The organism is Conexibacter sp. CPCC 205762, assembly GCF_030646155.1.
Lineage (GTDB): Bacteria > Actinomycetota > Thermoleophilia > Solirubrobacterales > Solirubrobacteraceae > Conexibacter.
In genome coordinates this window covers 1-53810 of sequence record NZ_JAUTDN010000040.1, presented here as the reverse complement: position 1 = coordinate 53810, position 53810 = coordinate 1, and the positions used below count along the sequence as shown (strand labels likewise).

Annotated in this window: 57 protein-coding genes (1 of these 57 running past the window's edge); 29 read left to right on the top strand and 28 right to left on the bottom strand. The window is 72.7% G+C overall.

Translation table 11 applies throughout. The annotated features are described in order from the left end of the window. A protein-coding gene (locus Q7L73_RS23455) for a class II histone deacetylase (protein ID WP_304694075.1) crosses the window boundary here: on the top strand, window positions 1–706 show its 3' portion. Its footprint begins 410 nt before the window's first position; only the last 706 of its 1116 coding nucleotides appear in the window; its start codon lies off the left edge, out of view; it ends in the stop codon at window positions 704–706. 85 nt (window positions 707–791) lie between these two features. Here the strand turns inward: Q7L73_RS23455 and Q7L73_RS23450 are convergent, their stop codons facing one another. From Q7L73_RS23450 to Q7L73_RS23435, 4 genes are all read right to left on the bottom strand, one after another. After that, a complete protein-coding gene (locus Q7L73_RS23450; RefSeq protein ID WP_304694073.1) occupies window positions 792–2657 on the bottom strand; it encodes an alkaline phosphatase in 1866 nt (621 codons plus the stop codon). A 120-nt stretch (window positions 2658–2777) separates the two neighbouring features. Further along, a complete protein-coding gene (locus tag Q7L73_RS23445) occupies window positions 2778–3875 on the bottom strand; it encodes an aminopeptidase (RefSeq protein ID WP_304694071.1) in 1098 nt (365 codons plus the stop codon). After that, window positions 3872–4231 (bottom strand): hypothetical protein, encoded by a 360-nt coding sequence (locus Q7L73_RS23440; protein WP_304694070.1) that lies wholly within the window; start codon window positions 4229–4231, stop codon window positions 3872–3874. The genes Q7L73_RS23445 and Q7L73_RS23440 overlap by 4 nt, the downstream gene beginning before the upstream one ends. Before the next feature lie 13 nt (window positions 4232–4244). Beyond that, window positions 4245–5459 (bottom strand): ester cyclase, encoded by a 1215-nt coding sequence (locus tag Q7L73_RS23435; RefSeq protein ID WP_304694068.1) that lies wholly within the window; start codon window positions 5457–5459, stop codon window positions 4245–4247. A gap of 134 nt (window positions 5460–5593) precedes the next feature. On the opposite strand from Q7L73_RS23435, the gene Q7L73_RS23430 reads away from it, so the two are divergent. The 3 genes from Q7L73_RS23430 to metF are packed head-to-tail and all read left to right on the top strand — an operon-like array spanning window position 5594 to window position 8294. After that, a complete protein-coding gene (locus tag Q7L73_RS23430) occupies window positions 5594–6592 on the top strand; it encodes an MBL fold metallo-hydrolase (RefSeq protein WP_304694066.1) in 999 nt (332 codons plus the stop codon). A 3-nt stretch (window positions 6593–6595) separates the two neighbouring features. Then, a complete protein-coding gene (locus tag Q7L73_RS23425; protein WP_304694064.1) occupies window positions 6596–7354 on the top strand; it encodes a GNAT family N-acetyltransferase in 759 nt (252 codons plus the stop codon). 13 nt (window positions 7355–7367) lie between these two features. Continuing rightward, a complete protein-coding gene (gene metF / locus Q7L73_RS23420; protein ID WP_304694062.1) occupies window positions 7368–8294 on the top strand; it encodes a methylenetetrahydrofolate reductase [NAD(P)H] in 927 nt (308 codons plus the stop codon). Here metF and Q7L73_RS23415 read toward each other — a convergent pair. Further along, the gene (locus tag Q7L73_RS23415) at window positions 8291–9211 is read right to left on the bottom strand and encodes a triacylglycerol lipase (protein WP_304694060.1); all 921 of its coding nucleotides are present in this window, start codon (window positions 9209–9211) and stop codon (window positions 8291–8293) included. The two genes, metF and Q7L73_RS23415, sit on opposite strands and share 4 nt — an antisense overlap. A gap of 59 nt (window positions 9212–9270) precedes the next feature. Further along, window positions 9271–9555 carry a hypothetical protein gene (locus tag Q7L73_RS23410; protein WP_304694058.1) on the bottom strand — a complete coding sequence of 95 codons (285 nt, stop codon included), beginning with the start codon at window positions 9553–9555 and terminating at the stop codon, window positions 9271–9273. 26 nt (window positions 9556–9581) lie between these two features. Between Q7L73_RS23410 and Q7L73_RS23405 the strand changes: the two genes are divergently transcribed. Further along, window positions 9582–10262: a M48 family metallopeptidase gene (locus Q7L73_RS23405; RefSeq protein ID WP_304694057.1), complete on the top strand. Its 681-nt coding sequence runs from the start codon at window positions 9582–9584 to the stop codon at window positions 10260–10262. Continuing rightward, a complete protein-coding gene (locus Q7L73_RS23400; protein WP_304694055.1) occupies window positions 10259–11110 on the top strand; it encodes a PfkB family carbohydrate kinase in 852 nt (283 codons plus the stop codon). The genes Q7L73_RS23405 and Q7L73_RS23400 overlap by 4 nt, the downstream gene beginning before the upstream one ends. Window positions 11111–11162: 52 nt before the next feature. Here Q7L73_RS23400 and Q7L73_RS23395 read toward each other — a convergent pair whose 3' ends face one another. The 6 genes from Q7L73_RS23395 to Q7L73_RS23370 form a co-directional block, all read right to left on the bottom strand. Further along, the gene (locus Q7L73_RS23395; RefSeq protein ID WP_304694053.1) at window positions 11163–11513 is read right to left on the bottom strand and encodes a hypothetical protein; all 351 of its coding nucleotides are present in this window, start codon (window positions 11511–11513) and stop codon (window positions 11163–11165) included. A gap of 92 nt (window positions 11514–11605) precedes the next feature. Then, window positions 11606–11935 carry a DUF4333 domain-containing protein gene (locus tag Q7L73_RS23390; protein ID WP_304694051.1) on the bottom strand — a complete coding sequence of 110 codons (330 nt, stop codon included), beginning with the start codon at window positions 11933–11935 and terminating at the stop codon, window positions 11606–11608. Between the two features lie 43 nt (window positions 11936–11978). Beyond that, entirely contained in the window at window positions 11979–12488 is a 510-nt protein-coding gene (locus Q7L73_RS23385) for a GNAT family N-acetyltransferase (RefSeq protein WP_304694049.1), read from the bottom strand. Between the two features lie 124 nt (window positions 12489–12612). Further along, complete coding sequence (locus Q7L73_RS23380) at window positions 12613–13944, bottom strand: citrate synthase (RefSeq protein WP_304694047.1); 1332 nt, start codon at window positions 13942–13944, stop codon at window positions 12613–12615. 122 nt (window positions 13945–14066) lie between these two features. Continuing rightward, complete coding sequence (locus Q7L73_RS23375) at window positions 14067–14294, bottom strand: hypothetical protein (protein WP_304694045.1); 228 nt, start codon at window positions 14292–14294, stop codon at window positions 14067–14069. A 105-nt stretch (window positions 14295–14399) separates the two neighbouring features. Next, a complete protein-coding gene (locus tag Q7L73_RS23370; RefSeq protein WP_304694043.1) occupies window positions 14400–14675 on the bottom strand; it encodes a hypothetical protein in 276 nt (91 codons plus the stop codon). A gap of 229 nt (window positions 14676–14904) precedes the next feature. On the opposite strand from Q7L73_RS23370, the gene Q7L73_RS23365 reads away from it, so the two are divergent. Genes Q7L73_RS23365 through Q7L73_RS23345 form a run of 5 tightly spaced genes read left to right on the top strand, consistent with a single transcriptional unit; the run spans window position 14905 to window position 20448 of the window. Then, entirely contained in the window at window positions 14905–16182 is a 1278-nt protein-coding gene (locus Q7L73_RS23365; protein ID WP_304715675.1) for a Xaa-Pro peptidase family protein, read from the top strand. 2 nt (window positions 16183–16184) lie between these two features. After that, complete coding sequence (locus Q7L73_RS23360; RefSeq protein WP_304694041.1) at window positions 16185–17189, top strand: thiamine pyrophosphate-dependent dehydrogenase E1 component subunit alpha; 1005 nt, start codon at window positions 16185–16187, stop codon at window positions 17187–17189. Further along, window positions 17186–18412, top strand: a complete 1227-nt coding sequence (locus Q7L73_RS23355; protein WP_304694039.1) for a dihydrolipoamide acetyltransferase family protein — start codon at window positions 17186–17188, stop codon at window positions 18410–18412. The genes Q7L73_RS23360 and Q7L73_RS23355 overlap by 4 nt, the downstream gene beginning before the upstream one ends. An 18-nt stretch (window positions 18413–18430) precedes the next feature. Continuing rightward, entirely contained in the window at window positions 18431–19423 is a 993-nt protein-coding gene (locus Q7L73_RS23350) for an alpha-ketoacid dehydrogenase subunit beta (RefSeq protein ID WP_304694037.1), read from the top strand. Then, a complete protein-coding gene (locus tag Q7L73_RS23345) occupies window positions 19420–20448 on the top strand; it encodes a ketopantoate reductase family protein (RefSeq protein WP_304694035.1) in 1029 nt (342 codons plus the stop codon). The genes Q7L73_RS23350 and Q7L73_RS23345 overlap by 4 nt, the downstream gene beginning before the upstream one ends. 67 nt (window positions 20449–20515) lie before the next feature. Here Q7L73_RS23345 and Q7L73_RS23340 read toward each other — a convergent pair whose 3' ends face one another. From Q7L73_RS23340 to Q7L73_RS23330, 3 genes are all read right to left on the bottom strand, one after another. Beyond that, entirely contained in the window at window positions 20516–21532 is a 1017-nt protein-coding gene (locus Q7L73_RS23340; protein WP_304694033.1) for an NAD(P)-dependent oxidoreductase, read from the bottom strand. Window positions 21533–21636: 104 nt separating this feature from the next. Next, window positions 21637–22353 carry a fumarylacetoacetate hydrolase family protein gene (locus Q7L73_RS23335; protein WP_304694031.1) on the bottom strand — a complete coding sequence of 239 codons (717 nt, stop codon included), beginning with the start codon at window positions 22351–22353 and terminating at the stop codon, window positions 21637–21639. Window positions 22354–22362: 9 nt separating this feature from the next. Then, window positions 22363–23094, bottom strand: a complete 732-nt coding sequence (locus Q7L73_RS23330; RefSeq protein WP_304694029.1) for a helix-turn-helix domain-containing protein — start codon at window positions 23092–23094, stop codon at window positions 22363–22365. Between the two features lie 157 nt (window positions 23095–23251). Here Q7L73_RS23330 and Q7L73_RS23325 point away from each other — a divergent pair, with 157 nt between their 5' ends. From Q7L73_RS23325 to Q7L73_RS23305, 5 genes are read left to right on the top strand one after another with little or no spacing between them, the layout of a single operon-like run. After that, window positions 23252–24655 carry an amidohydrolase family protein gene (locus tag Q7L73_RS23325; RefSeq protein WP_304694027.1) on the top strand — a complete coding sequence of 468 codons (1404 nt, stop codon included), beginning with the start codon at window positions 23252–23254 and terminating at the stop codon, window positions 24653–24655. 41 nt (window positions 24656–24696) lie between these two features. Then, window positions 24697–25680, top strand: coding sequence for an ABC transporter permease (locus tag Q7L73_RS23320; RefSeq protein ID WP_304715673.1), 984 nt, complete (start codon window positions 24697–24699; stop codon window positions 25678–25680). 19 nt (window positions 25681–25699) lie between these two features. Continuing rightward, window positions 25700–26911: a substrate-binding domain-containing protein gene (locus tag Q7L73_RS23315; RefSeq protein WP_304694022.1), complete on the top strand. Its 1212-nt coding sequence runs from the start codon at window positions 25700–25702 to the stop codon at window positions 26909–26911. Window positions 26912–26924: 13 nt separating this feature from the next. Then, entirely contained in the window at window positions 26925–29438 is a 2514-nt protein-coding gene (locus Q7L73_RS23310) for an ATP-binding cassette domain-containing protein (RefSeq protein ID WP_304694021.1), read from the top strand. A 24-nt stretch (window positions 29439–29462) separates the two neighbouring features. Further along, window positions 29463–30497, top strand: a complete 1035-nt coding sequence (locus Q7L73_RS23305; protein WP_304694018.1) for a ketopantoate reductase family protein — start codon at window positions 29463–29465, stop codon at window positions 30495–30497. 9 nt (window positions 30498–30506) lie between these two features. Here Q7L73_RS23305 and Q7L73_RS23300 read toward each other — a convergent pair whose 3' ends face one another. Both Q7L73_RS23300 and Q7L73_RS23295 read right to left on the bottom strand, forming a co-directional pair. Then, window positions 30507–31886 carry an amidohydrolase family protein gene (locus tag Q7L73_RS23300; RefSeq protein WP_304694016.1) on the bottom strand — a complete coding sequence of 460 codons (1380 nt, stop codon included), beginning with the start codon at window positions 31884–31886 and terminating at the stop codon, window positions 30507–30509. A 63-nt stretch (window positions 31887–31949) separates the two neighbouring features. Further along, window positions 31950–32642: a cupin domain-containing protein gene (locus Q7L73_RS23295; protein WP_304694015.1), complete on the bottom strand. Its 693-nt coding sequence runs from the start codon at window positions 32640–32642 to the stop codon at window positions 31950–31952. 90 nt (window positions 32643–32732) lie between these two features. Here Q7L73_RS23295 and Q7L73_RS23290 point away from each other — a divergent pair, with 90 nt between their 5' ends. After that, entirely contained in the window at window positions 32733–33230 is a 498-nt protein-coding gene (locus Q7L73_RS23290) for a nuclear transport factor 2 family protein (protein WP_304694013.1), read from the top strand. Window positions 33231–33288: 58 nt separating this feature from the next. On the opposite strand, the gene Q7L73_RS23285 is transcribed toward Q7L73_RS23290, so the two are convergent. Beyond that, window positions 33289–34221, bottom strand: coding sequence for a PfkB family carbohydrate kinase (locus Q7L73_RS23285; protein ID WP_304694011.1), 933 nt, complete (start codon window positions 34219–34221; stop codon window positions 33289–33291). Between the two features lie 120 nt (window positions 34222–34341). Here Q7L73_RS23285 and Q7L73_RS23280 point away from each other — a divergent pair, with 120 nt between their 5' ends. The 7 genes from Q7L73_RS23280 to Q7L73_RS23250 all read left to right on the top strand — a co-directional run bounded on the left by Q7L73_RS23280 (window position 34342) and on the right by Q7L73_RS23250 (window position 41057). Then, a complete protein-coding gene (locus Q7L73_RS23280; protein ID WP_304694009.1) occupies window positions 34342–35295 on the top strand; it encodes a zinc-binding dehydrogenase in 954 nt (317 codons plus the stop codon). Between the two features lie 12 nt (window positions 35296–35307). Next, window positions 35308–36759, top strand: a complete 1452-nt coding sequence (locus Q7L73_RS23275) for a DEAD/DEAH box helicase (protein WP_304694007.1) — start codon at window positions 35308–35310, stop codon at window positions 36757–36759. Then, window positions 36759–37226 (top strand): NUDIX domain-containing protein, encoded by a 468-nt coding sequence (locus Q7L73_RS23270; RefSeq protein WP_304694005.1) that lies wholly within the window; start codon window positions 36759–36761, stop codon window positions 37224–37226. The genes Q7L73_RS23275 and Q7L73_RS23270 overlap by 1 nt, the downstream gene beginning before the upstream one ends. 75 nt (window positions 37227–37301) lie before the next feature. Beyond that, window positions 37302–37757, top strand: a complete 456-nt coding sequence (locus Q7L73_RS23265; protein WP_304694003.1) for a peptidylprolyl isomerase — start codon at window positions 37302–37304, stop codon at window positions 37755–37757. Between the two features lie 99 nt (window positions 37758–37856). Continuing rightward, window positions 37857–38270 (top strand): cupredoxin domain-containing protein, encoded by a 414-nt coding sequence (locus Q7L73_RS23260; protein ID WP_304694001.1) that lies wholly within the window; start codon window positions 37857–37859, stop codon window positions 38268–38270. Next, window positions 38270–39688, top strand: a complete 1419-nt coding sequence (locus Q7L73_RS23255; RefSeq protein ID WP_304715670.1) for a DUF1800 family protein — start codon at window positions 38270–38272, stop codon at window positions 39686–39688. Before Q7L73_RS23260 ends, Q7L73_RS23255 begins: the two co-directional genes overlap by 1 nt. Before the next feature lie 16 nt (window positions 39689–39704). Next, complete coding sequence (locus Q7L73_RS23250; RefSeq protein WP_304695938.1) at window positions 39705–41057, top strand: DUF1501 domain-containing protein; 1353 nt, start codon at window positions 39705–39707, stop codon at window positions 41055–41057. Here the strand turns inward: Q7L73_RS23250 and Q7L73_RS23245 are convergent, their stop codons facing one another. Together Q7L73_RS23245 and Q7L73_RS23240 are read right to left on the bottom strand one after the other, a co-directional pair. Further along, window positions 41058–41663: a TetR family transcriptional regulator gene (locus Q7L73_RS23245; RefSeq protein WP_304695936.1), complete on the bottom strand. Its 606-nt coding sequence runs from the start codon at window positions 41661–41663 to the stop codon at window positions 41058–41060. Beyond that, on the bottom strand, window positions 41647–43080 hold the full coding sequence (locus Q7L73_RS23240; RefSeq protein ID WP_304695934.1) for an MFS transporter: 1434 nt from the start codon (window positions 43078–43080) through the stop codon (window positions 41647–41649). The genes Q7L73_RS23245 and Q7L73_RS23240 overlap by 17 nt, the downstream gene beginning before the upstream one ends. A gap of 149 nt (window positions 43081–43229) precedes the next feature. Between Q7L73_RS23240 and Q7L73_RS23235 the strand changes: the two genes are divergently transcribed. Further along, window positions 43230–44768, top strand: a complete 1539-nt coding sequence (locus Q7L73_RS23235; protein ID WP_304695932.1) for a succinic semialdehyde dehydrogenase — start codon at window positions 43230–43232, stop codon at window positions 44766–44768. 59 nt (window positions 44769–44827) lie between these two features. Next, a complete protein-coding gene (locus Q7L73_RS23230) occupies window positions 44828–45580 on the top strand; it encodes a hypothetical protein (protein WP_304695930.1) in 753 nt (250 codons plus the stop codon). Here Q7L73_RS23230 and Q7L73_RS23225 read toward each other — a convergent pair. The 3 genes from Q7L73_RS23225 to Q7L73_RS23215 form a co-directional block, all read right to left on the bottom strand. Next, on the bottom strand, window positions 45558–46091 hold the full coding sequence (locus Q7L73_RS23225) for a hypothetical protein (protein WP_304695929.1): 534 nt from the start codon (window positions 46089–46091) through the stop codon (window positions 45558–45560). The genes Q7L73_RS23230 and Q7L73_RS23225 overlap by 23 nt on opposite strands. 13 nt (window positions 46092–46104) lie before the next feature. Further along, window positions 46105–47187 carry a phosphotransferase family protein gene (locus tag Q7L73_RS23220; RefSeq protein WP_304695928.1) on the bottom strand — a complete coding sequence of 361 codons (1083 nt, stop codon included), beginning with the start codon at window positions 47185–47187 and terminating at the stop codon, window positions 46105–46107. 114 nt (window positions 47188–47301) lie between these two features. Continuing rightward, the gene (locus Q7L73_RS23215; protein ID WP_304695927.1) at window positions 47302–47601 is read right to left on the bottom strand and encodes a hypothetical protein; all 300 of its coding nucleotides are present in this window, start codon (window positions 47599–47601) and stop codon (window positions 47302–47304) included. Between the two features lie 157 nt (window positions 47602–47758). Here Q7L73_RS23215 and Q7L73_RS23210 point away from each other — a divergent pair, with 157 nt between their 5' ends. Both Q7L73_RS23210 and bcp read left to right on the top strand, forming a co-directional pair. After that, on the top strand, window positions 47759–48616 hold the full coding sequence (locus tag Q7L73_RS23210) for a DNA-formamidopyrimidine glycosylase family protein (protein ID WP_304695925.1): 858 nt from the start codon (window positions 47759–47761) through the stop codon (window positions 48614–48616). A gap of 44 nt (window positions 48617–48660) precedes the next feature. After that, entirely contained in the window at window positions 48661–49131 is a 471-nt protein-coding gene (bcp, locus tag Q7L73_RS23205) for a thioredoxin-dependent thiol peroxidase (RefSeq protein WP_304695923.1), read from the top strand. A 61-nt stretch (window positions 49132–49192) separates the two neighbouring features. On the opposite strand, the gene Q7L73_RS23200 is transcribed toward bcp, so the two are convergent. The 5 genes from Q7L73_RS23200 to Q7L73_RS23180 are packed head-to-tail and all read right to left on the bottom strand — an operon-like array spanning window position 49193 to window position 51136. Then, window positions 49193–49441, bottom strand: coding sequence for a hypothetical protein (locus Q7L73_RS23200; RefSeq protein ID WP_304695921.1), 249 nt, complete (start codon window positions 49439–49441; stop codon window positions 49193–49195). A gap of 52 nt (window positions 49442–49493) precedes the next feature. Continuing rightward, window positions 49494–49898 (bottom strand): PIN domain-containing protein, encoded by a 405-nt coding sequence (locus Q7L73_RS23195; RefSeq protein WP_304695919.1) that lies wholly within the window; start codon window positions 49896–49898, stop codon window positions 49494–49496. Beyond that, window positions 49886–50146 (bottom strand): type II toxin-antitoxin system Phd/YefM family antitoxin, encoded by a 261-nt coding sequence (locus Q7L73_RS23190; protein ID WP_304695917.1) that lies wholly within the window; start codon window positions 50144–50146, stop codon window positions 49886–49888. Before Q7L73_RS23190 ends, Q7L73_RS23195 begins: the two co-directional genes overlap by 13 nt. Before the next feature lie 31 nt (window positions 50147–50177). Beyond that, window positions 50178–50498 (bottom strand): TfoX/Sxy family protein, encoded by a 321-nt coding sequence (locus Q7L73_RS23185; protein WP_304695916.1) that lies wholly within the window; start codon window positions 50496–50498, stop codon window positions 50178–50180. Between the two features lie 50 nt (window positions 50499–50548). Continuing rightward, complete coding sequence (locus Q7L73_RS23180; protein ID WP_304695914.1) at window positions 50549–51136, bottom strand: dihydrofolate reductase family protein; 588 nt, start codon at window positions 51134–51136, stop codon at window positions 50549–50551. 121 nt (window positions 51137–51257) lie between these two features. Between Q7L73_RS23180 and Q7L73_RS23175 the strand changes: the two genes are divergently transcribed. Beyond that, window positions 51258–53810, top strand: a 2553-nt coding sequence (locus tag Q7L73_RS23175) for a hypothetical protein (protein WP_304715668.1), incomplete at its 3' end; no start/stop codon positions are given.

Below are 53810 nucleotides of genomic sequence, written 5' to 3'. Positions count from 1 at the left end.
GCGGCCGCCCGGCCACCACGCGCTCGCGGACATGGGGATGGGCTTCTGCCTGCTCGGCAACGCGGCGATCGCGACGCTGCACGCGCAGCGCGAGCGCGGCGTCGGGCGGATCGCGATCGTCGACTGGGACGTCCACCACGGCAACGGCACCCAGGCCGCCTTTTACGAGGACCCGTCGGTGCTGACGATCTCGCTGCACCAGGACGGCAACTTCCCGCCCGGCTCCGGCCCGGTCGAGGAGAACGGCGCGGGCGCGGGCACCGGCTGCAACATCAACGTCCCGCTGCCGCCGGGCTCGGGCACGGGCGCCTACGCGGCCGCCTTCGAGCGCGTCGTCGTGCCGGCGCTCGACCGCTTCGCGCCGGAGCTGATCGTCGTCGCCAGCGGCTTCGACGCGAGCGCGATGGACCCGCTCGGGCGGATGATGCTGACGCCCGCCGCCTACGGCGACCTCACGCGCACGCTGATGGCCGCCGCCGACCGCCACTGCGACGGGCGGCTCGTGCTCGAGCACGAGGGCGGCTACTCGGAGGAGCTGTCGCCGTTCTGCGGGCTGGCCGCGATCGAGGCGCTGGCCGGTGTCGAGACCGAGGTGCGCGACACGATCCTGCAGGTCTATCCGGAGGGCTTCGCCTACCAGGAGCTGCAGGCCCACCAGGAGCAGGCGATCGAGCGCGCCGCCGCGCTCGTGCCCAAGGTCAGCTGAACACCCCGCCGGAACGACGAACGCCGCGCACGGAAGGGCCGTGCGCGGCGTCGTGGTCAGCGGGTGTGAACCGAGCTGCTGCTGACTAGCGCAGGACGAGCTTCGTGCTCAGGCCGCCGGCGACGACCTTGTACGAGCCCTTCTTCAGCGCCTGCTTGCTCTTGAAGGTGACCGCGCCGTTGCGGGCGACCTTCGCGCTCGCGACGGTCTTGCCGTTGCGCACGAGCGACGCCTTCTTGACCGACTTGCCGCCCTTGTACACGATCGTGCACTTGACGCCTCTTCTGCCGGTCAGCTTGCACGTGACCTTGGCGTCGCGGCCGGCCGCGCCGGTCGCGCCCTTGTCGCCCTTCGGGCCGGTGGCGCCGGTCGCGCCGATCGGGCCCGTCGCGCCGTTGGCGCCGTTGACGCCGGTGTTGCCCTGCGGGCCCTGGACGCCGGTGTCGCCCTTGTCGCCCTTGTCACCCTGAGCGCCGGCGTCGCCCTTCTCGCCCTGCGCGACCTTGCTCGGCGCGAAGCCGTTGAGGACCGCGAAGATGTCGGTCTGGTCGATCGTGCCCTGGATGTTGGCGGCCTGCGGGCCCGACGCCCACACCGGGACGGTCGCGCCGGTGTGATCCTGCGAACCGGTGGCGGTCGCGCCGTCGCCCGTGTCCTTCGTGCCGTACGTGACGCGCATCGGCGCGCCGTCAGCCGTTCTGACCGTCGCGTACGAGGAGCCGGTCGCCGGCTTCGAGGTCGCGTTGATGATCTGCGACGTGTGCGAGTGGTCCGCCGTGACGATGATCAGCGTGTCCGGGTGGGTGCGCTGGAACTCCTGCGCGACGCCGACCGCGTCGTCGAGCTCGAGCAGCTCGCCGATCTGGCCGCAGACGTCAGCGGCGTGGTCGCGCTTGTCGATCGAGGCGCCCTCGGCCTGCAGCACGAAGCCGTTGGCGTTGTCCTTCAGCAGGTCGATCGCCTTCTGCGTCATCTCGGCGAGCGACGGCTCGTTGGTCGCCGCGCGCTGGCCGTCGGTGCAGGCCACGTTCGCGCCGCCGCCGTTGAGCGTCGGGTCGAGCGTGCCGGCGTTGTCGGTCAGCCATCTGTCAGTACGCGCGTAGAGCGGTCTGAACTCGGTCGTCATGTTCGACGCGTTGAAGAGGCCGAGCACCTTGCCGTTTCTCAGCGAGCTGACGCCCGCGAGGCCGGCCTTGTCGGTGACGTACTGCGAGTAGCCTCTCTGCGCGGCGTACTGGATGACGTTGCCCGAGTTGTCGTCGAGCGTCTGCTCCCAGCGGGCGCGGCCGCCGCCGAGGACGACGTCGAAGCCGTTGTCGGCCTCCTGCTCGGCGATCGAGCCGAGGCCGCCTCTGCTCTTGGACTCGCTCAGGCAGGACGTGCGCGTGTCGGCCGGGCCCTGGCAGCCGCGCTGCGAGATGTGCGAGGAGGGACCAGCCGGCGTCGCGTCGGTGATCTCGGCGGTCGAGACGTTGCCGGTGGCCTTGCCGGCCGCCTTCGCCATCTCCATGTAGGTTCTGTAGCCCTCGTTGCTGCCGGGCACGTTGGCGGCGGTCGACGGCCCCTGCGAGACGCGGCCGTCCTGCGTGCGCTTGCCGGTCGACCACGCGGTCGCGGTCGGCGCCGAGTCGCCGGCGTAGTTGGGCGCGTAGTTCGGGCCGGCGCCGGGCGACAGCACGTAGTGGATCGAGCTGCCGCGGAACGGCAGTCTGTCCATGTTCAGGCGGCCGGCGGCGCCCTTGCCGTAGTAGCGGCCGATCGTGACCTCGGAGTCGCCCATGCCGTCGCCGATCAGCAGGATGACGTTCTTGGGCTTGGAGGAGTCGATCTTGCCGGCGAGCGTCGCCGACTGGTCCTCGTTGACGCCGCCGGCACCGATCGCGACGCCGCCCGCGACGACCGCGCCGGTCGCGCCGAGCAGGGCGATGGTGGACAGGGCACGCTTGTTCATGGGACGGAGGTCTCCCTTGTGGTGGTACGCAACAACGCCGCGTACCGTGTCGTGCCTACTACACGATGTAGTTGCCGACCTGTGACGCCGAAGTGAACGTCTGGTGACTGCCCGATGCGCCTAATTAAAGGCGCCGGCCTCTTGCAGCACGACGCCGTCGGCGCTCAATCGGCCGCTTTCCCGCAGGTCGCAGATGAGGTCCCAGTGGACTGCCGACTCGTTTACCCCGCCGGTCTCCGGATAACTCCGGCCGAGCGCGAGATGGACCGTCCCGCCGATCTTCTCGTCGAACAGGATCGCCCCGATCGCGCGATCGATGCCGAAGTTCGTGCCGATCCCGATCTCGCCCAGGCGGCGGGCGCCGGGGTCGGTCGCGAGCGTGCGGTCGAGGTACTCCTGGCCGCGCGCGGCATGCGCCTCGACGACGTCACCGTCACGGAAGGTGAGCGTCACCTCCTCGACGTCGACGCCGCCGGGCGCGGACGGGACGGTGAAGCGGATCATGCCGTTGGCCGAGTCCTCGATCGGGCCGGTGAAGACCTCGCCGCTGGGCATGTTGCGTCTGCCGTCGGAGTTGGCCCAGGTGCGCCCGGCGACCGACAGCGTCAGGTCGGTCCCGTCGGCCTCGATGCGGATCGTCCTGGCCGGCGTCAGCCGCTCGATCAGCTCGGCCTGGAACGCCCCCAGCTCGCGCCAGGCGGCGGCCGGGTCGGCACGGTCGAGGAACAGCGCGCCGCGCACGAACGCGGCGAAGTCGTCGAAGCCCATCCCCGCCTGCTGGGCGCCGGCCTGCGTCGGCCACAGCGTCCCGCACCAGCGCTTGCGCAGTCGCAGCTCGCCGAGCGGCGCACGGGCGCGGGCGGCCCGCGCCAGCCGCGCCGGGTCGACGCCGGCGAGCGCGCGCGTGTTCTCGGGCGCCTGGATCGAGAGGAAGACGTCGGCCTGCTCGGCCTCGGCGCGCGCCAGCGGCGCGCAGCCGTCGAGCTGGGCGTCGGCGGCGAGCGCGTAGAACTCCTCGTCCAGCCCCGGCAGCGCGGGCCGCAGCAGCGGCCACGCCTCGCGCGCGAGGATCGAGCGCTGGAGCGCCAGCAGCAGCGGCGCCGCCAGCGTCGTCGTGCGCACCAGCACCTGCTGCGCCGGCTGGATCTCGAGGCAGTAGCCGGTCAGCAGCTCGGCGAAGGCGTCGCTGTCGGCGTCGGTCCAGCGGGCTGAGGTCATGGCGCTCTCAGGTCGGGGAAGTGCTCGGCGAGGTGCTCGCGCAGCGTGTCGCGGATCCAATGGCGCTCGTCCTGCGAGGAGAAGCGGTAGCGCTGCAGCAGCTCCTTCTGCTTCTCGATCGGCACGTCGTGGATCGTCCAGCGCACGGCCAGCCGCTCGAACAGGAACTCGACCGCGCGCTGCCAGGCGTCCTCGGCCGACAGCGGCGAGCCGCCGATGACCTCGGCGTACTGCCGCCGCGTCGCGAGCGAGAGCGCGCCGCGCAGCGTCAGCACGTTGCCGTCGGCGTCGCGGTAGTCGGCGTTCGGCGCCTGGAGTCTGTCCTGCTTGTCGCGCTGGCGGCTGCGGCGTCCCATCTGCCGCCGAAGGCTACCCGGCGTCCGCCGCTCGCAGCAGCGCGGAGGCGACGTCGCCGCTCAGCGGCTTGTCGTGGCCCGACCAGGCGGTCGCGGGCCGCAGCCCGGCGAGCTTGCGGATCGACTCGCGCGCCTGCGCCGTGTCGGCGTTGAAGGCGCGGTGCGGCACGCGCACGTGGCCGGGGATCCCGGTCTGCGGATCGAGCGTGTAGAAGGTGTCGCTGGCGAGCGCGAGCCGGTCGGAGGCGCGCCACAGCCCGATCAGGCCGGGCGCGTGGCCGGGCAGGTGGACGACCTCGAAGCCGGCGATCTCGTCGCCCTCGGCGACCGTGCCGGCGATCTGCACCGGCCCGCCGTCCCAGTGTCTGAGCAGCCGCGGCATCGACATGCGGCCGTGGATGTCGAGCTGCGACAGGTCCATGTAGTGGACGCCGCCGTCGCCCTCGGCGTCGGCGCGGTCGGCGGCGTGGCAGAGGACGTCGGCGTCGAGGCCGGCGGCGGCGCCGCGGTGGTCGGGGTGGGCGTGGCCGAGCACGATCCGTCTGATCCCGCCCATCCGCGCGCCGATCGCCGCCAGCGCCGGCGTCATCGAGGCGACGCCGGCGTCGAACAGCGTCACGCCGCCGCCCGGCTCCTCCAGCAGGTAGACGTTCATCAGCTTTCTCGGCAGCCCGCCTCTGACGACCCAGACGCCGTCGGCGATCCGCTCCGGCGGCGCCGCCGCCAGCTTGCCGGCGACGATCGTGCGGGCGTTGACGAGCGCCGTCATCGAGCGCTCCTGGCCGGAGTCTCTGGGCGGCAGCACGCCGAGCTGGCGCGCCACGTCGGCGCCGTCGAGGTAGGCGTCGTTGCCGACCACGAGCCCGTCGGCGACCTGCACGACGTCGACCGCCTCGAAGGCGACGCGCGCGCCGGTCGGGGCGAAGCCCTGGAAGCGGCCGGGGCCGGCGAAGGTCGCCGTCAGCCGCCAGCGGACGGCGCAGCGCTCGGTGTCGGCGGTGGTCGAGAGGACCTCGACGGTGAGGTCGGGGAAGGCGTCGAACAGCGCGCGGAAGTACGTCCGGACGTCGTCTGGCGCGACCAGCTCCGCCTGCCCGTGGAGGCGGTCGATCCCGCCCGCCTTCCAGCAGGCCGCCATCGCCTCGGGATCGCGTGCCGCGACGGCGGCGAAGTAGCGTCGCGCGACCTCCTCCGTCACCTCGGCCTGCGTCTGCGCTGCTGATCCCATGCGTCTCTCCTCGCTTGGCTGTCCAGCCAGCCTATCCGCTGCGCGGGCGTCGAGGTCACGCCTGGAAGCGGTGCGTCGCTGCGTGTCGAATCGCACCGCAGTCGATCGTCGCGCGCCTATATGGTGGGCTGAGCATGTCCGAACCGACGCGCAAGCGGGAGCTGGGTCGCGGGGAGCGCGTCCTGAACGGCATCTGGCGGCTGCGGCTGCCGCTGCCCTGGCCGGGCGTCCCCCACTGCAACGCCTGGGCGCTCAGAGCCGGCGACGGGATCGTGCTGGTCGACTGCGGCATGCACGAGGAGGGCTCGCTGGAGCAGCTCGAGCGGGCGATGTCGATGGTCAACCTGAGCCTCGACGACGTCAGGCTGCTCGTCTGCACCCACGCCCACACCGACCACTACGGCCAGGCCGCGACGATCGTCGACCGCACCGGCTGCGAGCTGTGGATGCACCCCAACTACGAGCACGCGACGCGCTCGGTCGAGGATCCCGAGCAGGCCGTCGCGCGCAGGCTGGAGATCGGCCGCACCTCCGGCGTGCCGGAGCTGGTGCTGCGCCGCTACGCCGAGATCGCGAAGGAGCAGCATCCGGGGATCGCGCGCGTGATCCCGCCGGACCTGGCGCTGCTGCCGGGGATCGAGTTCGAGACCGACCACGGCTTCTGGCAGACGATCGAGACGCCCGGCCACGCGCCCTCGCACGTCTGCCTCTACCAGCCCGAGCGCCGCATCCTGATCTCCGGCGACCATCTGCTGGGCCGCATCTCGCTCTACTTCGACTACGGCTGGACGCCCGACCCGGTCGGCGAGTTCCTGCGCTCGCTCGACGCGATCGAGGCGCTCGACCCGCTGCCGCGCCTCTGCCTCGCCGGCCACGCGCGCCCCTTCACCGACGTGCAGGCGCACATCGAGGCCAGCCGCGAGCTGGTCGCGCAGCGGGTCGCGGCGGCGGCGGTCGCGATCGAGGGCGAGCCGCTGACCGCCTACGAGGTCGTCCCCTACGTCCATGGCAGAGACGCGCTCCACGCCGCCGCCTGGCTGGTCGCCGAGACGCTCTGCTACCTGCGCCACCTCGAAGCGATCGGGGCGGCTCGCCGGGAGCCCGGCGACCCCGAGCGCTGGGTCTCCGTCTAGCCCGTGCTCGACACGCTGACGGCGACGATGCGCGCCTTCAACCGCATCGAGGCGCCGGCCTCGGTCGGCGGGAGCGTCGTCGAGCGTGACGGGCTGATCGCGTTCGTGACGCCGAGCGCGCCGACGCAGTCGATCGTCAACTGCGTGATGTTCGAGGACCACGCCGCGCTCGCCGGCGGCCTCGCGTCGCTGCGCGAGCTGTACGCCGACGCCGGCGTCAGCCACTGGATGGTCTGGACGCTGCCCGGCGACGAGCAGGCGCCGCCGCTGCTGGAGCAGGCCGGTCACTTCCGCGAGTACGAGCCGATGGCGATGGCGCTCGATCTCTCCCAGCTGGCGGAGCCGGCGCCGGGCGGGACGCCGTTCGCGCTCGACGCCGACCCTCATCCGGTCGAGATCACGATCCTCAACGAGCGCGCCAACGGCGAGCTGCCGGGCGCCTTCGGAACCGCCTTCGCCGGCCTGCGCGACCGCCGCTTCAAGCGCTGGATGGCGCGCGTCGACGGCCGCCCGGCGGCCTGCCTGGTGACCTTCGACCACGACGACAACCGCATGGTCCAGTGGGTCGCGACCGACCCCGGCCAGCAGCGCCGCGGGCTCGCGCGGCAGCTGCTGCACGCGGCGCTCGCCGACGCGCGCGAGCGCGGCCTGGCGAGCTCGACGCTGGAGTCCAGCTACGAGGGCGAGCGCCTCTACGCCGGCCTCGGCTACCGCTCGCTCGGCCGTCTCGGCATGTGGCTGTGGAACGGGCCGCCCATCTAGAATCGGGCGGACCATGCGCATCGACGAGATCATCGCCGCCGGGGGAGACCCGGTCTTCTCCTTCGAGTTCTTCCCGCCGAAGACGGCGGAGGGCGAGGTCAAGCTGTTCGAGGCCCTGGAGGCGCTGCGGCCGCTGCAGCCGGCCTTCGTCTCCGTCACCTGGGGCGCCGGCGGCTCGACGCGCACGAAGACGATCGAGATCGTCTCCAGAATCCGCGACAACCACGACCTCGAGGCGATGGCGCACTTCACCTGCGTCGGCGCCACGACCGACGACCTGCACGCCGCGCTGCGGCAGATGCGCGACGCCGGGATCGAGAACGTGCTCGCGCTGCGCGGCGACCCGCCGAGCGGCGAGACCGAGTTCAGAGCGGTCGAGCACGGCCTCGCGCACGCGACCGACCTGACCCGCCTGGTCGCCGCCGGCTACCCGGAGGTCTGCCTCGTCGGCGCCTGCTACCCCGAGGTGCACAGCGAGGCGCCCGACGCGGAGACCGACCTCGCGCACCTGAGGGAGAAGGTCGACGCCGGCGCGCGCGTCCTGATCACGCAGCTGTTCTTCGACAACGCGGTCTACTACGACTTCGTCGCGCGGGCGCGCGCGGCCGGGATCGACGTCCCGATCGTGCCGGGCATCATGCCGATCATCTCGGCCGCCGGCGTCAAGCGGATGACCGCGCTCGGCGGCTCGACGATCCCGCCGGCGCTGCTGGAGGCGCTCGACGCGCGCGGCGACGACGAGGAGGCGGTCGCCGAGCTGGGCGTCGCCTACGCGACGCTGCAGTGCGCCGAGCTGCTCGCCAACGGCGCGCCCGGCATCCACTTCTACACGATCAACCGCTCCCCGGCGACGCGCGCGATCCTCTCCGCGCTGCGGCTCCAGCGCCCTTGGGACAAGAGAGCTGGAGCCGATCCGGCGCTGCGGCTGGCGACTGCCTAGCCGCCGACGCCCGGCAGCGTCGGAACGCACGGCGGCGTTCTGGCGGTGGCCGGGTCGAGCGCGTTGAGCGTGTAGCGCAGCGCGCGGCGGTCATAGGAGACGCCGAGGTGCTCGGTCAGGTTGACGAAGCAGCCGTCGGAGAGCGTGATGTTGGTCGCGCCTCTGAGGAAGCTGTTCGTGTACGGCGTGACGACCTCGTCGTATCTCGACGCGATCACCGTGTAGTTGACGCCGGCTATCGTGTCGCCGCCCGCGTCGAGGTCGGTGTTGAAGAACGAGCCGATGCGCTGGTCCTCCAGTGCCGGCGCGCCGGCCGTGAGGATGCCGCTGACGCCCGGGATGTATCTGCCGATCGTCGAGAGGCCGAGCAGCGTCGTGCCGTGGTTGGACGGCGTCAGGCCGACGAGCGTGTGGACCGCGCCCGCCCCGCCGAGGTACTTGATGTAGTAGCGCGGCATCATCCCGCCCTGCGAGTGGCCGACGATGTCGACCTCTCTGGCGCCGCTGCTCGACAGCACTCTGTTGACGAACCCGCCCAGCTCGACGGCCGAGTCGGGGATGTGCGAGAGGCCGAGGAACGGGCCCGGCAGGTAGGCGCCGTAGTTGAGCGCGTAGACGCAGTAGCCGTTGTTCTTCAGCAGCGGCGACAGCGCGTTCCAGTTCATCAGCTTGTTCTCGAGCGTGCCGTGGACGAGCACGACCGGGTACGGATGCGCCGCCGACGGTCTGCATCTCCAGTCGTTGGCGCCGGGCGGATCGGTGTTCGGCGCGAGCGTGCCGAGCCCGACCGCGGTCGGGAAGTTGTAGACGACCGGCAGGTCGGCGCGCGCGGCAGGCGCGAGCAGCAGCACGGACAGCAGCATCGCCGCCGCCAGCAGCGCGATGCGGCGCACGGCGGCGCCCAGGACGTTCTCCATCTCTCTCCCCTTTTGGTTGACCGGCCCCGTGACCAGCAAACCTGACTAATGGGGAAGAGTCAAGTGCTCGGCGGCAGCGCTCTCAGCGCGTGCGCGACGAGCGTCTGCCCGTCGCGCTGGTAGCGGACGTCGATCGTGTGGTGTCTGCGGTAGGTGCCTATGCCCCAGGCGCCCCAGAACCAGCGCCAGAAGCCGAGTCTGCCTTCCTGCGTCAGCGGTCTCGTGAACAGCAGCACGCGATCGACGACCTCGTAGTCGTCGCCCGTCCGTTGCAGCACGCCGTTGACGTACACCTCGAACGGCGGCTCGATCCCGCGTGGAAGTTCGACGCGCCAACGCTCCATCCCGCCGCCAGCGTACCCTCAACGCGGTGACTCGTGTGGAAGGTGACATCTCCTACCGCGTGCGACGGTCCGATCGGGCCCGCCGCGTGCGCGTGCGAGTCGACGAGCAGAGCGGTGTCGAGGTCGTGCTTCCGCGCCGCACCGCCGAGCGCGAGGCGGCCGCCGCGATCCGCCAGCTGCGGCCGTGGATCGAGCGCCGGATCGCCGAGCTGGAGCGTCACCGCGCCGCGATCGCCGCCCGCGGCGCGACCGTCCCCTACCTCGGCCAGACGCTCGCGCTGGTCGCCGAGCCGGGGCGCACGCGCGTCCACCGCAGCGGCGAGCGGCTGCTGGTGCCGGGCGCGCCGGCGGACGGCGAGGCGTCGCGCGCGGCGCTGGAGCGCTGGTACCGCCGCCGCGCGGCCGAGGAGATCGCGCCGCGGCTCGACGCCGCCACCGCGCGGGCCGGCACGCGCTACACGAAGCTGACGATCCGCGGCCAGAGAACGCGCTGGGCGAGCTGCTCGACCAACGGCGGGATGTCGTTCAACTGGCGGCTGCTGCTGGCGCCCGCGCCGGTGCTCGACTACGTCGTCTGGCACGAGGTCTGCCACCTCGAGGTGATGGACCACTCGCCGCGCTTCTGGAACCTGCTCGCCAGCCGCTGGCCCGACTACGAAGCGCATCAGGCGTGGCTGCGGCGCCACGGCGCGACGCTGGTGCTGTGACCGCTCAGGCGCCGCGGGTCGCCGTCGTCGGCCACATCGAGTGGCTCGACTTCGCCGTCGTCGACCACCTGCCGACGGCCGGCGAGATCGTCACCGCCGAGCAGCAGTTCGCGGTCCCGGCCGGCGGCGGCGCGGTCGCGGCGGTGCAGCTGCGGCAGCTGGCCGGGCGGGCCGACTTCTTCACCGTCGTCGGCGACGACGAGCTGGGCGCGCGCAGCGCGCGCGAGCTGACCGCCCTGCACGGGCTCGACGTGCACGCCGTCGCGCGCCCGGGGCGGGCGCAGCGGCGCGCCTTCACCCACCTCGACCGCAACGCCGAGCGGACGATCACCGTGCTCGGCGAGCGGCTCGTGCCCAGCGGCGAGGAGCCGCTGCCGTGGGAGCGGCTCGACGGCGCCGACGCCGTCTACTGGACCGGCGGCGACGCCGGCGCGGCGCGCGCGGCCCGCCGCGCGCGCGTGGTCGTCGCCTCCGGCCGCGCGCCCGAGGGGCTGATGGCGGCCGGCGTGCTGCCGGACGTCGTGATCGCCAGCGCCTCCGACGAGAAGGAGCGCGCGGGGATCGCGACGCTCGGCCCGGGGCCGCGCTGGACGGTCCTGACCGACGGCGCGCGCGGCGGCTCCTACCTCGGCTCCGACGGCGCCGGCGGGCGCTGGGAGGCGGTCGCGCTGCCGGGCACGCCGGTCGACGCCTACGGCTGCGGCGACTCGTTCGCGGCCGGGCTGACGTACGGCCTCGGCGCCGGCCTGGAGATCGGCGCCGCGCTGACGCTCGCCGCCCGCTGCGGCGCCTGGTGCCTCTGCGGCCGCGGCCCCTACGGCAACCAGCTGTCCGCCGCCGACCTCTGAGCGCACGTCTGCGGCGGAGGGGGTCTGTGCGACCCCCTGAGCCGCAGACGTCTCAGGCGGCGACGGTGCGGCGGAGGGCCGAGAGGGCGCTTTCGCCGTCCTCGCGGGCGATCGGCTGACGGCGGGCGCGGCCGGTCCAGGCCTCGGCGGAGCCGTCGCCGCGGACGTCGACACCGGCGCGGATCCGCGGCAGCAGCCGCTCCGGCCCGCGCAGCTCGGCGCGCGCGACGACCTGCTCGGCCGGCGCGAACGTGCGCGTCTTGACGTCGAGCGCCTCGCGCGGGCGGCGCGCGGTCAGCTCCAGCACGCGCGCCTGCAGCGCGTCGAGCGCCGTCTCCAGCTCGCGGTGGTGCTCGTGCACGACGCGCGGGCCGTCGCGCACGGTGAGGGTGTAGCGCGCCATCGCGCCGAGCCTATCCGGCCCGGCGCGGGCGCCGCCAGGTCAGCTGGCCTTGAAGTCCTTGCTGCCGTCGTACTCGACGTCGAAAGGTGGCGCTACTTGTCGATCTCGACGTCTCTGCCCTCGGCGGAGATGTCGCCGTCGTCGGAGGTCATGTGGAAGGTGACCCGGCCGGTCGTGCCGTCGGCCCAGGTGATCTCGCAGACGAACGTCTTGCCGCTCTCGGCGTCGACGTCGCTGGGGCAGTCGATCGTTCTCGACTTGACCTCGCCGGCGTTGACGAGCTGTCTCGCCAGTCTCGCCGCCTTGTCCGGGTCGATCTTGGTCGAACCGGTGCTGAACGACGCCTCGCAGCCGGTGACGGCGAGCGCGGCGCAGGCCAGCAGCGCCGCGGGGCCGACGGCGCGCGTGTGGGAGATCTTCATGAGCGGGATCATCGCCCGCGGGCGCCCGCGCTTGAGCGCCCGGTCAGGCGGCGCTGAGCTCGTACAGCAGCTCGCCGGCGCCGTCGCTCCAGCGCGCCTCCGCGAGCCTGTCGGAGATCCGCTCCAGCAGCGCGCGGATCGCGACGTTCTCGTGCAGGACGGTCGCCGAGAAGCGGCGCACGCCGCGCTCGATCGCGGCCTCGGCGAGCTGCTCGGCGAGCGCGCCGCCGAGGCCGATGCCCTGGAAGGCGTCGGCTATGACGATCGCGAACTCGGCCGTGTCGGGCCGCTCGCGGTCGCGCACGAAGCGGCCGACGCCGAGCGTCACCTCGGGGAACTGCTCGGCGACGGCGACGAGCGCGACGTGGTCCTCGCCGTCGATCTCGGTCAGGTAGCGCAGCTCGGCGCTGCTGAGGCGCGGCTTCGGCATCAGGTACCGCATCCGCTGCGTCTCCGACGACATCAGCTCGTGACCGGCGGCGAGCCGCTGCTTGTCGTCGGGCCGTATCGGGCGGATCTCGATCGCGAGACCGTCGGAGGGAGTCGGGGACATCGTTCGCCATCGTACGAACTGACGTGCGGTCCGACTGTGGCGGGGATCACACGTTCGGGTGATCCGCGCGAGAGCGCGCGCGCCGGCGGCGGGATCCGCCGGCGCGGGGAGACGAGAGCTGCGCCTAGCGCTGGCTCATCGGGACGTAGTCGCGCTCGCGACCGCCCGTGTAGATCTGGCGCGGACGCGCGATCTTCTGCTCCTTGTCGTCGATCATCTCCAGCCACTGAGCGATCCAGCCCGAGGTGCGGCCGATCGCGAACAGGACCGGGAACATCTCGACCGGCATGCCGAGCGCCTCGTAGATGAGGCCCGAGTAGAAGTCGACGTTCGGGTACAGCTTGCGCGAGACGAAGTACTCGTCCTCCAGCGCGATCTTCTCCAGCTCGGTGGCGATGTCGAGCAGCGGGTTGGTGCCCGTCACCTCGAACACGTCCATCGCCGCTCTCTTGATGATCGTGGCGCGCGGGTCGTAGTTCTTGTAGACGCGGTGGCCGAAGCCCATCAGGCGCTCTTCGCCCTTCTTCACGCCCTCGACGAACTCCGGGATGTTGTCGGTCGTTCTGATCCGCCGCAGCATCCGCAGGACGGCCTCGTTGGCGCCGCCGTGCAGCGGGCCGTAGAGCGCGCCGACGCCGGCCGCGACGGCCGAGTACGGGTCGACCTGCGAGGAGCCGACCGAGCGCACGGCGCTGGTCGAGCAGTTCTGCTCGTGGTCGGCGTGGAGGATGAAGAGGACGTCGAGCGCTCTCTCCAGGCGCGGGTCCGGCTGGTACTTCAGCTCGGCGATCTTGTAGATCATCGAGAGGAAGTTGCCGGCGTAGCTGAGGTCGTTGTCGGGATAGACGTACGGCATCCCGCGGTTGTGGCGGTAGGCGAAGGCGGCCAGCGTCGGCATCTTCGCGATCAGGCGCACGATCTGCTGGTAGCGCAGGTCGACGTCCTTGATCTGCGTCGCCTCCGGATAGAAGGTCGAGAGGGCGCCGGTCGACGCGAGCAGCATCCCCATCGGATGCGCGTCGTAGCGGAAGCCCTGCATGAACTCCTTCACGTTCTCGTGCACGAACGTGTGGATCGTGACCTCGTGCGTCCACGTGTCCAGCTGCGGCTGCGTCGGCAGTTCACCGTGGATGAGGAGGTAGGCGACCTCGAGGTAGGACGATCTCTCGGCCAGCTGCTCGATCGGGTAGCCGCGGTACTCGAGGATGCCTCTGTCGCCGTCGATGTAGGTGATCGACGAACGACACGACGCGGTGTTCATGAACGCCGGGTCATAGGTCATGAGCCCGAAGTCGTCGTCGTTGACCTTGATTCTGCGCAGGTCGATGCTGCGGATCGTCTCGTCCTCGATCGGGACTTCGTACTGACGACCGGTGCGGTTGTCGGTGATGGTCAGCGTGTTGCTGCCCTGGGCTACGCCACCCGCGACGCCCTGATCCGTGGTGCCGGTGCTCATGTTTCTCCCTTGGCGCTCTAAGTCTCGTTCCCCCCGTTTTACCGGATCGGGCCCTCCGGCCGGGTGCCGGGGGTGTAACCGTGCGCCGAGAACGGTGTGAGCGTGCGCCCGGGCGGGGGGCGTCAGGAGGAGGTGATGATCGCGGCGGCCATCGCCGCGGCGACGAGCACGGCGGTGATACCGATCACGACGCGGCCGGTGCCCTCGCGCTCGGCGAAGGCCGGCTGCGCGACGCCGACGCCGCCGACGAGCACCGCCCAGCCCGCCAGCACGAGGCCGGCGACGTAGAACGCGGTCTTGGAGCCGTGGTCGGCCGCGCCTTCGGCGGCGAAGATCAGGAGCGCGTGCATGGGCGCGAGCCTAACCGAAAGCGGGCGCGTCGCGGGAAGGTTCTGTCAGCGGGGCGCGGCGCGGGCGGCGGCGCGGCGGGCAGCACGGGCGGCGGCTCTCGGCTCTCAGTGCTCGCGGGTGCGGGCGCGCGTGACGCGCGTGCGCGTGCGGGCGGGAGCGGCGACGGTCGGGTCGCCATGGGGACCGCGGCCGCGCGGCCGGTGCGGGAAGGGCGAGCGCGGATGCGGCGCCGGTCTGTGCGGCACCTTCGAGCCGCCGTCGCCGCCGTCGTGCTCGCCCAGCTCGTCAGGGGTCTGCCGGATCGCCCACCAGACGAGCCACAGCAAGAGCCCGATCGGGATCTTGAGCACCAGCATCAGCCACACCATTCCCCATCCCATCTCGCCTCCAAGGCTACCTCGACCTGGTGAGCCCGTCACGCCTGGTTGTGGACTGCTGACCGTGGAGGCCGTTTCGTCAAGCTTTCATGCACGTCTGGCGCCTTGGAAGGGTGTTTTGCGCAGTATGGATTGACGCTATCGGGTCGAACTGTTTATTCTTGCTTCACGCACGAGGGGGTCGAGTCGCCCACGTGCCTTGGCGTTCGACACACGAGGAGAGGGCTCGCGCATGAACATCGCGTCACGTGGAGCGACCATGGCGGTCGACTGGGAGCAGCGCGTCGACTTTTCGCGCCTGCGCTCGGATCGCCTGGCGCGCGCGAAGGCGGCGCTGGAGGCCTCCGAGCTGGGGGCGGTGCTGCTGTTCGACCAGAACAACATCCGCTACGTCACCTCCACCCACATCGGCGAGTGGGCGCGCGACAAGAGCGCCCGCTGCGTGCTGCTGCCGCGCAACGGCGACCCGGTCCTGTGGGACTTCGGCTCCGCCGCCAAGCACCACCAGCTGTACGCGCCGTGGCTGCCGGAGTCGAGCTGGCAGGCCGGCGTCACGTCGATGCGCGGCGCGATGCCGCGCGAGAGCGGCGTCCCCGACCTGCTCGCCGGCCACATCTACGACGTGCTCGACGACCACGGCCTGCTCGACAAGCCGGTCGGGATCGACCTGACCGACATGGAGACGCTCGCGTCGCTGCACCGCCGCGGGATCGCGACCGGCGACGCCGCGCCGATCATGCAGAGCGCGCGCAAGATCAAGACCGCCGACGAGATCGCGCTGCTCGACCATGCCGCCGGCATCGTCGACGCCGCGTACCAGAACATCTACGAGACGCTGCGCCCCGGCGTGCGCGAGCACGAGATCGTCGCCGACACCCAGCGGCTGCTGTTCGAGCTGGGCTCCGAGCAGGTGGAGGCGATCAACGCCGTCTCCGGCGACCGCTGCGCGCCCCACCCGCACGTCTTCTCCGACCGCCTGCTGCGGCCGGGCGATCAGGCCTTCTTCGACATCATCCACTCCTTCATGGGCTACCGCACGTGCTACTACCGCACGTTCTCGGTCGGCGGCACGAACCAGGGGCAGATCGACGCCTACAAGCAGTGCCGCGAGTGGCTCGACGACGCGATCGAGCTGGTGCGGCCCGGCGTCACGACCGACAGAATCGCCTCCGTCTGGCCGACCGCGCAGGAGCTGGGCTTCCCCAGCGAGGAGTCGTGCTTCGGCCTCCAGTTCGGCCACGGCATCGGCGTCGGCCTCTACGAGGCGCCGATGATCTCGCGCCTCAACTCGTTCGACGACCCGATCGTGATCGAGGAGGGGATGGTCTTCGCGCTGGAGACCTACTGCGCCACCAGAGACGGCAGCGGCGCGGCGCGGATCGAGGAGGAGATCGTCGTGACGGCCGACGGCCCGCGGATCATCACCCGCTTCCCGGCCGAGGAGCTGCTCGTCTGCGGCCGCCAGTACGTGCGCGGCGCGGACCTGATCGGCGACCGGGTGGAGGTGTGACGGTGGCGCGCGCGTCCGAGGCGCCCGCCGCCAGCGAGCTGAGCGGGCCGGCCCAGCACGGGCTCGAGCTGTACCGCCGGATGCTCGTCGTGCGCCGCTTCGAGGAGGCGGTGCAGGCGCTCTTCCAGAGAGGCGAGGTGCACGGCACGACGCACCTCTACATCGGCGAGGAGGCCGGCGCGATCGGCGTCTGCGACGTGCTCGACGAGCGCGACAAGGTCGCCGGCACCTACCGCGGCCATGGCCACTCGCTCGGCGCCGGGGTCGACCCGCAGGCGCTGCTGGACGAGATGCTCGGACGCGAGACGGGCGTCTGCGGCGGGCGCGCCGGGTCGATGAACGTGATCGACCAGGCGCACGGCCTGATCGGCAGCTTCGGCATCATCGGCGGCTCGATCTCGGCCGCGACCGGCGCCGCGCTGGCGCTGCAGCGGCAGGGCAGAGGCGGCGTCGCGGTCGCCTTCTTCGGCGAGGGCACGACCAACCACGGCTACTTCCACGAGTGCCTCAACTTCGCGGCGGTGCTGAGACTGCCGGTCGTGTTCGTCTGCGAGAACAACCGCTACGGCGAGTTCACGCCGTTCGAGGACGTCACCGCCGGTGACATCGCCGCTCGTCCGCAGGCGCTCGGCCTGCCGACGGAGACGGTCGACGGGATGGACGTCTGGGCGGTGCGCGAGGCCGCGGCCGCCGCGGTCGCGCGCGCCCGTGACGGCGAGGGGCCGCAGTTCATCCAGTCGATGACGTACCGCTTCGTCGGCCACTCGCGCTCGGACCCGGCCAAGTACCGCAAGCCGGGCGAGCTGGAGGAGTGGAAGGCGCGCGATCCGCTGAAGGTCGCGCGCGAGCGGCTGGCGGAGGCATTCGGCGTCTCCGGCGACGTGGTCGACGGCGTCGACGCGGCGGTCGCGGAGCAGTTCGAGCGGATCGTCGCGCAGTCGCTGGCGGCGCCGTACCCGACGCCCGAGCGCGACGGCGCGCGCGAGTTCGCGCCGAGCACGTCATGAGCGGCGCGGTCGCGGTCCTGACGGTCCCGATGCCGCGCCTCTCCGACTCGATGGAGGAGGGCACGATCGCCTCCTGGCTGGTCGCTGACGGCGCGGCCGTGACGCGCGGCCAGGAGATCGTCGAGGTCGAGACCGACAAGGCGACGATGCCCTACGAGGCCGAGGCCGATGGAGTGCTCCACGTGCTCGTAGCGGCCGGAGAGACGGTGGCCGTCGGCGATCCGATCGCCCAGATCATCCCGGAGGGCGTTGAGGCCTCCGATCCCCGTGAAGTTACTGGTCCCACAGACCAGCAGATTCACGGGGATACCGCTGCGCGCCGCGTCAGCGCCTCACCGCTGGCGCGGCGGATCGCGGCGGAGCTGAACATCGACCTCGCGGCGTTGGTCGGCAGCGGGCCCAACGGACGCGTGGTCAAGAGCGACGTGCTGGCCGCCAGACCGGCGCCGGAACCCCAGCCGACCCCCGCTCCGGACCCCGTGCCCGCCGCCGAGCCGGAGGTGACGCCGGCGCTGAACGCGGCCAACCTCGTTCCGCTCACCCGCGTCCAGCGCCTGATCGCCGAGCGCATGACCGCTTCGAAGCAGACGGCGCCCGACTTCGTGCTCGACGTCGAGGTCGACATGGGGGCGGCGATCGCGATGCGGCAGCGGCTCAAGGAGCTGCTGGGGGACAGCAAGCCGCCGTCGCTCGGCGACTTCGTCATCAAGGCCTGCGGGCTGGCGCTGCGGGAGCATCCGCGCGTCAACGGCGCCTACCGCGCGGATGGCGCGGGCGGCGGCGGGGCGGCGGTCGAGCTGTTCGACCACGTCAACGTCGGCGTCGCGGTCGCGACCGACGACGCGCTCGTCGTGCCGACCGTGCGCGACGCCGACGCCCGCAGCCTCGGGCAGATCTCCGCCGACGTGCGGCGGCTGGCGCAGGCGGCGCGTGCCGGCAGGCTGACCCCGCGCGAGCTGGACGGCGCGACCTTCACGGTCTCGAACCTCGGCATGTTCGGGGTCGACGCCTTCACCGCCGTGCTGAACCCGCCGCAGGCGGCGATCCTCGCCGTCGGCGCGGTGCGCGAGAAGCCGGTCGCGCGCGACGGGCAGCTGGTGCTCGGGCGGACGCTGACCGCCCGCCTCAGCTGCGACCACCGCATCCTCAACGGCGCCGACGGCGCCGTCTTCCTCGCGCGCGTGCGCGAGTTGCTCGAAGCGCCGGAGCTGCTGGCGCTGTGACCCGGAAGGATCTTCCCCGTGGCTGACAAGCTCGAATTCCGCCGCGCGATCCGCGACGCGCTCGACGAGGAGCTGGCGCGCGACGACCGCGTCGTCTTCTTCGGCGAGGACGTCGCCAAGCCGGGCGGCGTCTTCGCCGCCACGCCGGGGCTCTACGATGCCCACGGCGAGGCGCGCGTCTTCGACACGCCGATCTCCGAGCTGGCGATCACCGGCGCCGCCTTCGGCGCTGCCGTCTGCGGCCTGCGCCCCGTGATCGAGATCATGTTCGCCGACTTCCTCCCGCTCGCGATGGACGGCATGGTCAACCAGGCGGCGAAGTACTGGTACCTCTCCAACGAGCAGGCGCCGGCGCCGATCGTCGTGCGCTCGGCGTTCGGCGCGGGCGGCCGCTTCGGCGCGATCCACTCGCAGTCGCCGGTCGCCTGGTTCCAGAACGTGCCGGGCCTGAAGATCGTCGCCCCCAGCACGCCGGCCGACGCGAAGGCGCTGCTGAAGGCGGCGATCCGCGACGACAACCCGGTCCTGTTCCTCGAGCACAAGCGGCTCTACTCGCTCAAGCGCGACGCCGGCGAGCACGGCGGCGAGGAGGTCGCGACGATCGGCGAGGCGCGCGTCGTGCGCTCCGGCGCCGACCTGACGGTCGCGACCGTCGCCGCCAGCGTCCACCACGCGCTCGCCGCCGCCGAGACGCTCGCCGCCGACGGGATCGAACTGGAGGTCGTCGACCTGCGCACGCTGCGCCCGCTCGACGTGCCGGCCGTCGTCGCCTCGGTGACGAAGACCAACCGGCTGCTCGTGCTCGAAGAGGGGCCGCTGACCGGCGGCTGGGCCGGCGAGCTGGTCGCGCGCGTCGGCGAGGAGGCGCTCGGCGAGCTGGACGACGTCTGGCGGCTGGCGACCGACGACCTGCCGACGCCCTACTCGCCGCCGCTGGAGGACGACTTCCTGCCCGGCGTCGAGGCGATCGTCGCGGCCGTGCGGGCGCGCCTGGGCGCGCGGGTCGCATGAGCGACGGGCGCCGGATCGCCGTCCTCGGCAGCGGCGCCAACGGCTCCTCGATCGGCGCCGACCTGATCGCCGCCGGTCATGACGTGACGCTGGTCGAGCAGTGGCCCGAGCATGTCCGCGCGATCCGCGCGAACGGTCTGCGGATCGAGATGCCCGAGCGGACCTTGGAGGTCGAGGCGACGGCGCTCGATCTCTGCGAGGTCGCGACGGTCACGCAGCCGTTCGACGTCGTGCTGATGGTGATGAAGGCCTACGACGCCGACTGGGCGGCACGGCTGATCGCGCCGAGACTGGCCGCCGACGGCCTGCTGGTCGGCGTCCAGAACGGGATGACGACCGACGTCGTCGGCGCAGCGGTCGGGCCGCAGCGGACGCTCGGCGCGGTGATCGAGGTCTCCTCGGAGATGACGGTCCCGGGCGTCGTCGAGCGTCACTCGCCGCCGGAGCGGTCGTGGTTCGCGGTCGGCGCGATCGACCACGCGGCCGCCGGGCGGGAGCAGGAGGTCGCCTCGCTGCTGGCCTGCGCCGGCAGCGTCGAGGTCGTCGACGACATCGCCGCCGCGAAGTGGATGAAGCTCGTCAGCAACTGCACGACGCTCGTCACGACCGCGCTGCTCGGCCTGCCGATGCGGGCCGCGCTGGCGCAGCCGGGGATGCGCGAGCTGATGCTCCGCTGCGGCCAGGAGGCGCTCGACACCGGCGCCGCCCGCGGCCACCAGATCCTGCCGATCTTCGGCTTGAGAGCGGAGCACGTCGCGCGGCCGGAGGCGGTCGTGGAGACGCTGCTGGACACGCTCTACGCCGGCTTCGTGCTGGAGCACACGACGACGACGATCCTGCACGACTGGCGCAAGGGCCGCCACAGCGAGGTCGACGACATCAACGGCTTCGTCGTCGCCGAGGCGGCGCGGCTCGGCGACGACGCGCCCGCCAACCGCGCGGTGGTCGAGCTGGCGCACCGGGTCGAGCGCGGCGAGCTGGCGCCCGACCCGTCGAACCTCGCGCTGCTGCTCGACGCGCTGTAGGGCGCGCTCGCCGCCGCGTCGCCGGCGGCGGGTGGCTCCCGCCGGGCGCGCGGCGGGAGCGGCGGCCTCAGCGCTCGGTGTCGAGCCCGGCCTCGCGGCGCAGGCGCGGCAGCAGCGCGGTCAGGTCGAGCTGGCCCATGCCCTGGGCGATCGCGCCGGCGTACAGCTGCGTCGTGGCGGCCGTCACTGGCAGCGGGACCGCGGCGGCTCTGCCGGCGGCGAGCGCCAGCTCGAGGTCCTTGCGCATCAGCTCGGCGGTGAACGTCGAGGCGTAGTCGTCGGCGATCAGCGCCTCGCTCTTGTATCTGACGAAGTTGCTGCCGACGGCGGAGCCGTTGATCACGCCGAGCGCCGCGGCGCGCTCGACGCCCTCGGCCTCCAGCAGCACGAGCGCCTCGGCGAGCAGCTGCGTCGTGCCGGCGAGCATCAGGTTGAGCGCCAGCTTGACGACGCGCGCCTGCTCCTCGGCGCCGACGTAGTGCAGGTGCGGGCCGATGTCGGCGAGCGCGGGGGCGAGCGCGTCGAAGGTCGCGCGCGGGCCGGAGACGACGATCGCGAGGTTGCCGGCCGCGACGACGCCCGGGTTGCCGGAGACCGGCGCCCGCAGCAGCGCCACGTCGCGCGCCGCGAGCCGCTCCGCGACGCGCGCGGAGGTGTCGGCGCCGACCGTGCCCATGTCGATCACGGTACGGGCGGCGGGCGCCGCGGGGGAGGCGTCGCTCGCGGGCGCGGCGGCGTCGCCGGCAGGCGCGGGGGTGTCGCCGGCGGGCGCGGGGGCGTCGCCGGCAGGCGCGGGGGTGTCGCCGGCGGGCGCGGGGGCGTCGCCGGACGCGGAGCCGGCGGCGGGGGCGCCGAGCCCCTCGACCAGCCCGTTCACGACGCCCTCCAGCGCGGCGCCGTCGGCGAGCATCGTGATCGCGACGTCGGCGTGGGGCCAGACCTCGGCCGGGGAGGCGGCGACGCGCACGCCGCGGGCGGCGAACGGCTCGGTCGCGGCCGGCGAGCGGTTCCAGACGGTCAGCTCGTGGTCGGCGAGCAGCAGGCGCTCGGCGATCGCCGAGCCCATCCGTCCCAGTCCAAGCACTGCAATTCGCACGATAGATCCTCCTTGGGGGTCGGGTGGCGCCCGGCGGCGCGCCGATGCGGGGCGGGCGACGGCCTCCGGGCGGGGCGCGGCCACGGGGCGGGTCAGTCGGTGAAGTCGAGCTCCAGGACGCCGAGCGGGGCGACCTCGAGCCGCAGCCGCTGGCCGGGCGCGACGGGCGTCAGCGGGATCGCCGAGCCGCCGATGATCACGTCGCCGGCGCGCAGCGAGAGGCCGTCGTGGGCGAGCTGCTCGGCGACGAACTGGACGACCTCGGCCGGCGAGCCGCCGATCGCGCTGCGCGGGTCCTCCGCGCGCGCGACCTCCGCGCCGTCGAGCGAAGCGCTGACGACGATGCCGCTGTCGTCACCGCCGGCGCGCGCGGCGACCGGCGGGCCGAGCACGACGCCGCGGTGGAAGATCCCCTCCGCCAGCAGCCGCTCCAGCTCGCTCAGCGGATGTGACGTGTCGACGACCTCGATCGCGGCGCCGAGCGCGCCGATCGCGGCGGCGGCCGTCTCGGCGTCGGCGCCGGCCGGCACGTCGGCGGCGAGGTGGATCGCGATCTCGCCCTCGATCTTCGGCTGCGTCCAGTCGCCGATCGCGACGGTCGCGCCGTCGGCGAGCACGCTGCGGTCGGTCAGGTGGCCGACGACGCGCTGGTCGATCCCTGCCGCCTGCTGGCTCGCGGGCGCGCCGAGCGCGACCTTCCAGCCGAGCGGGCGGGCGCCCGCGTCGATCGCCGCCGCACGGGCGGCGAGCTGTCGCACCATGCCGGTGACGAGCCGCGGATCGCGGTCTCGTGCAGTCTCACGCTCCATGAGCGTTCACTATAGATACACGGCAGGGTCGGCGCCACCCGCGCGCCCGACGACGACCCAGAAGCCGGTCGTGGCGCGGTCGTCGTGCAGGTTGAAGAGGCGGTGGGGCATCGTCGAGGCGAACGAGATCGAATCGCCCGCCTCCAGCTCGTAGGTGGTGAAGCCGACGGTCACGCCGAGACGGCCCTCGACGACGGTGCCGTACTCGCGCCCCTCGTGCCGCTGCAGCGCGTCGGCGGGGGCGGAGGCGCCGCCGGGCTCGTAGGTGACGCGCAGGAACTCGACGTCGGGCGCGGGCGTCGCCGCCAGCAGCTCCCAGCGCACGCCGGCCTCCAGCGCGATCCGGCGCCCGGCCGTGCGGCGGGCGACGGGGCCTGGCGCGTCCTCGCGCGCGGGCGTCAGCGTGGCGCCGCCAGCGGCGAACTCCGCGAGAGTCGGCGGGGCCGTCTCCATGACGGAGGCGGCAGCGAGCGCGGGCTCGGCCTCCGGCGCGAGCGCGGCGGGGTCGGGCGCGACGAGCGCGTCCAACGACACCTGCAGCGCCGTCGTGATCGCGTACAGCGTCGTCACCGACGGCATCGTCAAGCCCCGCTCCAGCTGGCTGATCATGCTCGCCGACATGCCGACGCGGCGCGACAGCTCGCGCACGCCGATCCCCGCCTGCTCGCGCACCGCGCGCAGGCGCTCTCCGAGCTGCAGCGCGTCGAGCGCCGGCTCGTCCTCTCGCGGACTCCTCCCCACGGGGCGGAGTGTAGGGAGATCGACCACCACTGTGTAGTGAAAATGATCGAAATGACGACTTTGGTAATTCCTGCTTGACACGTCTCGCGAGGCTCGTTACCTTCACCGTTGTCGTAACCCGGAGGAGAGAACGGAGCGAGAAGTGGCGAACCAGCGCATGCTCATTCGCGGTGGAACGGTCATCACCGTCGACCGCGCTATCGGTGACCTGCAGCGCGGAGACGTGCTCGTGGAGGACGGCGTGATCACCCAGGTCGCGCCCGCGATCGAGGTCGGCGAGGACGTCGAGGTCATCGACGCGACCGGCCGCATCGTGATGCCCGGCTTCGTCGACACGCACCGTCACACGTGGCAGGCGCCGGTCCGCAACATCGGCTCCGACTGGTCGCTGTTCCACTACCTCGCGGGCATCCACACGGGTCTCAGCAAGCACTACCGCCCCGAGGACACCTACGCCGGCAACCTGCTCGGCACGGTCGAGGCGCTCGACGCCGGCATCACGACGCTGCTCGACTGGTCGCACAACCTCGCGACGCCCGACCACGCCGACGGCGCGATCGCCGGCCTGAAGGACTCGGGCGCGCGCACGATCTTCGCCCACGGCGGCGGCTCGGCCGGCTGGAGCCCCGTCCCCGGCAACACGACGCCGCACCCGGCCGACGACGTCCGCCGCGTGCGCGAGCAGTACTTCAACGGCCAGAGCGGCCTCAACACGATGGCGCTGGCGATCCGCGGCCCGCAGTTCACGACCGAGGAGGTCGCGCTGCACGACTGGGGGATCGCGCGCGAGCTGGACCTGCGCGTGACCGTCCACGTCGGCGACGGCGAGCTCGGCAAGACGCGCCCGATCGAGTGGATGAAGGCCAACGGCCTGCTCGACGACAGAACCACCTACGTCCACTGCAACACGCTCGGCGACGACGAGCTGGCGATGATCGCCGCCTCCGGCGGCACCGCCTCGATCGCCTCGATCGTCGAGATGCAGATGGGCCACGGCTGGCCGGCGACCGGCCGCCTGATGGAGGCCGGCGTGCGGCCGAGCTTCTCGGTCGACGTCTGCTCCGCGGTCGGCACCGACATGTTCAGCCAGATGCGCACGACGCTCGTCACCCAGCACGCGATCGACAACGCGGCGCTGGAGGCGTCCGGCGGCACGCTCTCCAACGGCGAGCTGCTGAAGATCAGCTCCCGCGACGTGCTCGAGTTCGCGACGATCGAGGGTGCGCGCGCCTGCGGGCTGGACTCCGTCACCGGCTCGATCACGCCCGGCAAGCAGGCCGACATCCTGCTGCTGAAGGCCGACGGCCTCGGCATGTTCCCGCTCAACAACCCGGTCGGCGCGATCGTCTACAACGCCCACCCGGGCCTCGTCGAGACGATCCTCGTCGCCGGCAGAGTCGTCAAGCGCGACGGCGAGCTGGTCGACTTCGACCTCGACCGCGCCAAGGGCCTCGTCAACGCGACCCGCGAGCACCTGCTGACGCAGGCCGCTGACGACACCGGCATCTCCGACTGCAACTTCGACGGGACCTGGATCCCGCGAGTGCACACGCACGCATGAGCGAGCACGCCGTGAGCGCCGGGGCCGACCAGGGCCCTGCGATGCCGACGATCGCACCGCTGCGCTGGCTGCGCGCCTTCGTGCGCACGCCCTACTTCGCGATCTGGCCGGCGACCGCGCTGCTGTTCGCGGTCAGCCCGCTGCTGGCGAGCGGCTCGCTCGACGGCTCGGCGCTGCTCGGCATGCTGCCGTTCGCCGCGATCCTCGCGCTCGCGGCCGCCGGGCAGACGCTGATCGTCCAGCAGGGCGGGCTCGACCTGTCGGTGCCGGGGATGATCTCGCTCGCGGCGGTGATCGTCTCGAAGTACCCCGACGGCGCCAACGGCAGGCTGCTGCCGGCGATCCTGATCGCCTTCGCCGCCTGCGCCGTCGCGGCGCTGATCAGCGGCATCGCGATCACGCGCTTCGGCATCACGCCGCTGATCGCGACGCTCGGCGTCAACGCGCTGCTGACCGGCGCGGTGCTGCAGTACACGAGCGGCAGCGCCTCCAACCCGGCGCCGCCCGCCCTGGTCGACTTCGCCTCCGGCAAGGTCGCGGGGATCCCCAACACCGTCGTGATCGCGATCGTGCTGATCGCGCTGGCGACCTTCGTCGTGCGGCGCACGATCCTCGGCCGGCGCTTCGTCGCCGCCGGTGCGAGCCCGCGCGCCGCCGTCGCCGCCGGCATCCGCGTGCGCGAGCATCAGCTCGGCACGTACGTGGTCGCCGCCCTGCTGTACGCGGCCGCGGGCGTCCTGCTCGCCGGCTTCCTGCAGACCCCGGGCCTCCAGCCCGGCCAGCAGTACCTGCTGCCGTCGATCGCGGCCGTCGTGCTCGGCGGCACCGCGCTCACCGGCGGCAGCGGCAGCGTCGCCGCCACGGCGGTCGGCGCGTTGTTCCTCACCCAGCTCAACCAGGTCGTGCTCGGAATGGGCGCGGCCTCCTCGGTCCAGCTGCTGATCCAGGGCGCGATCATCGCGCTCGGGATGGGACTGCGCAACGTGCCGTGGGCACGTCTGCGACGCGCTCGCGTCGCGAATTAGTTCAACGGAGGAGAGGTCTATGAATTCGCAGCTCTCGCGCGCGGCGCACCGCGTCCGCGCGCTGCTGGCGCTTGCGCTCGCATGCGCCGTGACACTCGGGGTCGCCGCCTGCGGCGACTCGAGCAGCAGCTCGTCGGGCAGCGACGGCGGCAGCGCCAGCACGTCGTCCTCGACGTCCGGCGGCGACTCGGGCGCCGCTCCCGCCAGCGCCTCGGCCGAGGAGCTGGAGGCGAGAGCCGGCAAGGTCGACGGCACCGAGTGGTGCGGCGACAGACCGATAACGCTCGGCATCCACGACGGCTTCGGCGTCAACGCCTGGTCGAAGGCGTCGTACGCGACGGTCCGCTCCGAGGCGGCCCGCTGCCCCAACGTCAGACAGGTCGTGGCGGCCGGTGGCGCCGACCTGCAGAAGTCGATCTCCGACGTCAACGGCATGGTCGCGCAGGGCATCGACGCGCTCGCGATCATTCCCGACTTCGGCGCCGCGCAGGTGCCGTCGCTGAAGGCCGCGACGCAGGCCGGCGTGAGAGTGATCGCGTGGGGCGCCGACCCCTCCGGCCAGAGAGGGACCGACTACGACGACTACGTCGACTGGGACACGAAGGCCAACGGCGCCGCATGGGCGAGATGGATGGCCGAGACGCTCAGAGGCAGAGGCAACGTCGTCTTCCTCGGCGGCCCGGCCGGCACGCCGGTCTCGATCGACGAGCTGAAGGGCGTCGTGGAGACGTTCAAGCAGTACCCGGACATCAGACTGCTGACCGGCGACAAGGACTACCCGGCGACCAACTGGGATCCGGCGCAGGCGCAGAGAACGATGGCTGCGCTGCTGGCCCAGTACCCCGACATCGACGGCGCGATCATCGACTACGGCGACGCGACGCAGGGCGCGCTGCGCGCCTTCCAGCAGGCCAACCGCAGAATAGTCCCGATCGCGACGACCGAGTCGCATGCGGTCGCGTGCGAGTGGGACAGACTGAAGGGCTCCAACCCGGACTTCGAGCTGGCGACGATCTCGTCGCGCAACTGGCTCGGCCGGATCGCGGCGCGCAAGGCGATCGCCGCCGCCGAGGGCATCCCGCTCGACGAGCCGAGCATCTTCGCGCTCGGCCTGACCGAGGACAGCACCGGCGACAACAAGCCCAGATGCGACCCCAGATTCCCGGCTGACACCTACTTCTCCAACGACCTCAGCGAGGACGATCTGGCGAAGTACGGCAAGACCAACTAGGAGAAGCCCCGCCATGTCGACTCCTCGCGCCGTCCTGCGGCTGACCGACGTCGAAAAGACCTATCCAGGCGTCCGTGCGCTCAAGCGCGTCAGCTTCGAGGTCCTCGCCGGTGAGGTCCACGCGCTGGTCGGCGAGAACGGCGCGGGCAAGTCGACCCTGATGGCGGTCGCCGCCGGTGCGACGGTGCCCGACTCGGGCACCGTCGAGATCGCCGGCACCACGATGGACAGCCCGACGCCGAGCGCCGCCGCGGCGCTCGGCCTCGCGGTCGTCTACCAGCACACCTCCGTGCTCGACGACCTGACCGTCGCCGAGAACATGGTCTTCTCGCTGCCGCCGGAGAAGCGCCCGTCGCTCGGCAGCGCCCGCGCGTGGGCGGCCGAGCAGCTGCGCGCGATCGACATCCAGCTCGACCCCGCGCGGCGGGTCGGCGAGCTGGGCGTCGCCGAGCGGCATCTGCTGGAGATCGCCAAGGCGGTCGTGCGCGACCCGAAGGTGCTCGTGCTCGACGAGCCGACCGAGTCGCTGACGGCGGCCGAGACCGAGGTCCTGTTCGCGCGCATCCAGAAGATCGTCGCGACCGGCGCCGCGGTCGTCTACATCTCCCACCGCCTGCCCGAGGTGAAGCGGATCGCGACCCGCCTGAGCGTCCTGCGCGACGGCGAGATGCGCGGCACGTTCGACGCGGCGGAAGTCTCGGAGGAGCAGATCCTCCAGCTGATCGTCGGCCGCTCGATCGAGCGCGCCTTCCCCGACAAGCGGCCGCTCGACGCGCCCCCGGCCGAGCCGCTGCTGACCGTCGAGAGCTTCTCCGGCGGCCGCTTCCACGACGTCGGCTTCAGCGTCGGGGAGGGCGAGATCGTCGGCCTCGCCGGCGTCGAGGGCAACGGCCAGCGCGACGCGCTGCGGGCGCTGGCGGGGATCGAGTCCTCGCGCGGCGACGTGCGCGTGCGCGGCGCCGCCGCCTCGGTGCGCGACCCGCGCGCCGCCCAGTCCTCCGGCATCGTCTACCTCCCCGGCGACCGCCACGAGGAGGGCCTCTTCCTCGACCTGTCCGTGCGCGAGAACACCTCGCTGCTGTCGCTCGGCAGAGTCGCCTCCGGCCCGGTCGTCCGCTCCGCGCGCGAGCGCGCGACGGTCGCCCACCAGATCGCCGACCTGCAGATCAAGACGCCGAGCGAGGACACGCCGGTCGGCTCGCTCTCGGGCGGCAACCAGCAGAAGGTGCTGTTCGCGCGCTCGACGCTGAAGCAGCCGACCGTCCTGCTCGCCGACGAGCCGACGCGCGGCGTCGACGCCGGCGCGCGCGTCGAGATCTACCGCGTCATGCGCGGCGTCGCCGCCGAGGGCTCGTGCGTCGTCGTCGTGTCCTCGGACGCGCTGGAGCTGCAGGGCCTCTGCGACCGCGTCCACGTCTTCTCGCGCGGGCAGATCGTCAGAACGCTCGAGGGCGACGACGTGACCGAGGAGAACATCACCGGCGCCGCCCTGACCGCCACCTCCGAGCACCGCGGCTCGCTCGCCCAGCAGGCGAGCAGATGGCTGAAGGCGCGCCGCTTCGCCGCCGGCGACCGCGCGCCCGCGCTCGTGCTGGCGCTGCTGTTCATCCTGCTGGCGATCTACACGACCGGCAGAAACGAGTTCTTCTTCAGCGAGCGGTCGGTCTCCAGCATGCTGCTGCTGACGAGCGCCCTCGCCTTCATCGCCTTCGGTCAGCTGCTCGTGCTGCTGACCGCGGGGATCGACCTCTCGGTGGGTCCGCTGGCAGGGTTGACCGTCGTCGTCCTGTCGTTCTTCTTCGGGCTGGGATCCAGCGGCGCCGACTGGACGCTCGGGATCGTCGTCGTGATCGCGGTCGCGGTCGCGGTCGGGCTCGCGAACGGGTTGCTGGTGCGGGTCGTGAAGCTGTCGCCGGTGCTGGCGACGCTCGCCACCTACATCGTGCTGCAGGGCGTCTCGCTGCTGCTGCGGCCGCAGCCGGAGGGCTCGCTGTCGGCCGACTGGACGAGATTCCTGACACAGAGAGTCGGTGGCGTGCCGCTGGCGTTCGTGGTCGTCGTCGTGCTCGCGCTGGTGCTGGAGCTCGCGCTCGGCCGCTCGCGCTGGGGCCTGCTGCTGCGCGCGGTCGGCTCCGACGAGGAGCGGGCGCGCAGAATGGGCGCGCGCGTCGGCCTGACGGTCGTCGCCGCCTACGTCGGCTGCGCGCTGCTGACGCTGCTCGGCGGCCTGATGCTGTCGGCCCAGATCGGGATCGGCGACCCCTCCGCCGGCATCAACTACACGCTCACGAGCATCACCGCCGTCGTGCTCGGCGGCGCTTCGATCTTCGGCGGCCGCGGCTCGTTCGTCGGCGCGCTGCTGGGCGCCCTGCTGCTGCAGGAGATCGCGACCGCGACGCCGTTCCTCGGCCTCGACCAGTCGTGGCAGTTCTTCCTGCCGGGGATCCTGATCCTGTTCGCCGCCGGCGCCTACTCGCGCGCCCGCGGCGTCAAGACCTCCGCGCTGGCGCAGCCGGCCGGACAGTGACGTTGCAATGAGACGGGAGTGCAGATGACACAGCCACGTATCGCCGTCGTCGGGACCGGGGCCAACGGCGCCGCGATCGGCGCCGACATGGTCCGCGCCGGGCTCGACGTCACCTTCGTCGAGCAGTGGCCCGCGCACGTCGAGGCGATGCGCGCCGACGGCCTGCTCGTCCGCTCCCCCGACGGGAGCGAGGAGCGGACCGAGGTCAACGCGCTTCACCTCTGCGAGGTCGCGACGCTGCGCGAGCCGTTCGACGTCGTCTTCCTCGGCGTGAAGGCGTACGACACGCGCTGGGTCTGCGAGCTGATCAAGCCGCTGGTCGCCGCCGACGGCGTCGTCTGCGGCCTGCAGAACGGCATGACGATCGACGACGTCGCCTCGATCGTGGGGCCGGAGCGGACGGTCGGCGCGGTGATCGAGATCGCCGGCAACATGTTCGAGCCCGGCATCGTCAACCGCCAGACCGGCCGCGCCGGCACCTGGTTCGCGGTCGGCGCCTTCGAGGCGCCCGCGAACGAGCGCGTCGAGCAGGTCGCGACGCTGCTGCGCCACGCCGGCAGATGCGAGGTGCGCGACGACATCCGCTCGGCGAAGTGGATGAAGCTGGTCGCCAACGCCGCCGAGATGGTCCCCTCCGCGGTCCTCAACGCGACGCTCGTCGGCTCGCTGAAGGCGCCCGGGATGCGCGCGGTGATGGACGCCGCCGGCACCGAGGCGCTGGAGGCGGCGCTCGCCGCCGGCTGCAGAATCGTGCCGATCTTCGGCCAGGACGGGATCGAGGACACGCCGCCGGAGCAGTACGCCGCGGCGCTGCTGGACGCGGTCCTCAGCGGCTGGTCGCTGGAGGACACGAGAGTGACGGTGCTGCAGGACTGGATGAAGGGCCGCCGCGCCGAGGGCGAGGAGATCCACGGCCTCGTCGTCGACGTGCTGACGAGAGCCGGCCGCGACGCGCCCTACAACGCGCTGATGCTCGACCTCGCGCGCAAGATCGAGTCCGGCGAGCTGGAGGCCGGCGAGGACAACGCCGCGCTGATGGTCGGCGTCGTCCCCGACTGAGCCGTCGTCCTAGTGGGCGTGCGCCGTGCAGCCGCTGGCGTGCGGCAGCAGGCGCGCGCTCGCGGCGGTCGCGGCGTCGCGCACCTGGGTCCAGTCGTCGCGCACGAGGCGGCCGTCGCGCTTGACCACTCTGCCGGCGACGAGGATCGTCTCGACGTTGCCGGTGTCGGCGGAGCAGACGACCGTCGCGACCGGGTCGATCACCGGCCAGGTGTTGGGCCGGTCGGTCGCGATCAGCACGACATCGGCCTGCTTGCCCGGCGTCAGCGTGCCGATGCGGCGGTCGAGCCCGCAGGCGCGGGCGCCCTCGATCGTCGCGAACTCCAGCACCTGGCGGGCGCTCAGCAGCGGCGCCTGCGGCGGCGAGTCGTCGTGCAGGCGACCCTCCTCGGCGCGCAGCAGGCGATCGTGGACGAGCGCGCGCTCGGTCGCCAGCAGCGTCCGCATCTGGCTGAACATGTCACCCGGCGAGCCGGTCACGACGTCGATCGAGAGGCTCGGTCTGAGGCCGTGCGCGAGCATCCGCGCGGCCGGCGGCAGGCCGTGGCCCATCAGCATCTCGACGGTCGGCGCGATGCTCGTCGTGCCGCCGCTGTCGGCGATCAGCCGCAGCTCCTCGTCGTCGCAGAGATTGCCGTGGATGTAGGTCGTGTCGGGGCCGAGCAGCCTCTGCTCGTGCAGCCGCTTGACCATCTCGAATCTGTGCACCGCCGGGCCGAAGCCGACGTGGACGGAGATCGGGATCGCCAGCTCGCGCGCCAGCCGCCAGTCGTGCGCGACGACCTCCGGCAGGCAGAAGCCGGGGCCGCGCGCGGCCAGCGACATCGTGATCAGGCCGCTGTCGTCGGACAGCTGCTCGGCGCGGATGCGGCGGACGTCGTCCTGCGCCGGCTGGGCGCTGTCGGTCCACCAGGTCGCGACCGAGGTGTTGGGCGTGCCGCAGCAGTAGACGGCGCGCAGGCCGGCGTCGCGCAGCGCGCGGATCGCCTCGTCGGAGTGCTCGGGCGTGTTGGAGATGTGCGACCAGTCGAGCAGCGTCGTGATGCCGCCGTCGAGCGCGTCGAGCGCGCCCAGCAGGTTGCCGGCGTGGACGTCGTCGGGGCGGTACTTCGGCGCGAGCGTGTCGAGCACGACGTCGAAGTAGTCGGCCAGCGTCGCGTCGGCCTCGATCCCGCGCAGGACCGCCTCCCACGTGTGGCGGTGGGTGTCGACGAAGCCGGGGATCGCGATCGCGCCGCGGGCGTCGATCGCGGCGGCGTCGGTGACGCCGAGGTCGTGCCCGATCGCGGCGATCGCATCGCCCTCGATCAGGATCTCGGCGTCGCGCAGGTCGCCGACGGCGGCGTCGAGCGACACCACGTGGGCGTGGCGGATCAGCGTTCTCTCCATGTTGCGTAACGATAAACGCAACGTGAAGTGACGGCAAACGCGCGGCTGGCGCGGCGGGGTGTGTCAGTCGGCGCGCGGGTCGCCGCCGCGACCGACGACGACCCAGATCGCCACGGCCGGCTCGTCGCCGGCGTTGTACAGCCGGTGCGGCGTCGAGGACTCGAACGAGATCGAGTCGCCCGGCTCCAGCTCGTAGGTGTCGAAGCCGACGGTGACGCCGAGGCGGCCGTCCAGGACGGTGCCGTACTCGTGGCCGGCATGACGCATCAGCGCGTCGGCCGGGGTCGACTCCGAGCCGACCGCGTAGGTCGTCTTGAGGAAGTCGATGTCGGGGCGCGGGGAGGAGGTCAGCAGCGCCCACGTGACGCCCGAGCCGAGCTGCAGTCTCTGGCAGTCCTCGCCGCGCTGGACCGGCGACGCCGGCGGTGCGAGCGGCGCGCTCGGCAGCTCGGCGGCAGGCTCGGCAGAGGCCTCGCCGGCGGCGCCGGCGCCCGCGACGGCGGCCAGCGACCGCACGCCCCCCGGCGCCTCGCCGAAGAGGTCGTCGAGTGAGATCCCGAGCGCGGAGGTGATCGAGTAGAGCGTGTTGACCGACGGCATCACGCGACCGCGCTCGATCTGGGAGATCATCGAGGCCGAGACCCCCAGCCGCCGGCTCAGCTCGCGCACGCCGATGCTCTGGCGCTCGCGCTCGCCGCGCAGCCGCGTCCCCAGCTCGCTCGTCGCGCCGTCTCTGCTCGTCTCCGTGTCAGCCATGTTCAGCCCCAAGTATCGCGTGCATCGATCCTGCACGCCACCACCCGGTCACCCTACCCGCACCACCCGACGCCGCTGTAGCCTCGGCCGATGGCGAGCGAGATGGAGTCCACAACCGCGACGGCCGCCTACTGCGCCGCCGTCGACGCCGGTGACCTCGAGGCGCTGCGCGCGACGCTGGCGCCGGGCGTGACGCTGAAGTCGCCGATCACCGACAGCTTCGAGTTCAGCGGCCGCGAGCAGGTGCTGGCGGTGATGCGAGAGGTGTTCGTCGTCACGAGCGAGCGCCGCTTCAGCGCCGACGCCGGTGACGCGCGGCAGCGGGTCCTGACCGGCCACGCGAAGGTGCGCGGCGTCGCGCTCGACGAGTCGGTCCACGTGACGCTCGACGAGGCCGGTCTGATCACGCGGCTGGTGCTGTTCATCCGGCCGCTGCCGGCGCTGACGACGCTCGCGGCGGAGCTGGGTCCGCGCGTCGCGCGCCAGAACAGCCCGGCACGCGCCGTCGCCGTGCGCGCGATGCTCGGTCCGCTGGCATTCATGATGCGCAGCGGCGAGAAGCTGGGCGCGCGACTGGCGCACCCCTGATCGGCGTGAATCCGCTGGTCTCGTCGACCAGCAGACTCACGCTGACGGAGCGAGCTGTCTACGCGCGCAGCTCGACCGGCGCGTCGACGAAGTGGGTGATCTTCTGCAGCTCGGCGACGCGCGCGGTGACCTCGTCGCGCGTGAGGCGCGAGACGCGCTCGGTGCCGAACTCCTCGACGTTGTAGGAGGCGATCGCGGTGCCGTACGCCATCGCGCGGCAGAGCGTCTCGTGCGAGAGGTCCTCGCCGCCGTGCGCGGCGAGGTAGCCGACGAAGCCGCCGGCGAACGAGTCGCCCGCGCCGGTCGGGTCGTTGACCGTCTCCAGCGGGTAGGCGGGGAGGCCGAAGAAGCCCTCCTCGGTCAGCAGCGCCGCGCCGTACTCGCCCTGCTTGGCGACGACGACCTTCGGGCCCATCGCGCGGATCTCGCGGGCCGCCTGGACGAGGTTCGCCTTGCCGGTCAGCTGGCGGATCTCGGCGTCGTTGAGGAGGACGCAGTCGACCGTCTCGATCGTCTTGATCAGCGAGTCGCGCGCGATCTCGATCCACAGGTTCATCGAGTCGAGCGCGACGAACTTCGCGTTGCTCTGCTCGCGCACCGCGCGCTGCACGTCCGGCTGGATGTTGGCGAGGAACAGCACCTCGCTGTCCTTGCTCGCCTGCGACAGCTTCGGGTCGAACTCGCCGAAGACGCCGAGCTGCGTGTCGTCGGTGTGCGCGGTGTTGATGTCGAAGTCGTAGTGCGCTCTCCAGAAGAACGTTCTGCCGCCCGGCACGTGCTCGACGTCGTCGGTGTTGATGCCGCGCGTGCGCAGGATCGCGTACTCGGCGTCGCCGAAGTCGTCGCCGACGGGGCCGACGACGCGCACGTCCGTGAAGAACGACGAGGCGAGCGAGAAGTGGACCGCGGCGCCGCCGAGCATCTTCTCGCGGGTGCCGAAGGGCGTGGTGACGGCGTCGAACGCGATCGAGCCAACGACGGTGAGGGCCATGGAGCGGACGATTCTTTCGGTCGGAGTCAGAGACGGACGCGCGCGCGTGACGACGTGCGCGACGAACGCACAGGGTATCGGCGGTCACCGCGCGCGGCCTCCTCTAGCCTCCGGCGCCATATGCGCGCGATCCAGCTGAGGGAGTTCGGCGGGCCGGAGCAGCTGCAGCTGGTCGAGCTGCCGAGACCCGTGCCGGCGGAGGGCGAGCTGCTGATCGAGGTCAGCCGCGCCGGCCTCAACTTCGCCGACACGCACCAGCGCCACAACGTCTACGTCGCGAAGGCGGAGCTGCCGCTCGTGCCCGGGATCGAGGTCGCCGGCCGCCGGCTCGACACGGGCGAGCGGGTCGTCGCCGTCTGCGGCAGCGGCGGCTACGCCGAGTACGCGACCGCGCCGGCCGCTCGCACCTTCCCGATCCCCGACGGCGTCTCCGACGAGACCGCGCTCGCGCTGCTGATCCAGGGCCTCACCGCCTGGCATCTGTACGAGACCAGCGCGCGCCTGCGCGCGGGCGAGTCGGTCGTCGTCGTCTCGGCCGCCGGCGGCGTCGGCACGCTCGCGACGCAGCTCGGCCGCGCGCTCGGCGCCGGCCGCGTGATCGCGACCGCATCGACCGCCGAGAAGCGCGCGCTGACGCTGGAGCTGGGTGCCGACGCGGCCGTCGACGGCGACGCCGACGGCCTCACCGAGCGGCTGCTGGAGGCCAACGGCGGCAGACCGGTCGACGTCGTGCTGGAGCTGGCCGGCGGCGCCGTCTTCGACGCCTGCTTCGAGGCGCTCGCGCCGTTCGGCCGGATCGTCGTGCACGGGATCTCCTCGCGCGAGCAGAACGAGCTGCGCACCGGCAAGCTGCTGAAGACCTCGCGGACCGTCGCCGGCTTCTGGTTCAACCACCTGTGGGAGCGGCCGCAGCTGGTCCGCACGGCGATCGACGACCTGCTCGCGCGCGCGGGAAGAGGCGAGCTGCGGGTCGTCGTCGGCGCCACCTATCCGCTCGCGCAGGCGGCGCAGGCGCAGATCGACCTCGCCGCCCGCCGCACCACCGGCAAGCTGCTGTTGGACCCACGCGAGTAACCTGAGGGACTAGTGACTACTTTCGCTGAACTCGGACTCTCCGCGCCCGTCCTCGACGCGCTGCGCGATGTGGGGTACGAGAACCCCAGCCCGATCCAGGAGCAGGCGATCCCGCCGCTGCTCGCCGGCAACGACATGATCGGCCAGGCGCAGACCGGATCGGGCAAGACCGCGGCGTTCGGGCTGCCGCTGATGGAGTACGTGGATCCCTCCGACTCCGACGTCCAGGCGCTCGTGCTGACGCCGACGCGCGAGCTCTGCATCCAGGTGACCCAGGCGCTGCGCTCCTACGGCGCGCGCAAGGGCGTCGACGTCGTCGCCGTCTTCGGCGGCGCTCCGATCCGCTCCCAGCAGGCGCAGCTGCGCGCCGGCGGCCACGTCGTCGTCGGCACCGTCGGGCGCGTCAAGGACCTGATCTCGCGCCACTCGCTGATGCTGACCGGCTGCCGCTTCATCGTGCTCGACGAGGCCGACGAGATGCTCGACCTCGGCTTCCTCGAGGACGTCGAGAGAATCATGGCGCTGACGCCCGGCAGCCGCCAGACCGCGCTCTTCTCCGCGACGATGCCGCCGGAGATCAGAAAGCTCTCGCAGAAGTACCTCTACAACCCGGTCCACGTGAAGGTCAGAGCGGCGACGCTGACCGTCGACACGGTCGAGCAGTTCTCGCTCGAGGTCTCCCAGCGCGAGAAGGCCGAGGCGCTCGTGAGAGTGCTGGAGGCGGAGAAGCCCGACCAGGCGATCGTCTTCGTGCGCACGAAGATCCGCTGCGACCAGCTCTACCGCACGCTGCGCGACAAGGGCATGAACGTGAAGGCGCTGCACGGCGACATGAGCCAGGGCGCCCGCGACGGCGTGATGCTCGGTTTCAAGGGCGGCCGCGTGCCGATCCTCGTCGCGACCGACGTCGCCGCCCGCGGCCTCGACATCTCGTCGGTCACGCACGTGATCAACTTCGACGTGCCGACCTCGCCGGACGTCTACGTCCACCGCATCGGCCGCACCGGCCGCATCGGCCGCTCGGGCCGCGCGATCACCTTCTACGACTCGAAGCAGAAGAGGGACATCGAGGCGATCGAGCGCCACACGAGCACGCCGATGGCGCCGTGGACCGAGGGCGCCAGAGTCGGCACCCGCAAGGTCGAGGTCAAGCCCAAGCGCCACGAGACCAAGCCGCACGACGTCGCGCCGACGCGCGCCGGCGACGGCGCTCCGGCCGCCGACGGCGCCCGCACGCGCCTCGTGATCGCCGGCGGCCTCGCGCAGGGGATCGAGCCGGCCGACCTGATCCACGCGATCACGACCGAGGCCGGCGTCGACGGCGAGTCGGTCCGCAACATCCGCATCCTCGAGCAGTTCGCCTTCCTCGACGTGCCGGCCGCGCAGGCCGAGACGGTCGTCTCGAAGCTCGACGGCTTCGACGTCGAGGGCCACAAGCTCCGCTTGGAGCCGGTCCGCGCCTGATGGCCAGACGCAGCGCCGGCATCCTGCTCCACCGCCGCGCTGACGGCGGGGAGCGGGAGGTGCTGCTGGTCCACCCCGGCGGGCCCTTCTGGGCCAAGAAGGACGCCGGTGCCTGGTCGATCCCGAAGGGCGAGCACGGCGACGACGAGCAGCCGCTCGACGCCGCCCGGCGCGAGTTCGCCGAGGAGCTGGGCGTCGCGCTGCCGGCCGGCGAGCCGGTCGCGCTCGGCGAGATCAGACAGAAGGGCGGCAAGCTCGTGAGCGCGTGGGCGGTCGAGGGCGACCTCGACGCCGAGCGGATCGTCTCCAACACCTTTGAGATGGAGTGGCCGCCGCGCTCGGGCAAGCGCGCGAGCTTCCCGGAGGTCGACCGTGCCGGCTGGTTCACGCTGCCGGCCGCGCGCGAGAAGCTGCTCGCGGCCCAGCTGCCGCTGCTCGACCGGATCGCCGAGCTGGCCGGCGGGTAGTAGGGTCGAAACCGGACCCACCGCAGTGCACACGCTTCCCCCGTCCACCGCCAATCCCCTCCCGGAGGAGTGCCGATGTCCCAGGCCACCATGCACACCAGCCACGGCGCGATCGTGATCGAGTTCTTCGACGACGACGCCCCCAACACGGTCGCGAACTTCCGCAGACTGTCGGAGGAGGGCTACTACGACGGCCTCACCTTCCACCGTGTGATCAAGGACTTCATGATCCAGGGCGGCTGCCCGCAGGGGACGGGCACCGGCGGCCCCGGCTACGAGTTCGAGGACGAGTTCAACGACCACAAGGTCGTCCGCGGCGCGCTCGCGATGGCCAACCGCGGCCCGAACACGAACGGCTCGCAGTTCTTCCTCGTGACGACCGACGCGGCCCCGTGGCTCGACGGCAAGCACACCGTCTTCGGCCAGATCGTCGAGGGGATGGACGCGATCGACGCGATCGAGGCGCTCGAGACCGACGCGCGCGACCGCCCGGTCGAGCCGGCCGGGATCGAGAGAATCGAGCTCAGCTGAGCTGAGCGCCCGCGGGCGCGCGCAGCTCTGAGGTCAGAGTCCGTGCAAAGGCGGCCGGTCGCCCTGCAGCGGTCGCGCCGGCCGCCGATACTCCTGAGCGTGCACGCAGGGTCGTCTCGTCTGCTCGGCGCCGTGGTCGCGGCGGTGCCGGCCGCTCTCGCGGTCGTCGTCGTGACCGTGCCGTCGGCTCCCGCCGCCAAGCGCCCGGCCGCCTCGACGGCCGTCGGCGTCTCCCAGCGTGAGTTCCGCCTGACCCCGTACCGCACGCGCGTGCCGGTCGGCGAGGTCCGCTTCAACGTCACGAACTTCGGCGAGGACGTCCACGACCTCGTCGTGCGCGACGCACGCGGCCGCGTGCTGGCGAGATCGGCCGAGGTCAGATCGGGCGGGCGGCTGACGCTCGCGGTGAAGCTGAAGCGCGGCCGCTACCGGCTCTCCTGCGACGTCGCCAACCACGCCCAGCTGGGGATGCGCGCCGGCTTCACCGTCGTCAAGCCGCGCGGGGGCCGCTGATGGCGCGCCGTCGCAGCGCGCCCGCGCCGCGCGCCGGCACCGCCGCGCGCCGGCCGCCTCGCCCGGCCGCCTCCGCCGCCCGCCGCCGCGGCTCCTCCGGCTGGACCGAGGCCCACGTCCACCGCCTCTTCTGGCGCGCCGGCTTCGGCGCGACCGCCGCCGAGGCGCGCGCCTGGGCCGCCCGCGGCCGCGCCGCGACGATCGACTGGATCGTCGACGGCCCGCCCGGCGGCACGAAGCTGCACGGCCCCGCGCCGCGCGTCGACGGGCGCAAGCTCGACCCGGTCAACGAATGGGGCCACGACCAGCTCTGGTGGCTGGACCGGATGGTCCGCAGCAACCGCCCGCTGGTCGAGAAGATGACGCTCTTCTGGCACGACCACTTCGCCACCTCCGAGCAGGACACGCCGCGGATGCTGGCGCAGAACCGGCTCTTCCGCAGCCACGCGCTCGGCGGCTTCCGGCCGCTGCTGAAGCAGGTCACGCGCGACCCCGCGATGCAGCTGTTCCTGTCGCTGGCGGACTCGACCAAGGAGCACCCGAACGAGAACTACGCACGCGAGCTGATGGAGCTGTTCACGCTCGGCAGGGGCTACAGCGAGCGCGACGTGCGCGAGGCCGCGCGGGCGCTGACCGGCTACCGCTCGAAGTGGACCAACAAGGGCTTCCAGGGGATCCGCTACGAGGCCGAGGAGCACGACGACGGCGTCAAGCGGATCCTCGGCAGAAGGGGCAGGTTCGGCGTCGACCAGGTGCTCGACCTCGTCTGCGACCACCCGCGCCACGCGCCCTTCCTCGTCACCAAGCTGTGGCAGTTCTTCGTCGCCGCGCCGCCGTCGCCGGCGACCGTGCGCGCGCTCGCCGCGACCTACCGCCGCAGCGGCCTGCAGGTCAAGCCGGTCGTGCGGCAGATCCTCGAGCACCCGGCGCTCTACAGAAACCTCGCCGCGCCCGACCTCGTCAAGGCGCCGGTCGTCTACATCGCCGGCGCGCTGCGCACGACCGGCTCGGCGATCACCGACAACTGGCCGGTCTGGCTCTCCTCGACGATGGGCCAGCAGCTGTTCCAGCCGCCGTCGGTCGCGGGCTGGGACTGGGGCCCGCGCTGGATGTCCTCCAACGCCGTGCGCCAGCGCTTCGTGCTCGGCAACTACGTCGTCAACTACGGCCGCCCGAGAGTCCGCAGAGGGGCGTACAAGGCGTCGCTGAGACCGGACCGCGCGGTCGCGATCGCGATCGCCGCCGTCGGCTCGCCGCCGGTCTCCGCAGCCGAGCGCGCGGCGCTGACGAGACTGGCGCGCCACTGGTTCGACGACATCCCGAAGTCGTGGCGCGACAAGGCCGACTGGCGCGCCGAGTCGCTCCAGCGGACGCTGCGCCACCTGCTGATCGCGGGCCCGGGAGCCCAGCTGTGCTGAGACGAGGAGTGAGCTGATGCGGCCGGTCCACAAGGGCTGCGACGACTTCCGCCAGACGTCCGCCGCCGCGCGCGACCGCTGGCTCGTGCCGCGCCTCTCCCGTCGGCAGGCGATCGGCGGCGGCCTCGGCGGCGCGCTCGCGATCTGGGCCGGCCGCGCGATGGACTTCGGCGGCGTGATCGAGGCGGCGACGGCGGAGGCCGCCGCGGCCCCTGCCGGCCGCGTGCTCGTGAGCGTCTTCCTGCCCGGCGGCGCCGATCTGCTCGACACGCTGCCGCCGGTCGGCCAGTACGGCACCTACGCCGACCTGCGCCCCGGCACCAAGCTCGCGTCGCCGCCGCTGCTGGGCGGCACCGGCCTCGGCATCCACCCGTCGCTGACGGAGGGGATCGGCGGCGGCGTGAAGGGGCTGTTCGACGCCGGCAAGGTCGGCTTCCTGCCCGGGATCGACTACGCCAACCCCGACCTCTCGCACTTCCACTCGCGCCACTTCTGGGAGACCGGGCTGATCAGCGAGCGGGCCGCGCCCGGCTGGCTCGGCCGCTGGCTCGACCGCCACGGCTCGGCGGAGAACCCGCTGCAGGGGCTGACGCTCGGCTCGACGCTGTCGCCGGTGCTGGCGACCGGCAAGGCGCCGGTCGCGGCACTGGAGTCGCCGCGTGACGTCGGCCTCGACGTGTGGGGGACCGAGGACAAGACGCGCCCGAGACTGCTGGCGGCGTGGGAGCAGCTGACGCACGCGACGCGCGGCGGCGGCGACGGGCCGCAGTCGGTCCGCACCGCGGCGGTGCTGGCCAAGCGCGTCGGCGACCGGCTCGCGCCGTACGCCGAGAAGGACGGCAAGGACCCGCTCGCGCCGGTCGTCGCCTACCCGGAGGACGACGGCTTCTCGACGCGCCTGTCGCGGCTGGCGGCGCTGATCGCGCAGCCGCTCGGCGTGCGCGTGGCGGCGGTCCAGGCCGACGGCGAGTTCGACACGCACGACAACCAGCCGGAGGATCTCGCGAGAGCGCTCAGATCGGTCTCGCAGGGGCTCGCCGCCTTCCAGGCCGACCTCGAGGCGCGCGGCGTCGCCGACCGCGTCATGACGCTCGTCTGGTCGGAGTTCGGCCGCCGCCCGAAGGGCAACGAGTCGGCCGGCAGCGACCACGGCGCCGGCGGCGTCGCCTGGGTCCAGGGCAACCACGCCGTCGGCGGGGTCCTGACCGTCTACCCGAGCCTGACGGCGCTGGACCGCGACGACAACCTGCGCGTGACGGTCGACTTCCGCAAGGTCTACGCCTCGCTGATCGAGGGCTGGCTCGGCACCGGGGCCGACGAGGTGATCCCGCGCGCGGGCGCCTACGGCCGGCTGTCGCTCGTGCGCTAGCTAGAGCGTCGCGAAGCCGTCGAGCAGCAGCCGCATCGCGCGCTCGATCGCCGCGAAGTAGCTGGCCGCGTCGTCGTGGTCGGCGAGCAGGATCGGCAGCGTCACGCCGGTGACGGCGCCGGCCAGCGCGCGCAGCTCGAAGTCGTCGGCGTCGCGGCCGGTGCGCTCGGCGAACAGCTGCGCCAGCAGGTCGAGCGAGCGCAGCGCGTCGCCGAGCAGCCGCGGGCGCAGCTCCGGCTCGGCGCCGAAGATGCGCTTGCGCCGCTGCTCCTGCTCCCACGCCCGCAGCGGCAGCGTCTCGCGCGCGGACGTGAGCGCCGAGATCAGCGCCTCCAGCGGCGTCAGCCCCGCCGGCTGGGCGCGGTAGGCGTCGATCCAGATCGGATCGAGCGCGTCGTAGGCGACCAGCTCCTCCTTCGTCGGGAAGTAGCGGAAGAAGGTCGACTGCGACACCTCGGCGGCGGCGGCGATCTCGTCGACGGTCGTCTCGGCGTAGCCCTGCCGCTCGAACAGGCGCAGCGCGGCGTCCTGGATCGCCGCGCGCGTTCTCGCCTTCTTGCGCTCGCGCAGGCCCGCTCTCGGGAGCTGCTCAGACGGGGATGCCATCCGCAGATTGTGCTGCCTCCGCGGCCGGCGCGCCTCTCGGAAGCGCGACGAGCGTCAGCAGCAGCGCCACCGCGGCAGCGGCCGCGCTGACGAGCAGCAGCGTGTCCATCCCGTCCAGGAACGCCTGGCGGCTGTCGCCCGGGCCGGCGTACTGCGCGGCGAGGATCGTCCCCAGCAGCGCGACGCCGAGCGTGCCGCCGACCTGGCGGACGGCCTGGATCAGCGCCGAGCCGGAGCCGGCGCGCTCGGCCGACAGCTCGCCGAGCGCCGTGTGCATCGCGGTCGGCAGCGCGAGGCCGAAGCCGGCGCCGACGACGGCGATCCAGACGGCCGCGAAGCCGTAGCCGCTGCCGAGGTCGGTCGTCGCGCCGGCCGCGAGGCCGCCGGCCATCAGCGCGAAGCCGAGCCCGAGCACGGCCTTCGTGCCGAGCCGCTCCAGCAGCCGCTCGCCCGCTCTGGAGCCGACGACGAGGCCGCCGATCAGCGGCAGCAGCTTGAGCCCGGTGCCGAGCGCGTCGGAGCCCTCGACGATCGCGAAGTACTGCGGCGCGACGAACAGCAGCCCGAAGACCGCGAACGAGACGACCGTCGCCAGCAGCGTCGCCCACACATAGCGCGGGCGCTGCAGCAGCGCGAGGTCGATCAGCGGATGGCCGCCGGGCGTGCGCGCGAGGCGGACCTGCATCCAGCCGAACAGCGCCAGCAGCGCGACCGCGCCGCCCAGCTCGGCGAGCACGGCGGCGTCGCCCCAGCCGCGCTCGCCGGCCTCGATCGCGCCGAACGTCAGCAGCGCGAGGCCGGTCGCCGAGAGCGCGATCCCGCGCAGGTCGATCCGCGGCGCGACGCTCGCGCGCGACTCCGGCACCAGCAGGACGATCGCGACGAGCCCGGCGATCACGACCGGCACGTTGATGAGGAAGATCGAGCCCCAGGCGAAGCGGTCCAGCAGCAGGCCGCCGAGGATCGGGCCGAGCGGCAGCGCCAGCGCGGTCGCACCGACCCAGGCGGAGACCGCCTTCGCCCGCTCTCTCTCGCCGAACAGGCCCGGCAGGACCGCCATCGACAGCGGCATCGCGCCGGCGCCGCCGAGGCCGAGCAGCGCGCGGGCGGCGATCAGCTGGCCGGAGTTGGAGGCCAGCGCGCAGCCGAGCGAGGCGACTCCGAACAGCGCCAGCGAGGCGAGCAGCAGCCGCTTGCGGCCGAAGCGGTCGCCGAGCAGGCCGGCCGGCAGCAGCGCGGCGGCGAAGACGAGGTTGTAGGCGTTGGCGATCCACTGCAGCTGGCTGGTGGAGGCGTCGAGCTCGTCGGCGAGCGTCGGCAGCGCGACGTTGACGATCGTCGCGTCGAGCCCGACCACGAGGACGCCGAGCGCGAGCGCGGCGAGCGCCCACCAGCGCCGCGGGTCGTCGTGCATCATGGGTGTTCCTGTCTTTTGGAGGTTGCTAGAAAATGACAGTAACACTCAGTTTGTGCGCGCGCAAATTGGCCAGCCGGCCAAACGCGACCCGGAACCCGGTAGGGTGGGAGGGAGAGGCGAAACCGACCGCACCTGGAAGGAGAGGGTCGATGGCGAGTGTCGAGCAGGTCCCGGCTGCCGCGAAGAACGGCACCAATCCCGGAATCCCCGTGGAGAACCCCGCGACCGGCGAGACGATCGCGACGATCCCGACGCTCTCCACGGCCGAGGTGAAGGCGCTCGTCGGCAGAGCGCGCGCCGCCCAGCCGGCGTGGGAGGCGATCGGCTTCGAGGAGCGCGGCAAGGTCCTGCGCCGCGCCCAGAAGTGGGTCACCGACAACTCCGAGCGGATCATCGCGACGATCGTCAGCGAGACCGGCAAGACCTACGAGGACGCCCAGCTGGCGGAGATCATGTACGCCGCCGCCGCCTTCGGCTTCTGGGCCAAGGAGGCGCCGAACCTGCTCGCCGACGAGCCGGTCAAGTCGGCCAACCCGCTCGTCAAGGGCAAGAAGCTGGTCGTGCGCTACCGCCCGGTCGGCGTCGTCGGCGTGATCGGCCCGTGGAACTTCCCGCTGACGAACTCCTTCGGCGACTGCATCCCGGCGCTCGCCGCCGGCAACAGCGTGATCCTCAAGCCGAGCGAGGTGACGCCGCTGACCTCGCTGCTGATGGCCGAGGGGCTGCGCGCCAGCGGCCTGCCCGAGGACGTCTTCCAGGTCGCCACCGGCGACGGGGCGACCGGCGCCGCGCTGATCGACGAGGTCGACTTCGTGATGTTCACCGGCTCGACCAAGACCGGCAAGAAGGTGATGGAGCGGGCCGCCAAGACGCTCACGCCGGTCGGCCTCGAGCTGGGCGGCAAGGACCCGATGATCGTCCTCTCCGACGCCGACGTCGAGCGCGCCGCCAACGCCGCCGCCTACTACTCGATGAACAACGGCGGCCAGGTCTGCATCTCGATCGAGCGCGTCTACGTCGAGGCGCCGGTCTACGACCAGTTCGTCGCGAGAGTGACCGAGAAGGTCGGCAAGCTGCGCCAGGGCCGCTCCTCCGGGCCCGGCTCGGTCGACGTCGGCGCGGTCACCTTCCCGCCCCAGCTCGACATCATCGACAGCCACGTCAGAGACGCCGTCGCCAAGGGCGCGCGCGTGCTGACCGGCGGCAGAGTCGCCGACGGCCCCGGCATGTTCTACGAGCCGACCGTGCTCGTCGACGTCGACCACACGATGTCGTGCATGACCGAGGAGACGTTCGGCCCGACGCTGCCGATCATGAAGGTCGCCGACGCCGACGAGGCGCTGCGGCTCGCCAACGACTCGCCCTACGGCCTGCAGGCGTCGGTCTGGTCCAAGGACCTGCGCCGCGGCGAGGCGCTCGCCCGCCGCGTCGAGGCCGGCACCGTCTGCGTCAACGACGCGCAGGTCAACTACACCGCGCTGGAGCTGCCGATGGGCGGCTGGAAGACCTCCGGCCTCGGCACCCGCCACGGCGCCGGCGGGATCCGCAAGTACACGCAGCAGCAGACGCTGCTGGTGACGCGCTTCGCGGGCAAGAGAGACCCGCACATGTTCCCGTACAAGAAGCGCACGACGCAGCTGCTGGGCAAGCTGACGAGACTGCTGTACGGCCGCGGCAAGCGCGACTAGGGAACGATCAAGGGGATCTCTCCCATGCGGGCGCGGCGCCGGTGCGCGAGCGTGGTGGCATGTCCACTCGCCTTCGCATCGCCGCCGCTGCCGCCGCGGCGCTGACCCTCGCGCCGGCCGTCGCCGACGCCGCCGTCAAGCCCACGCCGGACTACTACAACCTCGAGTACGTCGCCGACGTCAGCTACCGCCATGTGCGCGAGACCGACGACGCCGACAACAAGGAGGTGACGACCGCCAGCTTCCACCTGCGCGGCGAGGAGGACCGGGTCGAGGTGCTCGACGGCCAGCTCCACGGGCCGTTCTCGGTCCGCGGCATGATCGTCACCGACGCCTCAGCCAGATTCGCCTCGACGACCGAGGGCGGCACCGACGAGACGTGCAGCGGCGACGAGGTCGGCAGCTACAGACACGGCTCGCTCTTCCCCGGCCGGCCGGCCTACGGCTGGCCCGCGAACGAGATGGCGCTGGCGCCGTTCATGTACGTCGAGATCCCGATGACGTGCAGCGACAGCGACGGCGGCAGCGGCACGTCGAGAGTCTCGCTCTCGACCTTCTCGCCGAGAACGAACAGACCGGCGCCAAGCCGCTTCCACATCCGCCTCAAGCTGCCCGAGGCCGGCGTCAAGAAGGGCAGCAGAGGGATCGAGTGGTCGCTCAGACGCAGCGACAGCGGCAAGAGAGACTGTCCCGGCCGCGACTACTACACGAGAGTCTGCACGACGACGGTGGACGGCTGGCTGCGGCTGACGCCGGCCAAGCCGCCGAAGCAGAGAAGAGGCCGCGCGCCTAGCGCGAGAGGCACGCGTTGATGCCGAGTCTTCTCCACGCTCTGTTGGCCGGCGCGGTGACGAGGTCGAGTCTTCTCTGCAGCTGCGCATAGACGTCGATCGGGTCGCCGCCTCTTCTGATCGCGACGATCGCCTGCTCGACGAGCTGGAGCTGGCGGGCGTTCGCCGCGACCGCCAGCGCGTAGTCGTCCTGCAGCTCCTTCTTCGGTCTCAGCGCCTGCAGTCTCGTCAGCGCGGGGCGCATGATCGTCAGGCCCTCGGCGAGGAAGCGCTCGCCGCCGGCCGGCGCGTTGGGGACGGCGACCGTGTCGGTGCGGTCGTTCGCTCTGACGCAGATCTCGCTCGCCTGCGAGCGCAGCTGCTCGGCGCTCAGTCCCTTGTCGCCGCAGCCCTTCGCGATCAGCACGATCGCCAGCAGCAGCACGACGCCGCCGGCGATCAGCAGCGCGCGGCTCGGCAGCGCGACGGCGCCCCTGCGGGGAGCAGGGGTGCGACGGGAGGACTGCGGGGCACGTCGGGTCGGCTGCGGCACGGGCGCCTACAGGCTAGTGGTCGCTGCCGCCGGCAACGTTCCAGGCGCGCTCGGCGAGCGCCGGCACGCCGCGGTCCAGCAGCGCGAAGAAGGGGTCGTCGGTCGTGCCGGCGAGCAGCCGTCTGTAGGAGCCCTCGAGGAAGATCGCCGCCTTCCACAGCGCCAGCGTCGCGTACCAGCGGACGTCGCGCATCGAGCGGCCGGAGACCTCCTCGTAGCGCGCGATCAGCTCGTCGCGCGTCGGGAAGCCCGGCTGCATCGTGACCGCGCCGAGCGCGAAGACGGTGCCGACCTGCTCGTCGCCGGGCTGGGCCCAGGTCGCGGCGAGGTAGCCGACGTCGGCGAGCGGGTCGCCGATCGTCGCCAGCTCCCAGTCGAAGATCGCCTCCAGCCGCGCTGGCGCCTGCGGCGCGAACATCGTGTTGCCGAGGCGGTAGTCGCCGTGGACGATCGTCGCCGCGCCCGACTCGGGGCGGTTGGCGGCCAGCCAGGCGCTGACGCGGTCGAGCGTCGGCAGCTCGCGCGTGCGGTTGTGCTCCCACAGGCCGGTGAAGCGGCGCAGCTGGCGTTCGAGGTAGCCGGTCGGCTTGCCGTAGCCCTCCAGGCCGCAGGCGCGCCAGTCGACGGCGTGGACCTCGACGAGCGCGTCGATCAGCTGCTCGCCGATCAGGCGGCGCTGCGCGGGCGGGTCGAGATGCGGCGGCAGCGCCCGCATCAGCACGTCGCCCTCGACCTTCTCCATCACGTAGAAGGGGGCGCCGATGACGGTCGTGTCGTCGCAGGCGGCGAGGACCTTGGGCGTGCGGGCCGGGGTCGGCTCCAGCGCCGTGAGCAGCTGCGCCTCGCGCAGCACGTCGTGGGCGGAGGGCGGCAGCGGCGGGCGCGGCGGGCGGCGCAGCACCAGCTCGGTCGCGCCGCGGCGGATCAGGTAGGTGACGTTCGAGTGGCCGTCGCCGACGGTGGTCGCCTCGATCGGGCCGGCGTCGGCGCCGAGGCCGCGGGCGTCGAGCCAGGCGGCGAGCGGGTCGCGGATCAGCAGCGGCGGCAGCGGCTGCTCGGCCGCCTGCGCGTGCGTGTCGACGATCGCCTCGCTCATCGACGCAACGCTATGCGAGCGCGCGGTCGTCAGGTCGCGGTTGCGGCGGAGGCCGCACGCTCGCCGGGCGCGAGGGGGTCGCGCCCGGCGAGGGCCGCGGGGACGGGCAAGGGCTCAGGCCGCTGTGAGCAGGGTGCGTGCTCCGACGATCGCGTCGAAGCCGCGCGCGGCCTGCATGCGGGCCGGGTCGCCGACGAAGCCGGCGACGCCGGCGCCGGTCGCGAGCGCGGTCTGCGTCAGCAGCGTCGCGAGCCTGTCGCGGCGTGCCTCGGCGTCGGCGCTGGGGTTGGTCGACCACTGCGGATCGTCGGCTTCGACGACGATCGTGACGTTGCGCGGGGAGTAGGCGGCGGCCGCGGCAACCAGCTCCGCGTCACGTCCCTCGGTCCCGGCGATGAGGAGGATGTCAGTCATCATGGCCGCCAGTCTGGTCTCAGGTCGTAAAGCGTCTTTAACGCCTTCGACATGGCTTGCTGAAGATTGCTGAGTGCGTGCTTAAACCGCCTACGCGAGCGCGAGTTGCGCGGTTCACCGGAAAGCCGTTCCTACCGAATCGCTACGCTCGTGGCGCATGCCCGAGCTGCCTGAGGTCGAGATCACCGCGCGCCTGGTCGGGGCGGCGGTCGCGGGCGCGCGCGTGGAGTCGACGCTCGCGCCGGGGATCAACGCGGTCAAGACGTTCGATCCGCCGCTGCACGCGCTCGACGGCGCCGCGTTCGTGGCCGAGGACCCGATCGTGCGGCGCGGCAAGCAGTTCGTGCTGCGCTTCGACAACGGCCTGGTCGTGCTGCTGCACCTGATGTCGGCGGGGCGGCTGCAGCTGTACGGCAGAAGAGCGGGGCCGCGCGACAGAACCTCGCGCGTGCTGTGGCGGCTCGACGACGGCCGCGAGCTGCGGCTGCGCGAGTTCGGCACCAAGCAGGCGGCGTGGGTGAAGACGCTGCCTGGCATCGAGGCGGTCGACGCGGAGGAGTCGGTCGCGACGCTCGGGCCGGAGGCATGGCCCGACCCGCCGCCGTTCGGCCCGCTGCTCGCGCACGCGCGCCCGCTGCACACGCTGCTGCGCGACCAGCGCGTGATCGCCGGCATCGGCCGCTCGTGGGTCGACGAGATCCTCTGGCAGGCGAGACTGTCGCCGTTCAAGCGCGGCAAGGATCTGAGCGACGCCGAGGCCGACGCCCTGCGGCAGGCCTCGATCGAGAGCCTCGGCGGCGCGATCGACCACTACGCCGCGACCCTCTCGCTCCCGCTGCCCGACAGACTGCCGCTGCCGCTGAAGGTCCACCGCAGACAGGGCGAGCCCTGCCCCTCCTGCGGCGAGGAGCTGAAGGCCGTCCACTACGAGGACTACACGATCGCCTACTGCCCGCTCGAGCAGACCGACGGCAAGGTGCTGAAGGACCGCCGCATGTCGAGACTGCTGAAGTAGGCCGTATTCTCCGCGGCAGCGTCCGCGAGCAGCGAAAGGCAGCCATGATCGAGACCGGCGAGAAGGCCCCCGAGTTCACCCTCCCCGACCAGGACGGCAACGACGTCAGCCTGTCCGGCTTCGCCGGCAAGACGGTCGTCCTCTACTTCTACCCGCGCGCCGACACGCCCGGCTGCACCACCCAGGCCTGCGGCGTCCGCGACCACCTGCCCAACTACGCCGAGGCCGGCGCCGTCGTGCTCGGCATCTCGCCCGACCCGGTCGCCGACGTGAAGAAGTTCGCCGACAAGTTCGCGCTCGACTTCACGCTCCTCGCCGACGCGGACCACGCCGTCTGCGACGCCTACGGCACCTGGACCGAGAAGTCCATGTACGGCAAGAGATTCTGGGGCGCCCAGCGCGCGACGTTCATCATCGGCTCGGATGGCGTGGTCGCGCACGTGATTCCGAGAGTCTCGCCGAGAACCCATGACGACGAGGTCCTGAAGGCGCTGGAGCAGCTGGCGGCGGCGTAGGGGCACCCCTCCCGGACCTGCTGGCGGAATCGGCTCCGGAAGAGCGGCCTAGGCCTAGTTCCTAGGCGAGCGGGGCCTGAAGGCCTTCCGAAAGCGCTCGCGCGTGATCGGCGAGCCGAGTGAGGTCAGCGAGAGCCTGCGGGTCGCGGCCAGAGAGTGCTCGATCCTGAACTTCGCGCAGCGCTCCCAGTGTTTCGCCCAGATATTCGCGGCGCGGTTTCGTCGGGATCGATCTCGTCGCCGATGCGGATCGCGAAGTCCCAGAGTCCGCATCTGCGGCGATTTCGAGCAACGTGTCGATGTCGGCCATGGGCGGACGTCACCTCGTGACTCTTGGAGCCTGCGACGGTCTTTGCCGGGCCTTAGCTGACTGGCTTGATGTGCCGCACCGTCAGGCCGGGGATGCGTTCGAAGTCGCGGGGGTTGGCGGTCGCGACGGAATAGCCGTGGGCGAGGGCGGTGGCGCCGATCCAGAGGTCGTGGGCGCCGATCGGAGTGCCGGCGGCATCGAGCTGGGCCCAGGCGGCTGCGTGGGCGCGGGCGACGCGGCCGTCGATCGGGATCGGATCGAACGCGGCGAGGATGTGCTCGACGAACGCCTGGCGGCGGGCGCGGATGCGGTCGTCGGCGGCGCGGTGCACGCCATGCAGCAGCTCGCTCTGGGTGATGATGCTGATGGCGCGGTCATCGTCGCCGGTGACAGCGTCGAGACTGCTGCGGCCGCGTTCGATGTCGATCAGGACCGACGTGTCGATCAGGATGGCCACGCGCTGTCCGGCGGGCCAACCTGTGCGCGGGCGCGCGTCACGTCGGAGGCGAAGTCGTCATCGACCGCGGGAGCGCTTGCGAGCAGCTCACGCCAACGCTGCGCGGAGATCGTGCGTCTGCCCGTCGCCGGTCGCAGCTCGGCGATCGGCACGCCGTTGCGGACGATCTCGATCTCCTCGCCGGCGTCGACCTGATTCATCACGGACGAGAACCTGCGTGCGACGTCGGTTGCGGTCAGGCGGACCATACGCCGACCGTATCAGATAAATCTGATCGGCTCAGCGGCCCGCCGCGAACGCCACGCCGCGCTCGACCCAGTCGGCGAGGGCGGCGTCGGCGGCGGTGCCGGCGGGGTCGACGAAGACGGAGCCTCTGGACGGTCTGCCGGTGAAGTCCATCGGGCGGACGTGGGGTTCGTCGAGGGCGGCGTCGGCGGCGTCGGCGCCGAGGCGGACGAGCAGGGCGTCGCCGAGGACCGCGCAGGCGAGTCTGCCGCCGGCCATGAAGGCGAGACCGCCGAACATGCGCCGTTCGGCGATCTCGTCGCGGCCGGCGAGGAGGGCGCGGACGCGGGCGGCAAGCTGCTCGTCGTGGGCCATCGGGACGATTCTCGCGCACGCCGCGGCCGGCTTCCGGGCGCCGCCGGCGCTCAGCTGACGCGGTAGCGCAGGTGGGTGACGCCGACGCCCTCGGAGACGACCGGGTCCGACAGTCTCACCGGCGCTCTCGCCAGCTCGGCGAAGAACGGCACGCCGGTGCCCATCACGACCGGCACGAGGTTGATGTTGAGCGCGTCGAGCAGGCCGGCGTCGAGGCACTCGCGCACGAGCGTCGGCGTCGCGACCGCGACCCATCTGTCGCCGGCGGCCGCCTTCGCCTGCGCGATCGCGCTCTCGACGCCGTCGGTGACGAAGACGAACGAGCCGGGCTCGCCCGGCACCTCGGCCGGCGGCTCGTGCGTGAGGATGAACGCCGGCACGTTCATCGGGTGCCGGCCGCCCCAGGCGTCGGCGAGGTCGTAGTAGCGCCGGCCGCCGACGACCGCGCCGACGTTCTCGATCCCCTCTCTGAGGATCTCGGCGCTCGCCGCGCTGGTGCGGAAGGCGAAGCCGGGCGTGCCGGTCGGCACCTCGACGTCGCCGCCGAAGAACCAGCCGTGCAGCGCGTCCGTGCGGTCGTCGGGGTCAGCGACGAAGCCGTCGAGCGACATCGCCATGTCTGCGATCACCTGGGTCATTGCGGGTCTCCTTGGGGTTGCGCTGCCGGACTGGGAGCAGCCTCCCGCGCGGCGGGCGCGAGAACATCGGCCAGGTGGGTGAGATCGCCCGCGGCCGGCGCATCGGCCACACTGCGGGGTGGTGGAGAGCGGGGTCCTCACATTGGTCGCGGCGGAGCCGGCGATCGTCTCCCAGCACGCGACGGCGGACGACGCGCTGGCGGCGGCGCGGGCGCTGCTGGAGACGTCGCCGGGCGTGCGGATCGGGCTGCAGGCGGCCGGCGCGGGCGGTGCGGGCCGCGCGGCGGCGCTGCGGCGCGCGCAGCGGCTGTGCGAGGCCGCCGGCCCCGGCCAGGTGCTGCTCGGCGCGGCGGGCGCGGCGCTGGTGGGGGAGCCGGCGCTGCTGGAGGATCTCGGCGTCCACCGCCTCCGCGACCTCGGCCCGGCCGAGCGGATCCACGTGCTGCGGGCGGGTGGCGGCGCGGGCGCGGCCGGTGCGCTCGACACGCTCGACGCGACGCCCAACAACCTGCCGGTCCAGCCGACCAGCTTCGTCGGCCGCGGCGGGGAGCTGGCGCGGCTCGGCGAGCTGCTCGGCAGCGCGCGGCTGGTGACCGTCACCGGCCCCGGCGGCTGCGGCAAGACGCGGCTCGCGCTCCACGCCGCCGCCGAGCAGGCCGGGCGCTGGCCCGGCGGCGTCTGGTGGGTCGACCTCGCCGCCGCCGACGACCCGCAGCAGGTGGCCGAGCTGACCGCGACGGCAGCCGGCGTGCTGGTCGAGCCGGTGCAGGGGCCGCTGCGCTCGCTCGTCGCCCAGCTCGCCGAGCGGCGCGCGCTGCTCTGCCTCGACAACTGCGAGCACCTGCGCGACGGCGCCGCCGCGCTCGCCGAGGCGGTCGTCGCCGCCTGTCCCGAGGTGGCGGTGCTGGCGACCTCGCGGATGCCGCTCGAGGTCGGCGGCGAGGCCGTCCACGAGCTGGAGCCGCTTGGGGCGGAGGATGCGATCGCGCTGTTCGCCGAGCGGGCCGCGGGGGTGCGGCCGGGGTTCGCGGGGGTCGCCGCGGAGGTCGGCGTCGCGCCCGTCGCCGAGGACGCCGACGCCGGGGTCGGCGGCGCGGGCGTCGCCGGGGACGCAGACGCCGCCACGGTGCGGACCCTCTGCGCGCGGCTGGACGGGATCCCGCTCGCGCTGGAGCTGGCCGCCGCCTGGCTGCGGACGCTGACGCCGCTCCAGATCGAGCAGGGCCTCGACGATCGCTTCGCGCTGCTCGTGCGCGGCGCGCGCGGGGCGGCGCCGCGCCAGCGGACGCTGCTCGCCTCGGTCGACTGGAGCCATGAGCTGCTCGGCGAGCAGGAGCAGATCGTGCTGCGGCGGCTGGCCGTCTTCCCCGGCGAGCTGCCGCTGGAGGCGGCGCGCGCGGTCTGCGCCGGCGGCGATGTCGCCGCCTCCGACGTGACGCTCGCGCTCGGCCGGCTGGTCGACAGCTCGCTGCTGGTCGCGCGCCACGACGGCGGCGCGGCGCGCTACCGGCTGCTGGAGACGATCCGCGCCTACGCCGCCGAGCGGCTCGGCGAGGCCGGCGAGGCCGAGGCGGCCCGCGACCGCCTGCTCGACTGGGCGCTCGCCTTCGCCGAACGCCTCGCGCCGCTGCTGGAGCGCGACAAGGACGCCTGGCGCGAGCGCGTCGAGGCCGAGCACGACAGCGTCCGCGCCGCGCTGGCGTGGGGGTTGGGGGAGCACGACCCTCGCGGGCGGCGGCTCGCGGCCGAGCTGCCGTGGCTGTGGCACCTCGGCCGCCACGGCAAGGAGGGCGGTGCGGCGCTGCGGGCGGCGGTCGCGCTGGCGCCGCAGGAGCGCTCGCCGCTGCAGGCGCGGCTGCTGTGGGGCGTCGCGCTCGTCGCCGACACGAGCGCGCCGCTCGACGTCGAGTACGACGCCGCCCAGCGCGCGCTGGAGCTGGCGCAGGAGCACGACGACGGCCGCCTGCGCGCACGCTGCCTGGTGCTGGCGGCGGTCGGCCAGTTCTACACCGACTTCGACGCCGCGCTGGAGCTGGCCGCGGCGGCGCGGGCGGCGGCCGAGGTCGTCGGCGACCCGTTCGCGCGCGACGCCTCGCGCGGTTTGGAGGGGATCGTCCTCCACCTGCGCGACCGCCACGACGAGGCCGATCCGCCGCTGGCCGCGACCGCCGCCGCCCTGCTCGCGCGCGGCGACCGCGGCATCGCCGCCACGCTGCTCGCGTTCCGCGCCCACGGCGCGCTCTTCCGCGGCGAGGTCGAGGCGGCGCTCGACGCGGCGCGCGAGGCCGTCGCCGCCGCGACCCCGCTCGCCGACCACCTCCGCGTCGGCATGGCCCGCAGCGCGCTCGCGACCGTGCTCGCCGCCCGCGGCGATGCCGAAGCCGCCGCGGACGTGCTCGCGCCGGTGGTGCGGCTGGTCGAGAGCGCGCGCGATGCGGGCGGCCTCGATGCCGGGGCGACGGCGGGCGGCGGGGCGGGCGCGGATGGTGCGGCGGCGGGCGTGGGCGGTGCGGCGGCGGGCGTGGGCGGTGCGGCGGCGGGCGTGGGCGGTGCGGCGGCGGGCGTGGGCGGTGCGGCGGCGGGCGTGGGCGGTGCGGCGGCGGGCGTGGGCGGTGCGGCGGCGGGCGTGGGCGGTGCGGCGGCGGGCGTGGGCGGTGCGGCGGCGGGCGTGGGC

What these genes read in the sequence shown, in the direction of transcription:
- Q7L73_RS23290 (WP_304694013.1), top strand. Translation starts at nt 32,733, where the DNA reads ATGGCGAGCGAGATGGAGTCCACAACCGCGACGGCCGCCTACTGCGCC.
- Q7L73_RS23310 (WP_304694021.1), top strand. Translation starts at nt 26,925, where the DNA reads ATGTCGACTCCTCGCGCCGTCCTGCGGCTGACCGACGTCGAAAAGACC.
- Q7L73_RS23445 (WP_304694071.1), bottom strand. Translation starts at nt 3,875, where the DNA reads ATGACCTCAGCCCGCTGGACCGACGCCGACAGCGACGCCTTCGCCGAG.
- Q7L73_RS23255 (WP_304715670.1), top strand. Translation starts at nt 38,270, where the DNA reads ATGGCGCGCCGTCGCAGCGCGCCCGCGCCGCGCGCCGGCACCGCCGCG.
- Q7L73_RS23325 (WP_304694027.1), top strand. Translation starts at nt 23,252, where the DNA reads ATGCTCATTCGCGGTGGAACGGTCATCACCGTCGACCGCGCTATCGGT.
- Q7L73_RS23305 (WP_304694018.1), top strand. Translation starts at nt 29,463, where the DNA reads ATGACACAGCCACGTATCGCCGTCGTCGGGACCGGGGCCAACGGCGCC.
- Q7L73_RS23395 (WP_304694053.1), bottom strand. Translation starts at nt 11,513, where the DNA reads ATGGCGCGCTACACCCTCACCGTGCGCGACGGCCCGCGCGTCGTGCAC.
- Q7L73_RS23440 (WP_304694070.1), bottom strand. Translation starts at nt 4,231, where the DNA reads ATGGGACGCCGCAGCCGCCAGCGCGACAAGCAGGACAGACTCCAGGCG.
- Q7L73_RS23185 (WP_304695916.1), bottom strand. Translation starts at nt 50,498, where the DNA reads ATGGCCCACGACGAGCAGCTTGCCGCCCGCGTCCGCGCCCTCCTCGCC.
- Q7L73_RS23265 (WP_304694003.1), top strand. Translation starts at nt 37,302, where the DNA reads ATGTCCCAGGCCACCATGCACACCAGCCACGGCGCGATCGTGATCGAG.
- Q7L73_RS23380 (WP_304694047.1), bottom strand. Translation starts at nt 13,944, where the DNA reads ATGAGCACCGGCACCACGGATCAGGGCGTCGCGGGTGGCGTAGCCCAG.
- Q7L73_RS23355 (WP_304694039.1), top strand. Translation starts at nt 17,186, where the DNA reads ATGAGCGGCGCGGTCGCGGTCCTGACGGTCCCGATGCCGCGCCTCTCC.
- Q7L73_RS23430 (WP_304694066.1), top strand. Translation starts at nt 5,594, where the DNA reads ATGTCCGAACCGACGCGCAAGCGGGAGCTGGGTCGCGGGGAGCGCGTC.
- Q7L73_RS23285 (WP_304694011.1), bottom strand. Translation starts at nt 34,221, where the DNA reads ATGGCCCTCACCGTCGTTGGCTCGATCGCGTTCGACGCCGTCACCACG.
- Q7L73_RS23230 (WP_304695930.1), top strand. Translation starts at nt 44,828, where the DNA reads ATGTCCACTCGCCTTCGCATCGCCGCCGCTGCCGCCGCGGCGCTGACC.
- Q7L73_RS23210 (WP_304695925.1), top strand. Translation starts at nt 47,759, where the DNA reads ATGCCCGAGCTGCCTGAGGTCGAGATCACCGCGCGCCTGGTCGGGGCG.
- Q7L73_RS23370 (WP_304694043.1), bottom strand. Translation starts at nt 14,675, where the DNA reads ATGGGATGGGGAATGGTGTGGCTGATGCTGGTGCTCAAGATCCCGATC.
- Q7L73_RS23415 (WP_304694060.1), bottom strand. Translation starts at nt 9,211, where the DNA reads ATGGAGAACGTCCTGGGCGCCGCCGTGCGCCGCATCGCGCTGCTGGCG.
- Q7L73_RS23375 (WP_304694045.1), bottom strand. Translation starts at nt 14,294, where the DNA reads ATGCACGCGCTCCTGATCTTCGCCGCCGAAGGCGCGGCCGACCACGGC.
- Q7L73_RS23335 (WP_304694031.1), bottom strand. Translation starts at nt 22,353, where the DNA reads ATGGAGCGTGAGACTGCACGAGACCGCGATCCGCGGCTCGTCACCGGC.
- Q7L73_RS23200 (WP_304695921.1), bottom strand. Translation starts at nt 49,441, where the DNA reads ATGGCCGACATCGACACGTTGCTCGAAATCGCCGCAGATGCGGACTCT.
- Q7L73_RS23315 (WP_304694022.1), top strand. Translation starts at nt 25,700, where the DNA reads ATGAATTCGCAGCTCTCGCGCGCGGCGCACCGCGTCCGCGCGCTGCTG.
- Q7L73_RS23215 (WP_304695927.1), bottom strand. Translation starts at nt 47,601, where the DNA reads ATGACTGACATCCTCCTCATCGCCGGGACCGAGGGACGTGACGCGGAG.
- Q7L73_RS23270 (WP_304694005.1), top strand. Translation starts at nt 36,759, where the DNA reads ATGGCCAGACGCAGCGCCGGCATCCTGCTCCACCGCCGCGCTGACGGC.
- Q7L73_RS23220 (WP_304695928.1), bottom strand. Translation starts at nt 47,187, where the DNA reads ATGAGCGAGGCGATCGTCGACACGCACGCGCAGGCGGCCGAGCAGCCG.
- Q7L73_RS23320 (WP_304715673.1), top strand. Translation starts at nt 24,697, where the DNA reads ATGCCGACGATCGCACCGCTGCGCTGGCTGCGCGCCTTCGTGCGCACG.
- Q7L73_RS23180 (WP_304695914.1), bottom strand. Translation starts at nt 51,136, where the DNA reads ATGACCCAGGTGATCGCAGACATGGCGATGTCGCTCGACGGCTTCGTC.
- Q7L73_RS23295 (WP_304694015.1), bottom strand. Translation starts at nt 32,642, where the DNA reads ATGGCTGACACGGAGACGAGCAGAGACGGCGCGACGAGCGAGCTGGGG.
- Q7L73_RS23410 (WP_304694058.1), bottom strand. Translation starts at nt 9,555, where the DNA reads ATGGAGCGTTGGCGCGTCGAACTTCCACGCGGGATCGAGCCGCCGTTC.
- Q7L73_RS23390 (WP_304694051.1), bottom strand. Translation starts at nt 11,935, where the DNA reads ATGAAGATCTCCCACACGCGCGCCGTCGGCCCCGCGGCGCTGCTGGCC.
- Q7L73_RS23435 (WP_304694068.1), bottom strand. Translation starts at nt 5,459, where the DNA reads ATGGGATCAGCAGCGCAGACGCAGGCCGAGGTGACGGAGGAGGTCGCG.
- Q7L73_RS23300 (WP_304694016.1), bottom strand. Translation starts at nt 31,886, where the DNA reads ATGGAGAGAACGCTGATCCGCCACGCCCACGTGGTGTCGCTCGACGCC.
- Q7L73_RS23345 (WP_304694035.1), top strand. Translation starts at nt 19,420, where the DNA reads ATGAGCGACGGGCGCCGGATCGCCGTCCTCGGCAGCGGCGCCAACGGC.
- Q7L73_RS23385 (WP_304694049.1), bottom strand. Translation starts at nt 12,488, where the DNA reads ATGTCCCCGACTCCCTCCGACGGTCTCGCGATCGAGATCCGCCCGATA.
- Q7L73_RS23450 (WP_304694073.1), bottom strand. Translation starts at nt 2,657, where the DNA reads ATGAACAAGCGTGCCCTGTCCACCATCGCCCTGCTCGGCGCGACCGGC.
- metF (WP_304694062.1), top strand. Translation starts at nt 7,368, where the DNA reads ATGCGCATCGACGAGATCATCGCCGCCGGGGGAGACCCGGTCTTCTCC.
- Q7L73_RS23240 (WP_304695934.1), bottom strand. Translation starts at nt 43,080, where the DNA reads ATGATGCACGACGACCCGCGGCGCTGGTGGGCGCTCGCCGCGCTCGCG.
- Q7L73_RS23245 (WP_304695936.1), bottom strand. Translation starts at nt 41,663, where the DNA reads ATGGCATCCCCGTCTGAGCAGCTCCCGAGAGCGGGCCTGCGCGAGCGC.
- Q7L73_RS23250 (WP_304695938.1), top strand. Translation starts at nt 39,705, where the DNA reads ATGCGGCCGGTCCACAAGGGCTGCGACGACTTCCGCCAGACGTCCGCC.
- Q7L73_RS23190 (WP_304695917.1), bottom strand. Translation starts at nt 50,146, where the DNA reads ATGGTCCGCCTGACCGCAACCGACGTCGCACGCAGGTTCTCGTCCGTG.
- bcp (WP_304695923.1), top strand. Translation starts at nt 48,661, where the DNA reads ATGATCGAGACCGGCGAGAAGGCCCCCGAGTTCACCCTCCCCGACCAG.
- Q7L73_RS23365 (WP_304715675.1), top strand. Translation starts at nt 14,905, where the DNA reads ATGAACATCGCGTCACGTGGAGCGACCATGGCGGTCGACTGGGAGCAG.
- Q7L73_RS23235 (WP_304695932.1), top strand. Translation starts at nt 43,230, where the DNA reads ATGGCGAGTGTCGAGCAGGTCCCGGCTGCCGCGAAGAACGGCACCAAT.
- Q7L73_RS23280 (WP_304694009.1), top strand. Translation starts at nt 34,342, where the DNA reads ATGCGCGCGATCCAGCTGAGGGAGTTCGGCGGGCCGGAGCAGCTGCAG.